Annotated in this window: 53 protein-coding genes and 3 pseudogenes (1 of these 56 running past the window's edge); 34 read left to right on the top strand and 22 right to left on the bottom strand. The window is 41.9% G+C overall.

Features of this window, described 5'->3' with window-relative positions; genetic code table 11:
• Positions 1-483: 483 nt before the first annotated feature.
• On the bottom strand, positions 484-1,257 hold the full coding sequence (locus V7K31_RS19725) for an armadillo-type fold-containing protein (RefSeq protein ID WP_335096299.1): 774 nt from the start codon (positions 1,255-1,257) through the stop codon (positions 484-486).
• A 172-nt stretch (positions 1,258-1,429) separates the two neighbouring features.
• A complete protein-coding gene (locus tag V7K31_RS19730) occupies positions 1,430-2,014 on the bottom strand; it encodes a hypothetical protein (protein WP_335096301.1) in 585 nt (194 codons plus the stop codon).
• A 586-nt stretch (positions 2,015-2,600) separates the two neighbouring features.
• Between V7K31_RS19730 and V7K31_RS19735 the strand changes: the two genes are divergently transcribed.
• On the top strand, positions 2,601-3,497 hold the full coding sequence (locus tag V7K31_RS19735) for an alpha/beta fold hydrolase (protein ID WP_335096303.1): 897 nt from the start codon (positions 2,601-2,603) through the stop codon (positions 3,495-3,497).
• A 160-nt stretch (positions 3,498-3,657) separates the two neighbouring features.
• Here the strand turns inward: V7K31_RS19735 and V7K31_RS19740 are convergent, their stop codons facing one another.
• Positions 3,658-4,245 (bottom strand): Uma2 family endonuclease, encoded by a 588-nt coding sequence (locus tag V7K31_RS19740; protein ID WP_335096305.1) that lies wholly within the window; start codon positions 4,243-4,245, stop codon positions 3,658-3,660.
• A gap of 547 nt (positions 4,246-4,792) precedes the next feature.
• On the opposite strand from V7K31_RS19740, the gene V7K31_RS19745 reads away from it, so the two are divergent.
• The gene (locus V7K31_RS19745; protein ID WP_335096307.1) at positions 4,793-6,076 is read left to right on the top strand and encodes a protein kinase domain-containing protein; all 1,284 of its coding nucleotides are present in this window, start codon (positions 4,793-4,795) and stop codon (positions 6,074-6,076) included.
• Positions 6,077-6,573: 497 nt separating this feature from the next.
• Here the strand turns inward: V7K31_RS19745 and V7K31_RS19750 are convergent, their stop codons facing one another.
• Positions 6,574-6,792 carry a DUF4327 family protein gene (locus tag V7K31_RS19750; protein ID WP_094347581.1) on the bottom strand — a complete coding sequence of 73 codons (219 nt, stop codon included), beginning with the start codon at positions 6,790-6,792 and terminating at the stop codon, positions 6,574-6,576.
• A gap of 1,010 nt (positions 6,793-7,802) precedes the next feature.
• On the opposite strand from V7K31_RS19750, the gene V7K31_RS19755 reads away from it, so the two are divergent.
• From V7K31_RS19755 to V7K31_RS19770, 3 genes are all read left to right on the top strand, one after another.
• Positions 7,803-8,228 carry a tetratricopeptide repeat protein gene (locus V7K31_RS19755; RefSeq protein WP_335096309.1) on the top strand — a complete coding sequence of 142 codons (426 nt, stop codon included), beginning with the start codon at positions 7,803-7,805 and terminating at the stop codon, positions 8,226-8,228.
• A 343-nt stretch (positions 8,229-8,571) separates the two neighbouring features.
• Positions 8,572-10,431: a methyltransferase domain-containing protein gene (locus tag V7K31_RS19765; RefSeq protein ID WP_335096310.1), complete on the top strand. Its 1,860-nt coding sequence runs from the start codon at positions 8,572-8,574 to the stop codon at positions 10,429-10,431.
• A 103-nt stretch (positions 10,432-10,534) separates the two neighbouring features.
• On the top strand, positions 10,535-14,308 hold the full coding sequence (locus tag V7K31_RS19770; protein WP_335096312.1) for a DUF5672 family protein: 3,774 nt from the start codon (positions 10,535-10,537) through the stop codon (positions 14,306-14,308).
• Positions 14,309-14,368: 60 nt separating this feature from the next.
• Here V7K31_RS19770 and trxB read toward each other — a convergent pair whose 3' ends face one another.
• Positions 14,369-15,739, bottom strand: a complete 1,371-nt coding sequence (gene trxB / locus V7K31_RS19775; protein WP_335096630.1) for a thioredoxin-disulfide reductase — start codon at positions 15,737-15,739, stop codon at positions 14,369-14,371.
• 579 nt (positions 15,740-16,318) lie between these two features.
• A complete protein-coding gene (locus V7K31_RS19780) occupies positions 16,319-17,092 on the bottom strand; it encodes an Rpn family recombination-promoting nuclease/putative transposase (RefSeq protein WP_335096314.1) in 774 nt (257 codons plus the stop codon).
• A 110-nt stretch (positions 17,093-17,202) separates the two neighbouring features.
• Between V7K31_RS19780 and V7K31_RS19785 the strand changes: the two genes are divergently transcribed.
• The 3 genes from V7K31_RS19785 to V7K31_RS19795 all read left to right on the top strand — a co-directional run bounded on the left by V7K31_RS19785 (position 17,203) and on the right by V7K31_RS19795 (position 20,961).
• Positions 17,203-17,769, top strand: coding sequence for a Uma2 family endonuclease (locus tag V7K31_RS19785; RefSeq protein ID WP_334826816.1), 567 nt, complete (start codon positions 17,203-17,205; stop codon positions 17,767-17,769).
• Positions 17,770-17,956: 187 nt separating this feature from the next.
• A complete protein-coding gene (locus V7K31_RS19790) occupies positions 17,957-18,514 on the top strand; it encodes a type IV pilin-like G/H family protein (RefSeq protein WP_335096316.1) in 558 nt (185 codons plus the stop codon).
• Between the two features lie 227 nt (positions 18,515-18,741).
• A complete protein-coding gene (locus V7K31_RS19795; protein ID WP_335096317.1) occupies positions 18,742-20,961 on the top strand; it encodes an O-linked N-acetylglucosamine transferase, SPINDLY family protein in 2,220 nt (739 codons plus the stop codon).
• Between the two features lie 83 nt (positions 20,962-21,044).
• Here the strand turns inward: V7K31_RS19795 and V7K31_RS19800 are convergent.
• The 3 genes and pseudogenes from V7K31_RS19800 to V7K31_RS19810 form a co-directional block, all read right to left on the bottom strand.
• Positions 21,045-21,202: pseudogene (locus V7K31_RS19800) on the bottom strand (zinc-binding dehydrogenase); the annotation flags it as partial.
• 21 nt (positions 21,203-21,223) lie between these two features.
• Positions 21,224-21,922, bottom strand: a complete 699-nt coding sequence (locus tag V7K31_RS19805; RefSeq protein WP_335096318.1) for an SRPBCC family protein — start codon at positions 21,920-21,922, stop codon at positions 21,224-21,226.
• A 144-nt stretch (positions 21,923-22,066) separates the two neighbouring features.
• Positions 22,067-23,164, bottom strand: a complete 1,098-nt coding sequence (locus tag V7K31_RS19810; protein ID WP_335096320.1) for a DJ-1/PfpI/YhbO family deglycase/protease — start codon at positions 23,162-23,164, stop codon at positions 22,067-22,069.
• A 358-nt stretch (positions 23,165-23,522) separates the two neighbouring features.
• On the opposite strand from V7K31_RS19810, the gene V7K31_RS19815 reads away from it, so the two are divergent.
• Positions 23,523-23,921: a DUF6335 family protein gene (locus V7K31_RS19815; protein WP_335096322.1), complete on the top strand. Its 399-nt coding sequence runs from the start codon at positions 23,523-23,525 to the stop codon at positions 23,919-23,921.
• A gap of 422 nt (positions 23,922-24,343) precedes the next feature.
• Entirely contained in the window at positions 24,344-24,835 is a 492-nt protein-coding gene (locus V7K31_RS19820; RefSeq protein ID WP_335096324.1) for an orange carotenoid protein N-terminal domain-containing protein, read from the top strand.
• Between the two features lie 464 nt (positions 24,836-25,299).
• Here V7K31_RS19820 and V7K31_RS19825 read toward each other — a convergent pair whose 3' ends face one another.
• The 3 genes from V7K31_RS19825 to shc form a co-directional block, all read right to left on the bottom strand.
• A complete protein-coding gene (locus V7K31_RS19825) occupies positions 25,300-27,780 on the bottom strand; it encodes a hypothetical protein (RefSeq protein WP_335096325.1) in 2,481 nt (826 codons plus the stop codon).
• A gap of 75 nt (positions 27,781-27,855) precedes the next feature.
• Positions 27,856-28,017 carry a hypothetical protein gene (locus V7K31_RS19830; RefSeq protein ID WP_335096326.1) on the bottom strand — a complete coding sequence of 54 codons (162 nt, stop codon included), beginning with the start codon at positions 28,015-28,017 and terminating at the stop codon, positions 27,856-27,858.
• Between the two features lie 138 nt (positions 28,018-28,155).
• Positions 28,156-30,072, bottom strand: coding sequence for a squalene--hopene cyclase (gene shc, locus V7K31_RS19835; RefSeq protein WP_335096328.1), 1,917 nt, complete (start codon positions 30,070-30,072; stop codon positions 28,156-28,158).
• 136 nt (positions 30,073-30,208) lie between these two features.
• On the opposite strand from shc, the gene V7K31_RS19840 reads away from it, so the two are divergent.
• From V7K31_RS19840 to V7K31_RS19855, 4 genes are all read left to right on the top strand, one after another.
• Positions 30,209-31,420 carry a glycosyltransferase gene (locus V7K31_RS19840; RefSeq protein WP_335096330.1) on the top strand — a complete coding sequence of 404 codons (1,212 nt, stop codon included), beginning with the start codon at positions 30,209-30,211 and terminating at the stop codon, positions 31,418-31,420.
• 45 nt (positions 31,421-31,465) lie between these two features.
• Complete coding sequence (locus V7K31_RS19845; protein WP_335096331.1) at positions 31,466-31,702, top strand: hypothetical protein; 237 nt, start codon at positions 31,466-31,468, stop codon at positions 31,700-31,702.
• A complete protein-coding gene (locus tag V7K31_RS19850; RefSeq protein ID WP_335096333.1) occupies positions 31,699-32,454 on the top strand; it encodes a nucleotidyl transferase AbiEii/AbiGii toxin family protein in 756 nt (251 codons plus the stop codon). The genes V7K31_RS19845 and V7K31_RS19850 overlap by 4 nt, the downstream gene beginning before the upstream one ends.
• Positions 32,455-32,521: 67 nt before the next feature.
• The gene (locus tag V7K31_RS19855; RefSeq protein WP_335096334.1) at positions 32,522-32,647 is read left to right on the top strand and encodes a hypothetical protein; all 126 of its coding nucleotides are present in this window, start codon (positions 32,522-32,524) and stop codon (positions 32,645-32,647) included.
• On the opposite strand, the gene V7K31_RS19860 is transcribed toward V7K31_RS19855, so the two are convergent.
• Positions 32,636-32,986: an ArsR/SmtB family transcription factor gene (locus V7K31_RS19860; protein ID WP_335096336.1), complete on the bottom strand. Its 351-nt coding sequence runs from the start codon at positions 32,984-32,986 to the stop codon at positions 32,636-32,638. The genes V7K31_RS19855 and V7K31_RS19860 overlap by 12 nt on opposite strands.
• Positions 32,987-33,067: 81 nt before the next feature.
• Between V7K31_RS19860 and trxA the strand changes: the two genes are divergently transcribed.
• The 11 genes from trxA (at position 33,068) to V7K31_RS19915 (ending at position 42,812) form a co-directional block, all read left to right on the top strand.
• On the top strand, positions 33,068-33,391 hold the full coding sequence (gene trxA, locus V7K31_RS19865; RefSeq protein ID WP_335096338.1) for a thioredoxin: 324 nt from the start codon (positions 33,068-33,070) through the stop codon (positions 33,389-33,391).
• Between the two features lie 169 nt (positions 33,392-33,560).
• Complete coding sequence (locus V7K31_RS19870; protein ID WP_335096340.1) at positions 33,561-34,355, top strand: SDR family NAD(P)-dependent oxidoreductase; 795 nt, start codon at positions 33,561-33,563, stop codon at positions 34,353-34,355.
• A 125-nt stretch (positions 34,356-34,480) separates the two neighbouring features.
• Complete coding sequence (locus V7K31_RS19875; protein WP_335096342.1) at positions 34,481-35,593, top strand: alkene reductase; 1,113 nt, start codon at positions 34,481-34,483, stop codon at positions 35,591-35,593.
• 300 nt (positions 35,594-35,893) lie between these two features.
• The gene (locus tag V7K31_RS19880; protein ID WP_335096344.1) at positions 35,894-36,559 is read left to right on the top strand and encodes a nitroreductase family protein; all 666 of its coding nucleotides are present in this window, start codon (positions 35,894-35,896) and stop codon (positions 36,557-36,559) included.
• A 443-nt stretch (positions 36,560-37,002) separates the two neighbouring features.
• On the top strand, positions 37,003-38,301 hold the full coding sequence (locus V7K31_RS19885) for an MFS transporter (RefSeq protein ID WP_335096345.1): 1,299 nt from the start codon (positions 37,003-37,005) through the stop codon (positions 38,299-38,301).
• Between the two features lie 47 nt (positions 38,302-38,348).
• Entirely contained in the window at positions 38,349-39,209 is an 861-nt protein-coding gene (locus V7K31_RS19890; protein WP_335096346.1) for a formylglycine-generating enzyme family protein, read from the top strand.
• 195 nt (positions 39,210-39,404) lie between these two features.
• Positions 39,405-39,629, top strand: coding sequence for a hypothetical protein (locus V7K31_RS19895; RefSeq protein WP_335096348.1), 225 nt, complete (start codon positions 39,405-39,407; stop codon positions 39,627-39,629).
• 503 nt (positions 39,630-40,132) lie between these two features.
• Entirely contained in the window at positions 40,133-40,822 is a 690-nt protein-coding gene (locus V7K31_RS19900) for an SDR family NAD(P)-dependent oxidoreductase (RefSeq protein ID WP_335096349.1), read from the top strand.
• Positions 40,823-40,856: 34 nt separating this feature from the next.
• Entirely contained in the window at positions 40,857-41,624 is a 768-nt protein-coding gene (locus V7K31_RS19905) for a class I SAM-dependent methyltransferase (protein WP_335096351.1), read from the top strand.
• Positions 41,625-41,703: 79 nt separating this feature from the next.
• The gene (locus V7K31_RS19910; protein ID WP_335096353.1) at positions 41,704-42,402 is read left to right on the top strand and encodes a glutathione binding-like protein; all 699 of its coding nucleotides are present in this window, start codon (positions 41,704-41,706) and stop codon (positions 42,400-42,402) included.
• A gap of 122 nt (positions 42,403-42,524) precedes the next feature.
• Positions 42,525-42,812, top strand: coding sequence for a DUF3368 domain-containing protein (locus V7K31_RS19915; RefSeq protein WP_335096355.1), 288 nt, complete (start codon positions 42,525-42,527; stop codon positions 42,810-42,812).
• A gap of 67 nt (positions 42,813-42,879) precedes the next feature.
• Here the strand turns inward: V7K31_RS19915 and V7K31_RS19920 are convergent, their stop codons facing one another.
• The 5 genes from V7K31_RS19920 to V7K31_RS19940 form a co-directional block, all read right to left on the bottom strand.
• On the bottom strand, positions 42,880-43,257 hold the full coding sequence (locus V7K31_RS19920) for a type II toxin-antitoxin system VapC family toxin (RefSeq protein WP_335096357.1): 378 nt from the start codon (positions 43,255-43,257) through the stop codon (positions 42,880-42,882).
• Between the two features lie 3 nt (positions 43,258-43,260).
• Positions 43,261-43,515 carry a hypothetical protein gene (locus tag V7K31_RS19925; RefSeq protein WP_335096358.1) on the bottom strand — a complete coding sequence of 85 codons (255 nt, stop codon included), beginning with the start codon at positions 43,513-43,515 and terminating at the stop codon, positions 43,261-43,263.
• Positions 43,516-43,630: 115 nt separating this feature from the next.
• On the bottom strand, positions 43,631-43,837 hold the full coding sequence (locus V7K31_RS19930) for a DUF4926 domain-containing protein (protein ID WP_442941330.1): 207 nt from the start codon (positions 43,835-43,837) through the stop codon (positions 43,631-43,633).
• Between the two features lie 39 nt (positions 43,838-43,876).
• On the bottom strand, positions 43,877-44,371 hold the full coding sequence (locus V7K31_RS19935; protein WP_335096359.1) for a hypothetical protein: 495 nt from the start codon (positions 44,369-44,371) through the stop codon (positions 43,877-43,879).
• Between the two features lie 109 nt (positions 44,372-44,480).
• On the bottom strand, positions 44,481-45,089 hold the full coding sequence (locus tag V7K31_RS19940; protein WP_335096360.1) for a hypothetical protein: 609 nt from the start codon (positions 45,087-45,089) through the stop codon (positions 44,481-44,483).
• Between the two features lie 277 nt (positions 45,090-45,366).
• On the opposite strand from V7K31_RS19940, the pseudogene V7K31_RS19945 reads away from it, so the two are divergent.
• The 4 genes and pseudogenes from V7K31_RS19945 to bioU form a co-directional block, all read left to right on the top strand.
• Positions 45,367-45,501: pseudogene (locus V7K31_RS19945) on the top strand (saccharopine dehydrogenase-like oxidoreductase); the annotation flags it as partial.
• A gap of 71 nt (positions 45,502-45,572) precedes the next feature.
• Positions 45,573-45,818, top strand: coding sequence for a UPF0175 family protein (locus V7K31_RS19950; protein ID WP_335096362.1), 246 nt, complete (start codon positions 45,573-45,575; stop codon positions 45,816-45,818).
• Entirely contained in the window at positions 45,815-46,312 is a 498-nt protein-coding gene (locus V7K31_RS19955; protein ID WP_335096364.1) for a DUF3368 domain-containing protein, read from the top strand. The genes V7K31_RS19950 and V7K31_RS19955 overlap by 4 nt, the downstream gene beginning before the upstream one ends.
• Before the next feature lie 296 nt (positions 46,313-46,608).
• Positions 46,609-47,613, top strand: coding sequence for a (S)-8-amino-7-oxononanoate synthase BioU (gene bioU / locus V7K31_RS19960; RefSeq protein ID WP_335096365.1), 1,005 nt, complete (start codon positions 46,609-46,611; stop codon positions 47,611-47,613).
• Positions 47,614-47,947: 334 nt separating this feature from the next.
• Here bioU and V7K31_RS19965 read toward each other — a convergent pair whose 3' ends face one another.
• The 4 genes and pseudogenes from V7K31_RS19965 to V7K31_RS19980 form a co-directional block, all read right to left on the bottom strand.
• Entirely contained in the window at positions 47,948-48,508 is a 561-nt protein-coding gene (locus V7K31_RS19965; protein ID WP_335096367.1) for a hypothetical protein, read from the bottom strand.
• Between the two features lie 139 nt (positions 48,509-48,647).
• Positions 48,648-49,874 (bottom strand): type II secretion system F family protein, encoded by a 1,227-nt coding sequence (locus tag V7K31_RS19970; protein ID WP_335096368.1) that lies wholly within the window; start codon positions 49,872-49,874, stop codon positions 48,648-48,650.
• Positions 49,875-49,974: 100 nt separating this feature from the next.
• Positions 49,975-51,105, bottom strand: a pseudogene (locus tag V7K31_RS19975) (type IV pilus twitching motility protein PilT); the annotation flags it as partial.
• Between the two features lie 112 nt (positions 51,106-51,217).
• Positions 51,218-53,230: a GspE/PulE family protein gene (locus V7K31_RS19980; RefSeq protein WP_335096370.1), complete on the bottom strand. Its 2,013-nt coding sequence runs from the start codon at positions 53,228-53,230 to the stop codon at positions 51,218-51,220.
• 371 nt (positions 53,231-53,601) lie between these two features.
• Here V7K31_RS19980 and grpE point away from each other — a divergent pair, with 371 nt between their 5' ends.
• The 5 genes from grpE to V7K31_RS20005 all read left to right on the top strand — a co-directional run.
• Positions 53,602-54,351 carry a nucleotide exchange factor GrpE gene (gene grpE / locus V7K31_RS19985; protein ID WP_335096632.1) on the top strand — a complete coding sequence of 250 codons (750 nt, stop codon included), beginning with the start codon at positions 53,602-53,604 and terminating at the stop codon, positions 54,349-54,351.
• A gap of 226 nt (positions 54,352-54,577) precedes the next feature.
• The gene (gene dnaK, locus V7K31_RS19990; RefSeq protein WP_335096371.1) at positions 54,578-56,536 is read left to right on the top strand and encodes a molecular chaperone DnaK; all 1,959 of its coding nucleotides are present in this window, start codon (positions 54,578-54,580) and stop codon (positions 56,534-56,536) included.
• An 18-nt stretch (positions 56,537-56,554) separates the two neighbouring features.
• Positions 56,555-56,746 (top strand): hypothetical protein, encoded by a 192-nt coding sequence (locus tag V7K31_RS19995; protein WP_335096372.1) that lies wholly within the window; start codon positions 56,555-56,557, stop codon positions 56,744-56,746.
• Positions 56,747-57,068: 322 nt separating this feature from the next.
• On the top strand, positions 57,069-57,368 hold the full coding sequence (locus tag V7K31_RS20000) for a type II toxin-antitoxin system HicA family toxin (RefSeq protein ID WP_335096373.1): 300 nt from the start codon (positions 57,069-57,071) through the stop codon (positions 57,366-57,368).
• Positions 57,355-57,671 carry the 5' portion of a type II toxin-antitoxin system HicB family antitoxin gene (locus tag V7K31_RS20005; RefSeq protein WP_335096374.1) on the top strand. The gene runs 7 nt beyond the window's last position, so the window shows 317 of its 324 coding nt (coding positions 1-317); it begins with the start codon at positions 57,355-57,357; its stop codon lies beyond the right edge, outside the window. Before V7K31_RS20000 ends, V7K31_RS20005 begins: the two co-directional genes overlap by 14 nt.

Consider the following 57,671-nt stretch of genomic DNA (forward strand, 5'->3'; position numbering starts at 1 on the left):
CATGTTGCTCTCTCGGTGCTGTCTACTATCTATTCACAGCGTATACCGAGAGAGCTTTTTTACAATCTGTCCGACTTTTCAAACACCCTCTAAGAACCCCAAAGAGCCAAAGCTATGCTTTGTCTCCCCTCCCGAAGAGCGGGGAGGGGATTAAGGGGAGCCAGCGCTCAGAGGGGTCTCCCCAAGTGGAGCATCTGGCGGGTGGGGTGCAATGACTGTGGGAATCACAACTAATTATGCGGACATGATATAAAATTTGGATTTTGATGTTTAACTAATATAGGAATCCTTTCTGTCCTGTTCCCTGTTCCCTACCACGCAAGTAAATTCAGGAATCAAATCGGATTGCTATAGTTTGGCATACTATATATTGAATAACCACATTTATTTACACATATCTTGCCTGGTTGACTGACAAAATTCAAGCAGCATAGCAGTATGACTTGACCTGAAACTCTCTTTCATACTGCTTTTGAGCCGTAATTAATAAACGTGGTGCTTGACTTTTGTCGATACGGGTACGAAAGTTGCTGCTGTTTTGGGTGGTAGCAGTTGTAGGCGATCGCAAGCTTGTAAACTCTTAAAAGCTGCCTCTCGGATTACAACTTCCTCCTCTCCACTGACTAGCAGTTGCAAGCATTCGACAACATCTTGCTGCACTGAAGAATCAACTCGCTTATGGCTGATAAATTTAGTTAGTTGACGTAGGGCAATCAACCGCTTCAATGGATCTTTTTCTGTTAAATTGACCAACAACTGATCGAGGTGGTCTTCTTCTCGATTTTCATAGAAGTTGACAATTTGCCATACCAATAAAATTAAAGTTAACAGGGTTCCCAGACCTTGCACAATAGCACCAGCTCCAATCCAGGGACTGTAAGAGTCAACCCAAATTGCAACTGCCATGTAAGTGCTGACAGTAGCTAAACCACCACTGACAACTGCTAAGGCTAACCGACGATTTGAACTGTTTAAGAACTTACGTATCTTAGACCAGTGCAATTGCCAGTCCCACTCCTGCATTGAGTAAACCAATACCATTATCCCAACGCCGATTAAGAGAGCCAATAGCAGTATCCAGTTCCACAACAACATGGCAACGACGATTGTCAAGAACCCAAGAAAGCCCCCAGGTCCAGAGAAGCGCTTAAATGTTTGCTGCTTTGTGGCTCCCTTTGCCTTGAATTTTGTCAGCCGCCAGTTCCATTTGGGGATCTGGTTGATCAATTGCTGCCAATAAGACGAAGCCTGTGCCACAGTGTTTACCTACTTGATTACAAAATTACCTATTGTAGGTGAAGACCCAAACCACAAGATACCCCTTACGGCATTGATGGTCAAGATGCACAATTCTACCAGAAAAAGAGTTCGTTTCCTCTATGTACTCTGATCAGAGTGCGGGAGCAAGTTGGTGAGGCATAAAGGCTTTTTAAAGACAAAAACGAAAGTGATCAAGGGTGAATTGACCATCAAAGGCACAGAAGGTAAGGCTGTAGATGTTATTCACAGTTATAGATAATAAGGTATTGGGGGAAATTGCCGAGTCTGAATTGGCAAGATTAGCGCTTGGTAGTGCAGTTTGACCGAGCAATTGCCGATCGCGATCGTAAGCGGAAAGCACTAGCCGTTGCGAACTAGTGACAAAGGCGCTAACCGAGTTGACCGGACGCAAGAAAGTAGCTTCTAAAAATCCGCTTTTAGGCGCCCCCATTAAGACTGTTAGCCCTAAATAGGTTGGAAATGCTGGATTTGATGGCTGTATTGCTAGAGAATTGTGAAAAATTACTCCCCAGCGTTCATACTGGCGCTCTACTGTTTCAAAACACTTTAAGTCTTCTAAGTCTAAACAAATACAAGTAGGTACAGTCACTCTGGCAGCGTCAATAGCTGGTTCGACCTGACCCCGCCAAGCTGAAGCTGTAATTTCATTTTGGATATCAAAGTTGTCAAGCGCAAATTTAGCGTCTTCAATCGTTGGTAGTTTATTTGATTGAAGAGTAGCCTGCTTTACCATGACATTCGTCCTTACCATTACTTAGAGACTAATCAGATTAGTTATACATTAAAAGCTATTAATTCTACATATAAAAGTAGAATTAATAGTTTATTAAAATGAGCGTTTTAATTATTATTGACGCTCAAAATTATTTATGAGTTTTTTGATAGACTACCATAAAAACTTATGTTCAATTCCGGCTTTGGTGATACTCCCTACCACGGAAAACCCTTATAAAACAGTAATTACAACGTTAAATTATTTTTTATTATCAAAAAATAATCACCAAATCTTTACAAGTAATCTAGTAATTTTATATCTACTTAATCTAGCGGTAGTAAGAAGTCCTAAAGTGATTGGTTCGCCGATAATAACAATGAGTGGGGAGTTTGAACTAAATAGGTAGGTATTCTGGGATAACTAAAGAAGACGCGGTGACACGGAGAAATTATCAAATACTCTCTCTGTGTCGCAAAGTCAGACGCTCGCGGACTCGGTAACGCTGCGCTAGAGCCGCAAGCCGACGCTAAGACTTCTCTTTGCATCCCCAGGTTTGCTTTTGTCACTTGCGCCAACTAATTACTACAGTCAACAAAAAATACTTATGTTTCAACCACTAGGATTTGAACAACGCTCCATAAATACCTCACTAGGTAGAATGGCATACTATACTGCTGCTGGGGCACCTTGGCTGGACAATGTAACTGCCAAGGATGATCGGGAAACTTTGGTATTCCTGCACGGCTTTGGTGGCGGATCTTCTGCTTATGAGTGGTCGAAAGTTTATCCGGCTTTTGCGGCTGAATATCGGGTCATTGCGCCAGATTTGCTCGGTTGGGGTAGGTCTGAGCATCCGGCGCGGAGTTATAATATTGAGGATTATTTGACCACGATTCGGGAGTTTTTCGAGCAGACTTGTACGGGTCCTGTAACAGCGATCGCTTCTTCTTTAACCGCAGCATTTACAATTCGAGTCGCAGCAAATCATCCTGATTTATTCAAGTCTTTAATTCTGACTACCCCCGCCGGACTTTCCGATTTTGGCGAAGACTATTCCCGTAGTTTTTTTGCCCAGGTAGTCAGCGTTCCCATTGTTGACCGTTTACTTTACAGCACTGGAATTGCTACGAGTGGGGGTATTCGCAGTTTCCTAGAGCAACGGCAATTTGCCCAGTCTAATCGAGTCTACCAAGAAATTGTTGATGCTTATTTACAATCCGCCCAACAGCCTAATGCTGAGTATGCAGCGCTGTCTTTTGTACGCGGTGATTTGTGCTTTGATTTATCTCTTTATATTCAACAACTAACAACTCCCACCGCCATTATTTGGGGACAAAGGTCGGAATTTACAGGACCTTCAATTGGTCGCCGCCTTGCCGAAATTAATCCCCAGGCGATCCGATTTTTTCAACAGTTGGAAGATGTGGGGTTAACACCGCAGTTGGAATTGCCAGCAGTGACAATTGGGTTAATTCGCCAATATTTGCCTTTACTTAATTAGGAATAAGAATTAAATAACATCCAATTTATGTCCCTGGCTTACCTCACCCTCAATCCCTCTCCGATATATTGGAGAGGGATCGTGAGACAGGATGAAGTATTGGACGAATAGAATTCGCTACTCTGCGATCGCTCGAATGAATAACTTCTATTCGATAAAGCTACATAATCTGCCGTAAATCTAGCACAAATCCAGGTAGGACATTTTCTCCTGATAAACTAGTAGGATTGTCTAATATCTCTACATTTTTACCTGGACGATAAATTTCTACTCGCTTGTTTTTGCGGTCAATTAACCAGCCTAATTGAGCGCCATTTTCGATATATTCCTGCATTTTCTCTTGCAATTCTTTCAAGGAATCAGTACGAGAACGCAACTCTACTACAAAATCAGGACAAATCGGGGCAAATTTTTCTTGTTGTTCTGGGGTTAAAGCATTCCACCGCTCAATTTTCACCCAAGAAACATCAGGAGAACGTTCTGCACCATTGGGTAGGGTGAAACCAGATGAAGAGTCAAAACCTTTGCCTAATTTAGTCTGCTTATTCCAGATTCCTAATTCAACAACGATATCAAAGTTACGGTTGCCAGTATCACTACCTGTAGGTGGTATAATTAATAATTCCCCTGATGCTGTACGCTCAAATCGATAATCGCGGTTTTTCTGACACATCTGAAAAAATTGCTCATCAGTCAAGTCAATTTTCAATTTGAGTGTAGAAGGTGAAGTGCTTGTTGCGGCGTTCATAGGCTATTCTGAGCATCTTAGTTTCTAGTTTAATATTTTGTGGTAAGCGATCGCTTGATCAGATGATGGAGATAGCACACCACACAAGTTGCAACAAAATGTAAGGTAATAACACACAGTCGTAATAAAAATTAAATAATTATTGTTAAGTTATAATCTTTGGTCTTTAATCAGATTCACAAGTGGGTCAAGAATTCTAGTTTTGGCTCCCTAGTGTAGTTTCCCGTCGTAGGCATCGCAGCATTTCTAGAGTACAGGCAAGTTAGTTTAGTTTATCCTCTGGAAGAACTGCCCCCTACCTCCTGTCTTCCTCGATAAATCGTTGATTAAGATGGAAAGTCTATGTAATAGTGGTAACATCGTCATTTTTCTCACATTCTTGGCATCAAATTATGGTCTTTGATATAGGCACAAGCCTGACTCTAATTACCATTAAAGAAAATGGTGGCAATCAATGCCGCAAAGCGATCGCTATTCACCTATAACCCGCAACTTGGGTTAATACCTAATTTCCACTCCCTGTTCCTCTTAGCTTTTAGGTTGTATTGTGGTTAGTCTGACTCTGTTAGAACCGCAACAGAAAACGCCGCTCCAGCAGTGGTGCTTTGAGAACTCCTCGATAATTCGGATTGGTCGAGCGGCAGATAATCAGGTTGTTTTAACTGATAGTTTAGTTTCCCGACATCATCTAGAACTGAGACAAGTCGGTTCCCCTAGCAATGGCGATGCTTGGCATTTGATTAGTCAGGGTACAAATGGGACTTTTCTCAACGGTATCCTTGTAATTCAGAGTCCGTTACCAGATAATTCCCTTTTGCAATTGGCACAGGGAGGCCCAATACTGCAATTCCAAATTCAGGAGGTAACAGTAGTGGAAACTGGTTTGCGATCGCCACAAATCCAAGGGACTGAATCAAACGCCGCTGAGATCCTTTACTCAGCAAAAAATCCGGCAAATTCATCCTCCACTTGCACGCACGAAGGTAATTCCCCGAATAATCTGTTTTGCATCCACTGCGGTCAACCCCTTTCTGTGCAACAGAAAATTCGCCATTATCAGGTATTGCGAATTCTCGGACAAGGAGGCATGGGTACTACTTATCTCGCGTGGGATGCGGCTGATCTGATTGCGGGTATGCCACAACTGCTGGTGTTGAAGCAAATGAATGCTGATATGGTGAAAATTGCCAAGGCTCAAGAGTTATTTGAGCGGGAGGCGTACACGCTCAAATCCCTTAACCATCCTGGAATTCCCAAGTATTATGACTTCTTTGTAGAAGACGGAAAAAAATACTTGGCAATGGAATTAATCCACGGACAAGATTTAGAGAAACGTGTCTATACCACTGGCCCAGTGACACCAAGCCAAGCGATCGCTTGGATGATCCAAACCTGCGATATCTTAGACTATCTTCATAGCCAAAGCCCTCCACTAATTCACCGCGATATTAAACCCGCCAATTTGATGGTGCGAAGTTCAGTAAATCGCATAGTGGTGCTAGATTTTGGCGCAGTTAAGGAAATTGGCACAGCGCCCGGTACTCGAATTGGTGCAGAAGGTTATTGCGCTCCTGAACAAGAACGAGGACAACCTTTGACTCAATCTGATTTGTATGCAATTGGGCCAACGCTGATTTTTCTGCTCACAGGGGAAAACCCCTTTAAGTATTACCACCAACGAGGGCGAAACTTCAAGTTTGATGTGGCAAAAGTTCCCACCATTAGTTCTCAATTAAGGGATGTGATTGATCGCGTTACAGAACCATTGCCACGCGATCGCTATCAAACTGCAAAGGAGCTAGCTGCGGCTTTAGCTGCTTGCAAAGTTTAGAGAGTGGGGAATATTGAAAATCACTATTCCACCCGATGTGCAACTTCTTCTTGGAACCCCGCTTCCATTCCTCTCTCCACAAGGAGAGAGGCTTTGATTCTTATTTCCCAACGCTAGTCTACAGTGTACACAAAAGTCATCGAATTACCCAAAAACCTTACCCTGTCCTATCGGACATCCCTCTCCTTAATAAGGAGAGGGACAGGTTTTGCATAGCAAAACCAGGGTGAGGTATCTCAGGGGCTGCGCGATAAATCTTAAATAGCCTCACCAAAGGCTCGTGTGTACACCGTAGCAACGCTAGTAGGTAAGGGGTTGGGAGTTAGGTTTCAGAGAAAGTCGCACACGGACTTATATCATGTCCGCTTGATTGCTTATTAAACCCAAAGAACCCCACCCCGCCAAAGCTATGCTTTGTATCCCCTCCCTGCTTGCGGGGAGGGGTTGGGGGTGGGGTTCTTTTATTATGGGTAATCTGACCGACATGATATTATTCCCTATTCCTCATCCCAAGTTTCTACAGCTAGTAATTCACTAACTGGATCTTGCATACTAAAGCCGAAGTCTTGCAGTTCCTGTTTCCAGTGCTGCCATTCATTACCATAGAGCAAAGCGATTTTCCAGATGCTATCGCTTGGCTTGATAATATTCGATTCTATGAGTGATTGCACGTTGCGCTGCAATTTCACCATTGGGTGAATCACTTGCTGAGTCATAACTCTCGATTGAATTCAGGTTTTGTTGGTAAATACTTGATCAAAACTGCTTCCCATTCTGCAATTGTTGCCGGGTCGTAGAGTGGTGTAATTCGGTAAAGCTAGTCTTAACTTTCTAACTATACCATAACAAACTCTACTAAGTTACTGGTAAATTCGGTTTTGTACGGTAATTACCACCACAAAACTCTAATTCCACTAAGCAGTCCTGAAACTTTTTGCAGAAATCAGACATAGGTTGAAGGCGAAGGGTTAAGGGATGCTTACGTTTCCCCTTTTCCCTTTAACTTTTCCCCGTCTTGTTTTTCTCTTATAGGGGTTCCCAGGTGTATGAAGTAGATATTAAAACCTCACCCCTAACACCTCTCCTTACTAAGGAGAGGGGAGATACAGCTGTACTTTATGGGGATGAGGTTAAGCTGTACATAACCTTTACCCTTTCTCCAGTAGAGTGCGACAGTACCTTTTGTAAGATATCTATTGTGGACGCCGAGCAGAATAACTAGTCCTTTGGGAAGTTGCACTAATGAGGACGACTGGGAAAATTCTATTTGTTTGAATCACGAAAAATATATGTGGTTATTGAAGAACCCATAGGACACGGGTTAGTTTGAAAGTTTTTGACTGACTAGGAAATTTGTAATTGAGTAGAAATATCTACTGTTTCTGTTTCTTTAAACGTTATTCAGAATATCGCAAACATCTGCCATTCGGCAAATTAATTGCAAATCTTTATATAATTTTAATATTTTGCCTAGAGAATAAGACTTGGAGGGTTGCCCTGTTTAGGTGCAGGAGAGGATTTTGCTTTGAACGATAGGAGCGATCGCATGGCAAAATTGTCGGTACAGCATGGGCTTATCATAAAGTTCTCTCGTCTTCAGAGTCAGCATTTGAATTTTGTGTAAAAAATTTTTAGCCAAGATGTTAGTTTCTGTTGAGCAGATGGGCATCCTTACAATAGGAGCTTTGCTGATATCTAAGTATTTACCACAGCAAGTATGTGAGGCATGGCTAGTTTGGAGGCAGAATACCTAATTGCTCATAAAAAGCAGATTGGGCGGCGACAAAAGATTATCACCATAGTGTCGATGTTTTTCTTTTTTGGTTCTATGGTGTTTAGAGTCATTCCAGCAATCCAACAGGCTAGCCAACCTAAGCCAGCAAGTGCGTCTGCTTATCCTGAATTAGGATTACAGCAACAGGCGCGGGGCTACGAGATGGTTTTACAACGGGAACCAGAAAACCAAATAGCTTTAGAGAAACTGTCTGTGCTGCGGTTGCAATTGAAGGATGCTAAGGGTGCGATGGAACCTTTGGAGAAGCTGGTGAAGTTACACCCTGAAAGGCAAGATTACAAAGTTGTATTAGAGCAGATTAAGAAACAAGAAGGAAAGAGTAATTCTCAGACAAATAACCAGCCTAAGCCTAATTAATAAACTGACTTTTCCTGTTATCTTTTTGGCGGAGCGATCGCTTACGATACCCCTATTCCAAAGTCCTATTGTCTCATCAGCTATTGTCATTAGACTTAGCTTGTTGATAATAATTAGGTGTGAAACCCTTGTTATTTCGATGGTTTACTACCTAACGGGAAAAATCAAAATTAATAAAGGGTGCGATGGCACTCATGGAGAAGTTGGTGAAGTTGCATCCTGATAGACAGGATTATAAGACTGTGTTGGAGGATGTGAAGAAGAGGGTAGGGCAAGGAGCAAAGTAAAAGAAAATCTACAGCAGTTTGATAATTTTTTTAAATTAATATATTTGGAGGGACAAATGCTAACACAAGAACAAATACAAGAATGCCAATCTAATTTCAACCTTAGTTATCATGTAAATTTCGCCCATATCTGTCAGGAATTAGTGGGATTGGAAAATAAAGATGTGCTTGAAGTTGGGGGAAGTTTACCTCCTAATTTTGTTTTTGACTATCTCGGTGTGAAATCATGGACAGGAATTGAAACCCCGGATTATGAAAAATCACTACAAGAAACCGGAGGAATAACTCACACAGGCACAATTATTAAAGATATTAAAAATATTTCTGATTACAAGTTTAATAAAAAACCACAAAACAGATACAACTTTTATCTAGAAAATATTGAAGATTTACCCGAAGAATATTATAACAAATACGATTTAATTTTTTCTATTGCGACTTTTGAGCATATTCATAAATTACCATTAGCTTTGGATAAAATGTTTCTGGCTCTTAAACCAGGAGGCAAATTATTTTCAATGTTTTCGCCCATCTGGTCTGCTTATGATGGACATCATTTACCTAATCTTGTTGATCAACAAGGAAGAAAATTCCATTTTGGTGACTCTCCCATAACTCCTTGGGGTCATCTCTTAATGAGTCCACCAGAAATGTATAGCCATCTATGTCAATTTACTGACATAGAAACGGCGAATGTAATGGTTTATTATATTTACCATTCACCTCATATTAATCGCTTATTTACAGAAGATTACTTAGCATATATTAATCAAAGTTTTTTTACAACTGATAAAATTAATCTAGTTTTTATACACCCTATAGAATTAGAAATAAAAAGCAAATTAGAACAATTATATCCTGGGAGAAAATGTTTTCAGAATAATGGTATGTTATTAATTGCTAGTAAGCAAGAAGACAAACAATTAATTAAGTTAGATCAACAAAAGCTTGATAATAAAAACAAAGAAATTGACACTATGAATAATTCTAATTCATCTACATCATCAAAAGTGATTCGTGTGGATTTAGGATGTGGAACTCATAAAGAAGAAGGTTTTATAGGAGTTGATGTTATTGCTGGTGATCAAGTTGATGTTATTGCTGATTTAAATGGTCATTTTCCATTTCCTGATAATAGTGTTGGCTTCATCAAAGCACATGATATTATTGAGCATTTGCCAGATAGAATTCATACTATGAACGAAATATGGAGAATCTGTAAACCAGATGCAATAGTTTACATTAGTGTACCGTCAACAGATGGAAGAGGAGCATTTCAAGATCCTACCCATGTCAGTTTTTGGAATCTTAATTCTTTTATGTATTATTGCCAAGAATTTCCTCCTTATTTAGCAGGTTGTCAAAGTCATTATGGTTTTAAGGGGGAATTTAGTATTGTTAGCATTGAGGAAAAGCATTCGGCACTTCAAATTATTCATGTTCATGCTGTATTAAAAGTTATAAAACCAGAAGATAAGAGTTATCAACTAAATTTAAGAAATATTAATCTAATTATATTTCCAAATTGGAATCAATCTATAGATATAATATTTGAAGAATTGGTAAATCTATGCCAAGCTATTATTGATAATCCAAATAGTACTGAAATAAGCTTAATTATTGACACCCAAAATATTAATCTAGAAGACGCACAATTTTTCTTGGCAGATGTCTTAATGAATCTTTGCTCCAATGAAAATATAGATGATGATAACTTCCCAGAATTAAATTTAGTAAGAATAAATTCACCAGAAGAATATAAAGGTTTACTTCCTGTTTTATGCTCTAGGATAATCTTAGAGAATGAGAATGAAGAATTTATTATACAAATGGAGTTGGAGAAATTCTCTTCTTGTAGGTTAGAAGAATTAAATGAAATAATTATCAATTCGATACCTAACAAAAATTTCACGTAACTGTTATCAAAAGGAAGATTAGCTAGTGAAAAACGCTTTTGTTTAGGAAGATCCTGTTTTCAGATTACCAGTCCTGTAATTGCAATTTAATAAATAAAAGTTTATGAGTGAATGGCAATTAAAAACTCCCGTTTGTTTCATCATTTTTAACCGTCCTGATGTAACAGAGCAAGTTTTTCAAAAAATTCGTCAAGCCAAACCCCCTCAATTATTAGTGGTAGCTGATGGATCAAGGACAGATAAGGCTGGTGAAGCAGAAAAGTGTGCTGCTGCTAGAGCAATTATTAGTCAAGTTGATTGGGAATGTGAAGTATTAACTAATTACTCTGATGTTAATTTAGGTTGTCGAAAAAGAGTTAGTAGTGGTTTAGATTGGGTATTTTCTCAAGTTGAAGAAGCGATTATTTTAGAAGATGATTGTCTTCCTCACCCTAGCTTCTTTCGCTTTTGTGAAGAATTATTAGAAAAGTATCGTCATAATTCCAGAATCATGTTAATTTCTGGACAAAATCTTCAGTTTGGACAAAAAAGACGAAATTATAGTTATTATTTTTCTCGCTATAACCATTGTTGGGGATGGGCTACATGGAAAAGAGCATGGCAATATTATGATGATCCTATGGAGGTTTGGCCTCAAGTTCGAGATGAAAATTGGCTATTTGATATTCTTCAAGATGAGCAAGTATTTAGATATTGGTCAGCAACTTTCCAAAGTCTGTATCAAGGATTTGATACTTGGGATTATCCTTGGTTATTTGCTTGTTGGCTCAATCAAGGTTTAACTATTTTACCAAATATAAATTTAGTTTCTAATATTGGCTTTGGACAAGAAGGAACTCATACAAAAGATGCAGATAGTATCTTAGCTAATATGGCTATTGAGGAAATGCAGTTTCCAGTAGAACATCCTCCTTTTATTATTAGAGATACCCAAGCAGATAATTTTACTGAAAAAACTTTTTATAGTGGAACTTTACCTAAAAAAGAACAGGCTATTAATATCACAGAATTATTGAATAATTCTCTTAATTTACTAGTTAATAATAGAAATAAAATAAATCTCCCAAATACAAGTTTAGTAACCATATCTTCTGTAGATATAGAACTCACTTTACTGAGTTTAGTAATTTCTAATTTAAACGCAACCTTCAATAGAGTATTATTTTTTACATCTGAGGAAATTGATCAAAGATATTTGCAACTTTTCCCCAAATTAGAAATTATTAAAATTCAGCCGATAAGGAGTTTAGTTGAATATAGCAGATTTGTTATCAAAGAGCTTAATTCATTTATAGATACTGAATTTTGCTTAGTTACACAAGGAGATGGTTTTATTATCAATCCTCAACTGTGGTCAGAGGAATTTTTCAATTATGATTATATTGCTGCACCTTGGCGTAAACAAACTCCAGTAGTTAATTCTCAAGGTAAAACTGTAGATATACTTGACACAACTAAAAATAGAGTAGGCAATGGTGGTTTTTCCCTAAGAAGTAAAAAATTACTAGAAGTATCTTCACAGTTAGAATTTGATAACCTAAAAACATCTTCGTTATCAGAAGATTTGATTATCTGCCATTATTTTTATGACTGGTTTAAAGATCAAGATATTAAATTTGCACCTTTAGAAATAGCTGTTAAATTTAGTTTCGAGCAACCCATAGAAGAAATTGAAAACTTTTCTTGGGAAAACACTTTTGGATTTCATGGAAAAACTTCTCTTATTCCTGTCTTAAATAAATTATCTCAATATTTGAATTTAGATTTTGCTTCAGAAAAACACCAAAACAGCAATTTTATAAATGACTTGAAATTGAAGGAAATAAATATAGTCATTTTCCCAGATTGGTCAGTAAATGAAGACGATTTAGGTGTTGAAATACAACACGTTATTCAAAGTATAGCTACTCACCCAGATAAGAGCAAAATTACACTTTTAATTGATACCAGCGATACTTCCGATGAAGAAGCCGATATTTTTCTAGCGGCTATAGCTATGAATCTAATGATGGAAGAAGAAATAGATATAACTGAGGAGTTAACAATTTCTTTACTTGGTTATCTGACTGAAATTCAGTGGCAAACTTTACTTCCTCTTATCAATGCGAGAGTTTGTTTAGAAAATGAAAATCAAACGGTAATTCTCAGTAAACAAGTAGAGCAAATTCCTTTATATTTTCTAAAAAATTTAAAAGAAGTAAGTATAGCGCAGTTTTTTTTTAAGTTAGGAAATAGCTTATTTCTTCAAGGTAAATATCAGGAAGCGATCGCACAATATCAAAAACTCATAGAAATTAAATCAGATGATCTAGATATTTATTGGAATTTGAGCTATTGCTATAGACAGTTAAACCTGCTAGATGAATATTTTAGTACTCTCCAACAAGGAATTAAACTTTACTCTACAGATGAAAGACTACATTTTTCATTAATCATCGATTTGCGGCAGAATGGACGTATTCAAGAAGCAATTGTAAGTGCAGATAATGCGGCTAAATGCTTCCCTGATAATTATACTTTTCAACTCCTAAAATATTTAACAGTTCCATCAATATATGAAAATCAAGGGGAAATTCACTTTTATCGCCAACGCTATACTCAAGGATTGCAAGATTTAATTCAGCAAACATCTCTTCAAACTATAGAACAGCAACATAGTGCTTTAGCAGGTATAGGTCGCCTCACAAACTTTTTCCTATCATATCAAGCACAAAATGATATAGATTTGCAACGCCAATATGGAAAGCTAGTACATGAAATTATGGCAGCTAACTATCCACAATGGGTCGTTCCTTTATCTATGCCTAAGCTTCAGCCTAATAACAAAATTCGGATTGGTTACGTTTCCCATTACCTGCATTCTTATAGTGGAACACTTTGGTTAACTGGGTGGTTACGTTATTGCGATCGCTCCAGCTTTGAAATCTATTGTTACTACATAGGAAATGAGCCAGATCCAATTACCCAACAGTTTCAACAGTACAGTGATGTTTTCCACCATATTCCTCATAATTTCTCAGCAGCCTGTGAACAGATAATTGCTGATAAGCTGCACATTTTAGTTTTCCCCGAAATTGGGATGAATCCCCAAACTATGCAAATGGCAGGTCTGCGGCTTGCGCCTGTGCAATGTGTCGCTTGGGGACATCCGGTAACAACTGGCTTACCCACAATCGATTACTTTTTATCTAGCGAGTTAATGGAACCAGAAAATGCCCAAGAGCATTATTCAGAAAAATTAATTCGCTTACCCAACATTGGCGTTTCTTACCCTAAACCATATATTCCGCCAGTCATCAAAACCCGCTCAGATTTTCAGCTACCAGATGATGCAGTCGTTTATTTATCCTGCCAAGCTCCTTTCAAGTATCTACCGCAATATGATTTTATTTTTGCAGAAATTGCTCATCGCATTCCGCAAGCTAAATTTGTGTTTTTGCGTGGTACTTTACTTCAGCCACGCCTGAAGCGTGCTTTTGCTGCTATCGGTTTGAACAGCGAGGATTACTGTGTATTTCTCAGCATTGCAGAGCGACTGGACTATCTAATGATTAACTTACTTTCAGACGTTTATCTAGATACCTTCACCTGGTCTGGTGGTAATACTACCTTAGAAGCGATCGCTTGTAATCTCCCCATTGTTACCTGTCCTGGAGAATTTATGCGGGGTCGTCATTCTGACAGCTTTCTAAAAATGCTAGGGGTGACAGATACCATCGCTGAAAACGAAGCAGAATATATCGAAATTGCTGTCAAATTAGGACTAGACCCCTCTTGGCGAGGCACTATTGCGGAAAGAATGAGCCAAAATCATGATCGTCTTTTTGATGATAAAGCCTGTGTACTAGGTTTAGAAGCCTTCTATAAACAAGTTTAAACAAGTTTGTAGAACAGATAATCAACAGGCGATCGCACAAGCGAAAGCAGAAACTCTTTCTCACAAACTGCTTTCAATCAACTGACGGTATTCGCTCTTTTGCTTCACACCTTTAACTTCCTTCACCAGTTCCTTATTTTTGAACAATTGAACTGTTGGTGTTCCTGTCACACCAGCATTTTCAGCAATATCTCGGTCTTTGTCGATGTCAATTTCTACAAAGTGAATTTTGCTGTCAAATTCATCCACCACTTTATTTAAAATTGGCTTTAGGGTATGACAAGGACCGCAACCAGGAGAAACGTATTTAACAAGGAGTAAGCGATCGCTTTCATGGAACAACTTCCGTAAAGCATAACCTCCCTGATGGCGCGTCCCATTCAAATTAAATCCAGCTTCTTCCTCGGCTTCAGTCTTTTTGGCTGGCTGATGTTCTAATTCATTATCTGCTGTTTCTGCCTGTTGATGGAATTCTTGAATTAAGCCAGTAAACGACAACCAACGTTCTGCTAACATCGCCGCCATACAGCCAGTACCCGCAGCCGTAATTGCTTGCCGAAATTCATGATCTTGCACGTCGCCAGCAGCAAAAACGCCCTCTACACTGGTTTCTACAGTACCGTGCTTGGTGACAACGTAACCCACCTCATCCAGTTCTAATTGTCCCTTAAATAGAGACGTATTGGGACTGTGACCAACGGCGTAGAATAAACCCTTAGCGTGCAGTTTACTCTCTTCACCAGTTTTAGTATTGCGGACTTTCACCCCTTCCATGTGACCATTACCAAAGATATCTACAGCCTCTGTGTTCCAATGTACCTGGATTTTCGGGTTGCTCAAAACCCGGTCTTGCATGGCTTTAGAAGCCCGCATCTTATCAGTGCGTACCAACATATTCACCTTAGAGCCGTATTTGGTGAGATAAATTGACTCTTCCGCCGCCGAGTCGCCAGCACCAATCACAGCCAATTCTGCACCGTGGAAAATTGGTGTAGCACCATCGCAAATCGCACAAGCCGAGATTCCCCGACTCCAAAATTCATGTTCGCTGGGTAAACCCAAACGCTTTGCTGTTGCACCAGTCGCAATGACAATGCTGTTGGTTTTAATTTCCCTTTCTTGCGATCGCACTATAAAGGGACGCTGACTCAAATCAACTGAGATCACATCTTCAGTATATAGTTCAGCCCCCCAGCGCTCCGCCTGCGCCTTCATCTGATCCATCAGTTCCGGCCCGGTAATTCCTTGGGGAAACCCAGGAAAGTTCTCGACTTCCGTTGTTGTCATTAGTTGACCACCAGGCAATCCCCCGGCTTGGAAACCTTCAAATACAACGGGTTTCAGGTTCGCGCGTCCGGCATAAATGGCGGCTGTGTACCCTGCTGGCCCAGAACCGATAATTACTAAGTTTTCTACTGTGGGGTTAGTCATGGCAATATATGAACTCATAACGACTACGCTTAATATAGCATAATAAACTGTGATTGGCTACGTCATGGTGGAAGCGATCGCAAAAAGCCTACAGTATTATGCGCTCAACATTTGTCAAATATCCTCTTAACCGTTAAGCAGGGCTATTTCGTTCTAAACATAAACCGCCCAGAACTAAAGTTCACAGGCTTTTAGCTAAAGTCCGTTAAAACGGACTATAACCCAATACGCTTGGGTTAAGGCTAAAAACTAAAACTGGCGTAGGCGTAGGTTGGGTTGAGGAACGAAACCCAACATTATCAAGGCTTTGTTGGGTAACGCTTACGCTCAACCCAACCTACTATTCTTCTTAACCCAAGCGTATTGGACTATAACCTTGTCTCAGTCGTCTGAAGACGACTTTCGCTATTAGACTCAGAATTCATTCTGAGGCGGGCTAAGAAACCCCTCTCCAAACCTCTCCCCGAAGCGGAGAGAGGCTTTGAAACCCCCATTCCCTCATAGGGAAGGGGGGCTAGGGGGGTTAGGTTTCTGAGCTTTTGGTGTTAGCAATAATACTTTTAAAACATCTTCTGACCGTTAAGACTGTTCTTGCAGATATTTCCTGATAACTTCAACATCTATTTCTAGCAATTCTGCTATTTCTTGAATACTCATACCTTTATCACTAAGTTTTGGGGCTAATTTCAATCTACTTTTTTCCAAGATGCTCTTGTACAATCGAGTATTTACGAATTCATCTAAATCGAGCATGGCTTCAATTTCCTCTAAAGCAAGATTGGGAAACTTATAAAATATAATGGCTTGGATAAATGCTATCACTTTCTTTTGAATATTTTCATCGGGAAAGTCTTCTCGTGCCTGATTGATTAGCTGTTGGGCTAAGGAAGTAGCTTTTGTAGGTGGTTCTACAAATAGTTTGGCAATTCCTATCCCCAAGGAATCTTCAGCCCTAGTAGAAAGTTCATTCAGATAAATGCAGCGTAGATGTTGTTCTACTAAAACCTGATAGCGTGGGTGAGGTGGGGTTTCATGAATGCGGCGATCGTAGATAACAATTGCATACCAGTCTGAGTTTGCGGGTTTATATTGACGAAAGTAAACAAAAATTTCCCCAAAAAGTCGTTCGTAAAATTCCTCATCTTTATAGGTTTGCAATTCTACAAAGTATAAAGGTTCATTTTCAAATCCCTTGACAGTAGAAAATAACCCGTCTAAACGAAATGATTGTTGTTTTATTTCAGGTGCAATAAATGTATAGATATTGGGATTAGTATCAGGTTTTTCAATAAGTTCAAAAAATATCTGTGGTAGTTCCTTGATAAGTTCATAAAAAATTACATCTGTTTTCATTGATGCTACTCATGGCAAACTATACAGGGGTTTTTATTTTAATACAATATATTGTAGCTTTCGGAGGTTTGGGTACGTATGATAGATATAAAAGCGTTATTTAGTGTATTATGTCCTTTGCGATTACAGACTTAGAGCAGCTACAAACCGAGCATCCAGAATGGCAGATGGAGCTGGTAGAGGGAAAAATCATAGTTATGGGACCATCAGATTACGAGTCAGAGGAAATTGGCGCTCGTCTCATTACCTTCTTGAATAACTGGGTCATGTCGCGCAGACTAGGACGTATAACTGGTTCTAGCGCTGGCTTTATCATACCGAGTATAGAAGATGGCGACTCGGAAAAAAGAAATCTACGTGCCCCTGATGTGTCTTTTGTTCGCGCTGATCGATTGAAGAAAACCAAGCGCGACTTTGTAGAGTTAGTTCCAGACCTAATGGTTGAGATTAAATCTAAAAGCGACAGAATTAAACCGCTTGAAGAGAAGATTCAGCTATTCTTGCAACTTGGGTCTGTAGTCGGCTTACTTATTGACCCTGACAAATTGACAGTGATGGTTTATCGATTAAACCAAGCTCCAGTAGTGCTGCAAAATGGAGACACACTTATATTACCGGAGTTGCTACCAGGTTGGGAACTGGCGGTATCAGAACTGTGGCCACCTGAATTTGAATAAGGCACTCTCACAAACTAAACTGAAAATCTAGCCCCTGTCCTACACCAGGGGCTTTTAGATGCAAGGATTTTGGATTGTGTAACCGCATTTACCCAAACTTTATTTTTCAGGGTGATAGGAAAGCGATCGCTGTTGGGTAAGTTATATCTAGAACACACAATCGCTTCCTACCCCCTGGAAAACACTTATGAAAACCGAATTAAAAGCCAAATTCCTCCAACACATCCTTGCCAAGAAGAAGGGAGATGAGGGTTTTACACTCATTGAATTACTAGTAGTAATTATCATCATCGGTATTTTGTCTGCGATCGCACTGCCTTCTTTCTTGAACCAAGCTAACAAAGCCAAGCAGTCAGAAGCTAAAACTTATACAGGTTCAATGAACCGCGCTCAACAAGCTTATTACTTAGAAAATACTGCATTTACAAGTTCAATTGGTGCTTTAGGACTTGGTATTCTAACACAAACCGTAAATTACCAATACACAAGTAACCTCGGTGCTACAGGCGCTAATGCTATAGTAACCAACCAAGCAGCAGTAAATGTAAGCACTGCGCCTCTCAAAACCTATGTTGGTGGTGTAGAGGTGACAAACGTAGGTGCTACCAGTGATGCTACTACCATAGCTATTTTGTGTGAAGCTGCATTGCCCATGTCTACCACTGGTGCAGCAAGTGGCGCTACATTTACCAACGTCGCTGGAGCAATTACTTGTCCCGCCAGCTTCATCTCTTTGGCTAAGTAAGCAACCAAGGACAAACAGTATATAAATTGTCTCTCAACTAGATAGTTTCCAAAGTGGGTAGATGCTTCTATCCACTTTATTTCTATTAGACATCTCCAGAAATTAATTATGCGTTGGCCGAAATTCTTGGTAGGCACAATTCATGAATTGTGTCTATGTCATTTTCGGAGATGTCTATGAAGTCGTTCACAACTATATTTTTCATAAAATCTTCTCAGAGAATTACAATGATTACTGATATATATAATTGGCAAAATCAAGCTGAACAATACTTCAGTCAAGAAAAATATTCGCAAGCAGCACAGTTATATGAACAAGCAATAGCAATAGAACCAAATACTCTTTATTATTATTGGCATTTAGGGTTACTGTTGCTATTACAAGGGCAAGAAGCAGAAGCTCAAATGACTTGGATGCTGCCAATGACAGAGGCAGATGAAGAACAGTTACCAATTTGGACAAATGAACTATTTCAAGTTTTGCAAATAGAAGCTGAAAGGCGTGAAACACTAGGGGAATATTCTCTAGCTTGGTTAATTCGCCAGCATATGCGGGAAATTAATCCTAGTTATATAAATAATTTGCTTCAAATTCTTATACTTTCTCTCAAATTGGAAAAGTTTGAAAAAATTGAGAATTTGAATGAGTGGGGATTAATTGAAAGCTTAAAGGCAAAAGAAAATATAGAAATTAATAGCGAATTATTAATCCAACTTTTAAAAGAACTTTTAAATACTGTTCCCTTACATCCAATTAATCTAAATTTAATAGAAGCTTGTCTTCCTTATTTCTCTGATCCTCATCAATGCTTCTCTATACTGCTTCCTGCTGCTATGGAAATTGGTCATACTTGCCGGCAGCCTTTACTAGCATCATCTCTGCTAGAATTGCATTTACAATTGGAACCAAATAATGTAGAAGTTTTGCGGCACTTAGCGGCTTTTTATCAAGACACTCGTAATTATTCTCAGGGCATAGAGACAGCTAGGTTGTGTTATTCCTTGTCAGAAAGCTTGGCTGATAAAATTTTTGCCCTCCATTTACTCTTAAGGGGTCTAATGTCAGCAGGAGGATATTGGCAAGAGGTATGTACAACTTGTCAAGAATTGGAAATTATGTTTCAACAGTTTATTAAAGCTGAACGAATTCCTATAGAAGAAGCAAGAGTATTACGGTTGCTTATGCCATCTTTTGCGATACCTCACATTAAAGATGCTCCTGCTGATTTCCGAGCTATTCATAATCAAGTAGCTGAGATTTTTAATAATTATATTCAAGCTCTTGGCCAATCACAAGGAAAAAACTATGATCATCAAATCATTCATCATCAATCTTTAACACACCATCCGAATAAATTAAAAATTGGTTATATATCTTACGCTTTAAGGAGTCATTCTGTTGGTTGGCTAGCTCGCTGGTTATTTCAACATCATGATCGAGATAAATTTGATATTCATACTTATTTTATTAACTACAAATTAGTAAACGATAATCTCCAAGATTGGTATCTAAATCAGCCAGGAAAAGCTTGTAAATTAGGTATGAATGGCCTACAAAATGCTGACCAGATATATCAAGATAAAATTGATATTTTAGTTGACCTTGATAGCATCACTCTAGATGTTACTTGTGAAGTGATGGCACTCAAGCCAGCCCCAATTCAAGTTACTTGGCTGGGATGGGATGCATCAGGCTTACCTGCAATTGATTACTTTATCGCAGACCCTTATGTACTGCCAGATGATGCCCAAAATTACTATACAGAGAAAATCTGGCGATTACCTCAAACTTACATAGCAGTTGATGGTTTTGAAGTTGGTGTACCAACTCTCCGCCGCGATGACTTAGATATCCCTATGGATGCCGTTGTATATCTCAGCGCCCAAAGAGGATATAAACGCCATCCAGAAACGACAAAGTGGCAAATGCAAATTATCAAACAAGTACCTAACAGCTACTTTTTGATTAAAGGACTTGCTGAGGAGGAAACAATTAAAGGCTTCTTTTATCAAATTGCCGAAGAAGAAGGTGTAGATTGTTCTCGGTTACGATTTTTACCACTAGTTAATTCAGAGGCAGTTCATCGTGCTAATTTAGGGATTGCTGATATTGTATTAGATACTTTTCCCTACAACGGAGCGACAACAACTCTAGAAACATTGTGGATGGGTATACCCTTGGTGACACGAGTTGGTGAACAATTTGCAGCGCGTAACAGCTACACCATGATGATAAATGCGGGTATCACAGAAGGCATTGCCTGGACTGATGAAGAGTATATAGAATGGGGTGTGCGCTTAGGGAAAGATGAGGCTTTACGCCAGCAAGTTGCTCTGAAGCTGAAAGCATCGCGGCAAACAGCACCACTGTGGAATGGCAAACAGTTTACCCGCGAAATGGAAAAGGCTTATGAGCAGATGTGGCAAAGATACATTGACGAAAAATAAGCTCGTAGCGATCGCTTGAGCGCTTAAAATAACCACTTATATCATGTCCGCTTGATTACTTATAAAACCCCAAGAACCTCCCAACCACGACCACCAGTCATCTCTTTCAACGCGTCGCCAGCATTAACTTCTTCGTAGTTAATCACTTTGCTTTGGCAAACTTTTTCGCCATTTCCAGGCGTTCGGGAAAGCGATCAATCGCGATCACTTTTTCCGCTCCCATCATGTAGGCACTAATCATGTGGCATCATTGGCCAAATAACTACTTCCGTCCACTTGGTTGACCTTCGGTGGTGGCAATTTCGCCTGCTTCCATTAGCATCTTGAAGCGGCGCAACTCATCACCAATCTGCTGTTCTGGTTCTTCACCAAAAAGTTTAGCTACGGTAGCTCCCAATGCTCCACCTGGTGGGTTATACTCCAAAACAACTTTAACTTCTGTGCCGCGATCAGCTGGTGCTTTTTTGAAGCGAACAAAACCAGAATTATCGACGTCTGCACCTTCTACAGAAGCCCAAGAAATAAATTCATTTTCGCGATCTTCGAGAATTTCTGCATCCCATTCCACGCTGTTACCCAAGGGTGCATTGGCTATCCAGTGAGAGCGTTTTTCGTTGTACACCTTAACAGATTTGAGATGCTTCATAAATGTGGGCAGATTCTCAAAATTGTGCCAAAAGCGATACAATTCTTCTGCCGATTTATTAATTGTTACCGTCTTTTCAACTTTGATGGGTTGGTTTATCCCTATTGCTTCTTGTGCTTGCTGAATTGTGCTTTGTTTAGTTGCACCTTGATACATCAAACCGCCACCCGCTAAAGCCGTCAACGCTCCCCGCAAAGAACCTTGTCTTAAACCCACCAGCACCATAGCACCGCCACCGATGAGAGATGCCCAACGCTCTACTTCACTAGCTTCAACCTGACTTGTACTTAGTTTATCGCCTGATGTTGAAGTCACTTTTTTATATCTCCATCAAAGTAAATTAAGCACAGAGGTGCAAATACTTTCTTCTTTCTATCTCTGTGTTGTTTGCCCCTACCGAAGTTCAGAGCGGCAAAAGCCGCTACTCCGATTTCTCTGTGCAGTTATATTCAAAAAACCTTACATTGATACAGCAGCCCCTGTAGTCGGCTTAGGAGGCTGAATCTTAACACCTATCCGCGCCCGATATACTTCTACCAATCGCTGTTCAGATTTCAATAAATCATGGTAAATTTCTTTGAAAACAGCAGTTGCTACTGGGTCAGTGAACATTGCAGACAAATTACCAATATCGCCAATACCTGTTTGCACATCCCCCAAAGCGGAACGTAACTGATATATATCATCACTTCCGGTTAAGGCAGTTTTTACTTTGGCATACTGATTGGCAATATTTGCCCCTAAAGAGGGTTTTTCGTCCAGTAGCTGAAGATAAGTTTCCAGTTTTCCAATGTGGCGCTGTTTATTAGTAATGATTTCTTGAAAGACTGATTTTACTTCGCTATCTGATTCCTTTTCTAAGTACTTCTCAAATGCTTCTAGGGAATAACGTTCACCAGCAAGGGCACTATTTAAACCTTTGGCAATATCACCTTTAGTTGAGCCACCCCAAGCATCAGCCAGCTTCCACCATTCAGCAGTTATGTCTTTCTCATTTGGTAATGCAGCATCTTTGCCACCATAACCCAAACGACTTAAAATAGCTGTTGTGAAAATTGGCAAGTCTCCGGGTTCACGAGATGTAATTAAATTCCCGTCAACTACCACAGGCTCATCTAAATAATTTGCGCCAGCGTTAATTATGTCTTTGGCAATAGCGCTAAAGCCAGTAACTTGTTTACCTTTGAGCAAGTCACCTTCAATCAAAACTTGTGGGCCGTGGCAAACCGCAGCTACCAATTTTCCTTGTTGCATAGCCTCTTGGACAAAGCGTACTGTGTTAGGGTTCCGCCGCATTTTGTCGGGAGCCATCCCACCAGGAATTATTACCGCGTCGAATTCGGCTGCCATCGCTTCTGTCGTAGTAGCATCAGCTTGTACGCTAAGTTTGCCCTGTTTACCCTTATATTTTTCATTCATTCGGGAACCGAGGACTACTACCTCCATTCCTGCTTGTTTTAGTCCATTATAAGGAACTGTGAATTCTGCATCCTCTACTGCCTGTTCAATGAGGATGGCAACTTTTTTATTACTGGAATGATTGTTATGGTCAGTCATAGATGTTATTACCTGTTTATTTTTACTAGTTTTTAACTAGCTACAATATTCATCGATTGGTACAGTTAAACAGCGAGTAATTTTATTTTTACTCAATGATAAAATATAGTTAGTTTAGTTATTAAGTTAGAAGTTGGCTACTGAATAATTTCGGTTTGATCACCCCTAACTCATCACTAAAAACTTCAACTACAAATTGCTTGACCATGATTTCATATTTCTAATGGTATGGCGTGATCGCTAATTTAGCTTCGTTCCAAGGGGATAGATTATTTTATTTCTAAAGCTATACCTCTCTAGTTAGAGAACTTGGTTACACGAAAACGTTATTGTGAGAATGCAGAAAAGGACGAGTATCATGGCAGAAAAAAATAATCATGACGAAATTAAAACCAATGATTTGCCACAGGAAATTACCGAATCCTACGGTACTGGTGTGAAGGACTTGTCGGGATACAATGTTGGCGGGCGCTCAACGGCAGCAGAAAGACAGGAGTACACAGAAACTAGTCCTGAATTCACTGCTGGGGATGTTGATACTTATTGGGAAGATGCAGATGCAGTTGGGGATAAAGCTGTTGGTGGTAGTACTTCTAATCCCGATCAAAATGTAACTGAGGAGCTAGAAGCAGCAGTGGGGCTAGAAATGGATGACTCCGAGTTTCTGCATACCAACGATATTTTAGAGGATCGTGATGGCGATCGCTGGGAGTTAGATCCAAAGTCTTCTGAAGATTATCAAGACCGACGAGAATAAGCTAAATAAAAGTAGAAGACGTATTCCTACTGTATATCTGTATATTCACAAATTGGATGTCGCCGTTAATAAATTAATTAATGTCGCTGAATTGGGCAGTGCTTGAAAAAGTACTGTCCCTATAAAGCTAACATCTATCTACCGAAATAGTTACCTATCTATAATGTCTCAAATTTACCACATTTCAACTGCGAAATTATTCACTTTGCCCTTGTCAAGCATTATTTATTTTGGCTTTTGATGGAGAATTTTTATCTAAATATAATCTTTCTAATGTAGGACTACACTACGCCAGATTTATGTTTTGTTTATAATTGTTCTTCTTTCTGATTCCAATACATCTGTCTTCAGTAGGGTAAAATTGCAATTGTAAATTTGATAACGTTGTTAAGAATACTGATGAATTGCAATGGGAATTAATAATGACATACACGCAAACTAACGATCCAACTATTCATGAACATGTTCAAGCTTGGCAAAAGTTGGATGTTGATCAACAGCTTGCTTTGTTTTGGTTCATTTACAAAGAAATGGGGGGTTCAATTACTCCAGCCGCCCCTGGTGCCAGCACTGTTTCCCCAGAAATAGCTGAAGGTTTATTTAATCAAGTTAAGGAATTATCTCACGAACAACAATTACAAGTTCAACGTGATTTGATTAATAAAGTAGATACCCTAATTTCTCGTGAATATGGGTCTTTGGGTGATACCACCAAGTTACTATTTTGGTATCGATTATCTCAAGGTATGGAAAATGGCACTATCATTCCTATACCAGATGATTATCAACTTCCTTCAGAAGCTAAAGCATTGTTTGGCCGAATTCAAGGATTAGCCTTTGAGCAACAGATTACTCTTTTCCGTGATTATGTTTCGCCAATGGGTGCCGAAGCAAAAGCAGGTGCTGGAATTTAGCACTTTTGAACTTTTTAGGCTACTTGAGGTTATCTATTTAGCCTCCAAATGAGGATAGGATGGCTGTTATACCAAGTTCATTTACTTGCAAAGTGCTGTATACGCATCTATACCTCTCTACTTAAAGCTTGCTATATCCGCCAGTCGCTTAATATAAATCTGAATTTTGATGACTGGCGTCTTCATTTTTTTTGATAAACAACCACAGAGTCAAAACTAAAATTCTTACTCTGTGATCATCTATGTCTTTTTGACGTGAATTATTATTAACAGAAGAGAATTCGCAAAATGAAGTGATGTTCCCTCGTTCTATTTATTAGCAAAGCCAGAGTCGAACTGGTTTCAGGCAAGATTATAATTTTCACTTAAAAATTTTCAGTTAATTAAGTAGTTAATTACTTTGAGGTGTTTATGACTTCTACGGTTCTTTTGTGGGTATTTTTTGTCTAAGTCCCATTAATCAACTACGCTTGAACGATGAAGTCTGAAGCTATCAAAGTCGGCGCACCATTCAGAGTCGCAAATAGACCACCGCTACCAAAACCAGCCGCGCTGCCATTTTGGTTGTAGAATAATTGCCCACTCACAGCGTCATACACAATTTTCGCCGTGCTGGTCGCTGCTGAAGAAGTAATCTTAAAATCACTGGCGTTACTAAAACCTGTTCCCACAGCAGAAGTAATAGCACTAAAGGTAGTCTTATCCAGAATAATTTTATCACCTTGGGAGTGTTGGAAATCAGCGATCGCATCTTGACCAACAGCGATACTGGCAAAAGAAGCATTAGTATTGTACAGAAATATGTCAGCACCCGCACCACCAACAAGGGTATCATTGCCTGCAGCACCAATCAGGGTATCATTCCCAGTACCACCACGGAGATAATCGTTGCCACTTTTGGCATCGATGATGTCATCACCTCCCTGACCATTAATCACATCGTTAGAATTGTAAAAACCCGTGATGTTATTGTTAAGGTCATTGAGGAATGTAACCGTATTTTTGTTAAATAAGTTAGTTTGAGTGGAGTTGGCATCGAAGACATCAAAACTGTCGGTGATGGTGGTTTGCCCATCAAACAGGATATTGTCAATAGCAGGTCTTGCTTGATAAATTGGCAAGTTATCCAGATTTTCTAACTGAAAGTTTTGCAGGGTGATTTTATTATCAGCTACATTTTCAAAAGTGACTTCTGAATTATTGCCGTTTTGAGTTAATTGCAGATTTTGGGCTGTTAAGCCACTCCCTGTAAATTCCAACGTGTCCACGTTCCTAATCACAGCCCTTGATGGATTTTTGCCTTTACCTACACCACCAAAATCAGTGATGATGTCATTGCCATCGCCAGGGCGAATCACAAACTTATCTTGACCACCATTGCCTGTCAGGGTATCGTTACCAGCTAAACCATCAATGATGTTGTTGCTAGCTGTGTCTACAAGAGTATCTGCACCAAGAGTTCCTGTAAGATTAGGAGTGTTGACCCCGATATTTGGCCCCCCAAATAATACATAGCTTTGCCCAGCACTGGGGCTGTCGTTGGATGAAGTAAAAGGTGCGCCTATAATCAAGTCGTCAATACTATCAGCGTTGACGTCCCCTGCATTACTGACTGAAAGACCTATGGCACCATCCCCAGGAATGGTGAAGCCATTAGTGCCATTCAAGTCGGAGAGGTTTAAGCTGCCACCACTGCCTACATTCCTCCCCCCAAACACCACATAGGTTTGCCCAGCATCAGGTGCGCCTATAATCAGGTCGTCAATACCATCAGCGTTGACGTCCCCCGCATTACTGACTGAGGTGCCTGAGAAGCTATTCTCAGTAATACCGTTAATGGCAAAGCCATTAACGGTATTCAAGTCAGAGAGGTTGAAGGAGCCGCCACTACCGACATTTTTACCCCCAAATAGCACATAGGTTTGCCCAGCTTGAAAGATGCCGTTGACGGGGGCACGAGGTGCGCCAATAATCAGATCATCAATGCCATCACCGTTGATGTCCCCCCCATTGCTGACTGAGCTACCTGATTCGTTACCCGCAGCAATGCCATTAATGGCAAAGCCATTAGTACCGTTTAAAGAAAAGACATTGAAGATGCCCCCACTGCCGACATTTTTCCCTCCAAATACCACATAGCTTTGCCCAGCATTCTCGTTGCCGTTGGGGGAGGCACGATATGACGCAATAATCAGGTCGTCAATGCCATCGTTGTTAATGTCCCCCGCATTACTGACCGACCAGCTGTCAAAGTCACCAATGCTGGTGATGGTGAAGCCATTATTGCCATCCAGAGATGAGGGGTTGAAAGTACCGCCACTGCCGACATTTGTCCTCCCAAACACCACATAGCTTATCCCATATCCCCCAATAATTAAGTCGTCAACACTATCGTTATTGATGTCTCCTGCATTGCTGACCGACCAGCCTATTGTGTTATTTTGACCAATTCCGGTGATGGTGAAGCCATTAATGCCATTCAAGTCAGAGAGGTTGATAGCGCCGCTACTGCCAACATTCGTCCCCCCAAACACCACATAGCTTTCCCCACTTTGACCGATGTCGTCACGAGAAGCAAAAGGTGCCCCAATAATCAAGTCGTCAACGCCATCGTTGTTGATGTCTCCCCCATTGCTGACCCACCTCCCTGAGAAGTCACTTCCAGCAATGCCGTTAATGGCAAAGCCATTAGTGCCATTCAAGTCAGAGAGGTTGAAGATGCCGCTACTGCCGACATTCGTCCCCCCAAATACCACATAGCTTTGTCCAACAAAATTTTTGCCGTTGCGGTTGGTATAAGGTGCCCCTATAATCAGGTCGTCAATGCCATCATTGTTGATATCCCCTGCATTGCTAACCCTGTAGCCTGACTCGCCACTAAAGCCGTTTATAGTAAAACCGTTGCTGCCATTCAAGTCAGAGAGATCAAATGATGAATTAGCCATGATTTTCTCCTATAGTCAGGGAGTAAGATTCAAAGGTCTAAACTTGAAATTCCGTGTTCTAAACTGAAAGTATTGTTATAAACCTGCAATAGCATTGTATCGACTAACAATGGCATTGCATTGATTGACAATGGCATTGCATTGACTAACAATGGCATTGCATCGACTAACAATGGTCATTGCATCGACTGACAATGGCATTGCATTGACTGACAATGGCATTGCATCGACTGACAATGCTATTTCTGTCGATGCAATGCTTTGTATGAGAATGAGGAAAGCCTTATCAACCTAGATTTTTAGCACTTGTGCGTACACCGTAGCTCTTACCAAGGGGAGAATTGGGGAGGTAGGGCAAACACATATAAATTACTTTTAACCTTTTTTAATCACTGTTTGGTAGCGACCCAGAGCGATTAAAGGAAAGTATTGTTGATACAGATGATACTTGAGATAAAAATGGCAAGGGAAGCCAGTACCTGTAAAATCTGCCTCAAACCAAGTACCATCGGGCTGTTGAGTTGCAACTAGATAGCCAATTCCCTGCTCAATAGCCTCAAAAGCTAATTTATCAGTTGCTTCACCTGCTGCTATTAACCCAATTAAAGCCCAAGCAGTTTGAGATGCAGTACTGTTTCCTTTCCCTTTTAGACTGGGATCATCATAGCTGCGGCAAGTTTCACCCCAACCACCATCTGGGTTTTGACATCCCACTAACCAAGCTGCTCCCCGTTCTATACTGAGTTTATGCCTTTGAGGATCAATTAACGCCAAGGCTGACAAAACGCCACTAGTGCCGTAAATATAATTTACACCCCAACGACCAAACCAACAGCCTTCGGTTTCTTGTTCGCGCAGAAGATAAGTAAGCGATCGCTCTAAATTATAACTATCAATTGACAAATCACAAGCACCCAGCATTTCTATTACTCTAGCCGTAACATCTGCGGTGTTTGGATCAATCATGGCTTTCAAGTCCCCATAGGGGATAGAGTTAAGCCAATCTTGATCGTTATCCAAATCGAAAGCAGCCCACCCGCCTGGTTTACATTGCATAGATGCAATCCAGTTTAACGCACGAGCGATCGCAGCCTGCTTAATTTTTTCATTGGGGAGTTTCGCCAAATGTAAAGCCATCACCACCACCGCCGAGTCGTCTACATCGGGATAAAAGCGATTCTCAAACTCAAAAGCCCAAGCCCCTGGTTTTCCCTGGCGATTTTTGACAGCCCAATCTCCGTAATCTAAAATTTGTTTTTGCAGCAACCATTCTCCAGCCTTTACCACAGCCGGATCATCTGGTGCAAAACCAGATTCTACTAAGGCACGCATCACCCAAGCTGTATCCCAAACGGGTGAAACACAAGGTTGTACCCGATAGCTATCCTCTGTTTCAATGGCAAAGTTATCAATTGCTTGCAAACCTCGTTCCACAATCGGATCGCTTCGGTCATAATCCAGACAGCGTAAAGCTAGCATTGAATTCAACATCGCCGGAATAATGCCGCCCCAGTCGCCTGTAGCTTCTTGGCGCTCTAAAATCCATTTTTCGGCGGCTTTGATGCCTTCTTCACGGAAGGGTACTAAATTCAGGCGTTCTGCCAACTTGAATCCCCGATCAAGGGTGAGGAATAAATCTGTCCAATCACCAGTTTGGGGTAATTCCCACCGGACTTGATCAACACCTTCAACGTATAGCTCATCTAGGTTGATAGTTGGATCGGTGATAAAAACAGGTTTGCGATCGCATACAATCAGCAAAGGCACAGTACTAGAACGTGCCCAGCTAGACATTTCATAAATATTGACGGGGAAAGCTTTTGGCAACAGCATCACCCAAGCTGGTAGCGAGGGGATACCGCGCCAGTTGTAGCAGCCAATCAAGGCTAGGTGCAACTTGGTAAAAATCCGAGTTTTGCTGATACCGCCCCGTTGGAGAATAAAGGCTTGCGCCCGAATCATCGCCGGATCGGTTGCTGGTACACCTAGCAGCCTCAGCGCCATGTAGGCTTCAACTGAGGTGCTAAGTTCTCCGCCATCACCGTAAAAAAGTTCCCAACCGCCATGCTGCTGTTGCTCTTGACGCAGATATGCTGCAACTTTGTGTAAAGGTCTGCCTTGGTCTGTTCCCCAAATTTTATGCAGAAGGACGACTTCAGCAGTGATGGTGACATTAGATTCTAACTCTGCCCACCAGTAACCTGCCAGATTTTGAATCGAAAGCAAATATTGTTGACTGGCTGCGATCGCCGTTGCGACTTGATTGACTTTTACCCTGTCTTGTGTTTGCATTAAATACTATTCAACCTCAAATAATACGTAATTCATAATTAAAACTAGTTATAAACACGGCACTACAGTAAAAATTTTTTTCCTATATCGCTAGACATAGTATTCTGTCTGAGTTACTCAGAATTTGCAATAGGTCATGGGTGTAATTGTATTAGGATTGATGCTCTTATCCTTAACAATTTGGTTGGGGTTACTGTGTTTTTGGGGGCAGTTTTGGCGAGTAGACCAGCAATTAGAGATTGGAGAAACTCAGCTAAAATCGTTGCCTGTAGTTTGTGCGGTGGTTCCAGCCCGTAACGAAGCTGATTTGATCTCAACCAGCTTGCGATCGCTCCTCCTTCAAGACTATCCTGGTTCTTTCAACGTGTTTTTAGTAGACGATCGCAGCACAGACCGGACAGCAAATTTTGCCGAAGGGGTTGCACACGCTGTAGGTAAACCTCAGCAATTGCATATTATCTCTGGCGTTTCACTGCCTCCTGGTTGGTCGGGCAAACTTTGGGCAGTTGAGCAAGGTATAAACAGCGCGAGTTTATTTGCACCTGACTATTTTTTGCTGACCGACGCAGATATTGAACATGATCCTGGTAATCTTCGCCGACTCGTTGCGAAAGCTGTAGAGGAAGATTTAGACTTGGTTTCTGTAATGGTGCGACTCAGGTGTGAAAGCTTTTGGGAAAAACTTTTGATTCCAGCTTTCGTGTTTTTCTTCCAAAAACTCTATCCCTTCCGTTGGGTGAATAATCCCAACAATCCCACAGCCGCCGCAGCTGGGGGATCTATTCTGATCGCCCGTGAAGCTTTAGAGCGAATCGGCGGTATTCAAGTCATTCGCCAAGCTTTAATTGATGATTGCGTCCTTGCTCAGGCTGTTAAGAAGAGTAGGGGAGTGGGAGATAACACGACTTGCCCAATCCGCAGTCAAGGGCGTATCTGGCTAGGATTGAGTACTTTAACTTGCAGTCTGCGTCCCTATGATTCCTTAGCGACGATTTGGGATATGGTTGCTCGTACTGCCTATACCCAACTGAATTATTCTCCATTACTACTAGTGGGAACTTTGGTGGGAATGCCTCTGATTTATCTAGCTCCCCCTCTGTGTGTAATTCTGGGTGCAGTTTGGAGCAATTGGGCGATCGCATTTACAGGTTTATTAGGATGGCTGTTAATGTCCTTGGCTTACTACCCGACGATCCGCTTTTATAAATGTTCTCCTTGGTTAGCATTTAGTTTACCAGCGATCGCTTTTCTCTATACCCTGATGACTATAGACTCAGCACTCCGTCACTGGCAAGGGCGCGGCGGCGCTTGGAAAGGAAGAGTTTACCCTAGTTCGGATAATTTATAATTGGGATAAAATTAAAGTAAGCCGAAAGTGGTTGATAAAAAAATTATGACAACCGCAACATCAACAAATAATCCTATTATTGTCCCCAAAAAGCTGCCTTTTCTGGAATCAATTTGTTGGCAGACCGCCGATGTATATCGGTTTACTGTAGAGGAAATGCTGAGTCGCTATGAGCGTGGCTGGCAATATCGCAACCTATTTAATAATCTTGAGGGTGAAGAACTCAATTTTCTTAAGGAACTCGCCAGACGCTATAAATCCTGGTTGCAAGTTTGTTTATGACCTTCAGATTTGAACACCATAATAAAATTCTCACAGTTCTTGAATGCTTAGATTCTGACATACTTAGGAAGGGTTCGGCTTACTTCGGTGGCGGAACCCTTCTTGCGTTGGAGTTTGAAGAATATCGCTGGAGTAAGGACATTGATTTTATTGCTTCTGTTGGTACAGAAGGCTATAAATATCTGCGTACAGTGGTATTTGAGGGTGGACATGAAGCATTATTTCGGAATTTAAGTAAAATTCAACTTGGACGTAGCACAACTGACCAGTATGGAATTCGGATGATAGTTTTTGTGGATGATATGCCGATTAAAACGGAAATTATTGCCGAAACTCGTTTTCAACTAGACCCACCAAGATATCCAAACTGGTCACTCATTCCCTGCTTAAGCTTCAATGACTGTTTTACCTCTAAGCTGCTGTCAAATTCTGACCGTTACATGGATAACAGCGTTGAGGCAAGAGATTTAATTGATCTAGCAATTCTCAGGCTGCAATCTCCAATCCCTCAAGCATCAATTGAGAAGGCTGAAAAAGCCTATGAGGTTATGCGCCCCTTGAAAAAAGCGGTCGAACTATTCCAGGGAAGACCAGATTACAGGGAGAAATGCTTTCTCGGTCTGCAAGTTGATCAAGCTCAGATACCCAAAATTATCGACGGTATTGATTTACTCTCTACAGATTTAGGTTTATCTCATACTCCAAGGGTTTTTCGAGAACAACATGATATCTTTGCTGATTTAGAAACATAATTTGAAAAACGAGAAGATTCTTAAACAGGTAGAGCCAATGCCCAATACCCCTCATCAGTGCTGAGTTTTGAGTGCTGAGTGGGGAATCTCACTTCTTTACTCGAAACTCGCAAAAGAGGAACTCGGAACTATTTTGCCCAATGCCCAATGCCCAATGCCCAATGCCCAATGCCCCATGCCCCTAAATTCTTGAAGCTGTTTGTTGAGTACTGGCGGGGCTAACAGGCAATGGTTGGGCGGCTTTCAATACCGCATCCAGCAACCCTGGAAACAGCACCTCCAAATCTTCACGCCGCAGGATGTTAATGTGATGTGTCCCCGATTTCCGTGTCAAGACTATTCCCGACTGCCGCAAAATCTTGAAGTGATTGGACATGGTAGACTTAGCGATCGCAAAATCAAACCTCGCACAGCATTGTTCGCCCTCAGTCGCCAGCAGCCGCACAATCTCTAGCCGCACTGGATCGCCCAATGCATACAGCACTCCCGGTAAAGAAATATTTTTTCGATCTGGATGATAAAGAAATCTCATACTTGCATTATCTCATCAGGTGGCATATATTTTTATTATTCGATATTATCGAATTATAGAATTAATGAGGAAGGCAATTTTATGTCATCCATTACAAATGTCACGGAAGCCACATTCAAGCAAGAAGTCTTAGAAAGTGAAATTCCGGTCTTAGTGGACTTTTGGGCACCCTGGTGCGGCCCTTGCCGGATGGTGGGACCAGTAGTCGATGAAGTTGCTACTGAATACGAAGGACAGGTTAAATTTGTGAAGCTGAACACAGATCAAAATCCTACTGTCGCTAGCCACTATGGAATTCGTAGCATTCCGACGCTGATGGTTTTTAAGGGAGGTCGGCAGGTAGATACTGTCGTTGGGGCAGTCCCAAAAACCACCTTGAATAAGACCTTAGCACAGTATCTTTAATCTAAGTTAAGGGCATTGGGCATGGGGCAATTCAATTTTGGATTTTGGATTTTAAATTTTGGATTAAATTTCAATTCTTTAATCCAAAATCTAAAATTCTTGCTCCCCCTCCTCCCCAGTTGCCACTCCCAGAGTATTCTGTTTCTTGAACTAACGGGGAAAGAGCGAAATGGACTTGAAATTACATGGTAAATCCGCGCTGGTGAGTGGCTCAACCGCAGGTATTGGTTTGGCGATAGCTCAAGGGTTAGCCCAAGAAGGTGCATCAGTGATTGTCAACGGTCGGTCTGAAGAACGAGTAGCAGATGCGATCGCTAAAATTAAGCAAAGTACACCCGACGGGAAAGTTTCTGGTGTTGTTGCTGACGCAGGCACTGCATCAGGGGTAGAGCAACTCGTTCAAAAAGTTCCTCACGTTGATATCCTCATTAACAATGTCGGTATTTATGAGCCGAAAACCTTCTTCGATATTACTGATGAAGACTGGTTAAAGATATTTGAAGTTAACGTCTTAAGTGGAGTCCGTTTGAGTCGGCAATATCTGCAAAAGCAGCTAGAGCAAAACTGGGGGAGGATAATTTTTATCTCCAGCGAATCTGGCGTTCAAATCCCCGTGGAAATGATTCACTATGGCACCACTAAGACAGCGCAACTAGCCATTGCACGAGGTTTAGCAGAAATGACTGTTGGGACTGGAGTCACGGTAAACTCTGTCCTACCAGGACCAACCCGTTCAGAAGGAGTTGAAGATTTTATTACCAAGTTGGCGCAAGAACGCGGTATTAGTGTCGGTGAAGTTGAAGCTGAGTTTTTTCAAAATGTGCGTCCAACTTCCCTAATTAAACGCTTTGCAACTAATGAAGAAGTAGCAGCGATCGTAGTTTACCTTTCTAGTCCCGTAGCATCAGCAACTAATGGTGCAGCTTTGCGGGTAGATGGTGGTGTTATTCGGTCGATTGTTTAGTATTTGAACCACATCTGTCGTAGGGGTACAGTCAACTTAACGTTAAAAGGGCGGTTAGAAACCGCGTCTACACAAACAAAACCCACCGACCTGGGTTAAAAAACTTTGAATTGGAGCAAAGCAAAATGACTAGTGATATCAACTTATTCTCTTCTTACCAATTAGGGAATCTGGAACTCCCTAACCGGATTGTGATGGCACCCTTAACCCGAAACAGGGCAAGTGAAGGAAACGTACCATATCAACTTAATGCTACCTACTACGTCCAACGTGCTTCTGCCGGACTGATTATTTCCGAAGCAACACAGGTAACTCCTGAAGGACAAGGCTATCCCGCTACACCAGGAATTCATTCACCAGAACAGGTGGAGGGATGGAAGTTAGTAACCGATGCCGTACATCAGGAGGGAGGAAGAATTTTTCTACAACTATGGCACGTAGGCAGGATTTCTCACCCAGACTTACAACCGAATGGAGCTTTACCTGTGGCACCTTCTGCGATCGCTCCGAAAGGTGATGCTGCAACTTATGAGGGGCCTAAACCCTTTGTTACTCCCCGTGCTTTAGAAACTTCAGAAATACCGCAGGTAGTCGAACAGTACCGTCAAGGAGCAGCAAATGCTTTAGCGGCTGGGTTTGATGGGGTAGAAATTCACTCAGCTAATGGTTATTTAATAGATCAGTTTCTCCGCGATCGCACCAATCAACGTACAGATAAATATGGGGGTTCGATTGAGAATCGCGCCCGATTTCTGTTGGAAGTGACAGAGGCGGTAACTAGTGTGTGGGATTCTAACCGAGTCGGAGTACGTTTTTCTCCCAGTGGGACTTTTAACGATATAGGTGACTCCAATCCCCTGGAGACATTCGGTTATGCGGCTCAAGCCTTGAACCAGTTTAATTTGGCATATCTGCATATTTTTGAGGCAACAGAGGCAGACATCAGACATGGCGGGATAATTGTACCCACCAGTCATATACGCGATCGCTTTACAGGTACACTCATCGTCAATGGTGGTTATACCCGTGAAAAAGGCGATGCGGTACTGGCAAACAAAGCAGCAGATTTAGTTGCCTTTGGCACATTATTTATATCAAATCCAGATTTACCCCGACGCTTGGCTTTGAATGCACCACTAAATCAAGCAAATCAAGCAAGCTTTTATGGTGGCGATGAAAAGGGATATACAGATTATCCATTTTGGTCAACTGCTAACGAGCCGGTAGCTAAGGCGTAATTCATAATTCGTAATTCGTAATGACGCTCGCGGACTCGCTACCGCTACGCTAACGTAATTCGTAATTATGACTTTACGACTGTTCGTTGCGCGTTTGGTAGGCAAGTCGTTTGTTCTGAAACAAGGTAATAATTTTTATTTTTGTTTGATGAATAAATACATTTGCTTGTACCCTAATTACGTTAGCCCATCGGTAGCGAGTCCGTGTATCCCTACAATACAAGCAAGCTACGCGCAGCATCTCGTAGAGAGCGTCATTACGAATTATTTGGTCAATAACTCAACTATCAGGAGAATCTCATGAGTTCCATCATCCAAACTCAACCTTTAGATGTACCCAGTGCGATCGCTAAACGCCGTGCAATCAAAACTTTTAAAACAGACCCCATCACCCCAGAACTACTCAAGCAACTGGTAGAGTTAACCGTGGCTGCACCCAGCAGCTTTAATATCCAGTCCTGGCAAATTATTCTTGTGCAAGATGAAGCGCAAAAGGCAGCATTATCAGCAGCCTCATGGAATCAACAGCAAATTATCCAAGCACCTGTAACCTTTGTGTTTGCCGCCGATCCTAACGCAGGTCAACACAACTTGACCCAAATTATAGAGCAGGCAGCCGAAACTGGAGCATGGAATGAAGGCACGGTAAACTACTTTAAAACCGCCATCCCACAATTTCAAGCTGGGTTAGGCGACAAGCGACGCGAATATGCTATCAAAGATGCCATCATTGCTGCTACCCATTTGGTGTTAGCAGCAGAAAGTTTAGGATTATCTACTTGTTTTATGAATGGTTGGATTGAGGATCAAGTAAAGGAAGTAATTGGGGCTGGCGATAATCCAGATTTAGCGATCGCAGTTTTAGTTCCTGTTGGCTATGCAGCAGAACCACGCTTAAATCCAGGTCGTTTGCCATTCTCCTCCAACGTCTCTGTAGATAGAATCGGCAACCCTTATGCAGGGTAGCTTTCCTTAAATTAGGAATGGGGTATTGGGCATTGAAGATGAGTCTTTTATACTCGCTGACGAGTCTTTGAACTCCGTGAATGAGTCTTTGAACTCTGTGATAGCGGTTCTCAGTTGGGTGAGGTACTCAAGTTCCCCACCCCCAACCCCCTAAGAGCAAGCGATGAGGGCTATGATGTACCTCATTTGATTAGGAAAAGCTATAACGAGTCTTTAATACTCGCTGATATTATGTCCGCAAATTAGTTATAATTCCCACAGTCATTGCACCCCTCCCCGCAAGCCTACGGTGTACACACAAGTCATCGAATTACCTAAAACAAAACAAAAACCTCACCCTGTCCTATCTTTAATCCCTCTCCTTACTAAGGAGAGGGACAGGTTTTGCACAGCAAAACCAGGGTGAGGTTTCTTAAGACCTGCTCCCCCCACTCCCCCCACTCATGTCCCTAGCCTCCTTATTAGCGCGTCGTTCGTTCCACTATGGCTGGCTCGTCGCAGGCTTAACATTCCTAGCCTTGCTGGTGGCAGCCGGAATTCGCTCTGCTCCTGGAGTTTTTATAGTGCCTCTCGAACAGGAGTTTGGCTGGAGTAGAGCAACTATATCTTTGGCAATCTCCATTAACTTAGTACTCTACGGATTGATAGGCCCTTTTGCCGCCACAGTTATGGAGCGGATCGGCATTCGCCGGATGATGGTGTTCTCACTTGCTGTCATTGCTCTCGGTGTCGGTTTAACCACATTGATGTCAGCTTCTTGGCAGCTAGTCTTGCTGTGGGGCGTAGTTGTCGGTAGTGGTAGTGGAGTTATCGCCCTGGTTTTGGGTGCTATTGTTGTCAATCGCTGGTTTTTGGAAAAGCGGGGTCTAGTTCTGGGCATCTTAACTGCCAGTACAGCCACGGGGCAACTAGTGTTTCTGCCCATGCTGGCCTCAGTAACCGAGCGCTTTGGGTGGCGAATTGCCGCTCTAGGTCTGACTGGTGCAGCACTTCTAATTATTCCAGCGATCGCAGCCTTTATGCGCGATCGGCCGGCGGATGTCGGTTTGCGACCCTTTGGCGACAACAGCGAAATTGTAGAAATATCTCAGCCTAGAGCAAATTCCATCGCCTCTACCCTCAACGCTCTTTGGTTGGGAATGCATAAGCGCGACTTCTGGCTGTTATTTGGTAGCTTTTTTATCTGTGGCGCTAGCACAAATGGGTTAATTGGAACTCATCTAATTCCCGCTTGTATTGACCACGGTATCCCGGAAGTCAAAGCTGCGGGACTTTTGGCAATCATGGGACTATTCGATTTTTTTGGAACTACTATGTCCGGTTGGCTATCTGACCGATGGAACAATCGCTACTTATTATGTTGGTACTACGGGCTACGGGGTTTGTCTTTGATTTTCTTGCCCTTCAGTTTCGACTTTTCCTTCTATGGACTTTCCATTTTCGCCGTCTTCTATGGACTTGATTGGATTGCCACCGTACCACCGACAGTACGCCTTGTTGCCAACGTCTTCGGTAAAGAAAATATCGGCGTTATGTTCGGTTGGATTGTCGCAGGACACCAACTCGGTGCAGCCACAGCAGCATTCGGAGCCGGAGTGTTGAGAACTTGGACGGGTAGTTATTTACAAGCGTTTATTTTATCAGGCGTTCTCTGTCTGATTGCCGCAGTTTGTGTACTGCAAATTGGTCAAACTCCCACTAAAGGCAATTCACGCTTATCTTCAGTTACGCTCAATCCTTAATCTATGAAATATCTTAATCGAATGGCACTTTAAAGAGAGGTGTTGTAATGAACTCAATGCTTGATATGGTAATAATTCCAGAAGGATCTTTTCTTATGGGCGCTGATCCTGAAGTTGAGATTAATGCTGAGTATGAAGAACAGCCTCAAAGGGAAGTATGGCTATCAACTTATGCAATTCAACGAACCCCCGTCACAGTGGGTCAGTGGCAGGAATTTTTGAGGGATACTGGTTATGACTGGTCGTATGATAATGAAACTTTGAACGCATCTTTCCGTGATTTCTACTCGTCATTGCCTAACCTAGCAGCTGAGTTTTCCCCAGGAGATATGTACCCAATAGTTTTTGTTTCTTGGTTTGATGCCTACCACTTCACTCAATGGCTGAAAGAAACTTTAGGTGGTGCGTATGCCTTACCTACAGAGGCGCAATGGGAAAAAGCCTGTCGAGGACAAAATGGACAGTTGTATCCTTGGGAAAATCAAGAGGTGGATTGGCTTGAAGAAATAGCTTTATTATACCCAGATCCTAATATTAATACTAAAGGCTCATATCCTAAGACTAATCAACCTGTTGGATGTTGCCTTGAAAAACAAAGCCCCTGTGGGTGTTTGGATATGTGGCAAAATGTATCAGAATGGTGCAGTGACTGGTACGATACCACAGGCAAATACTACCATGACCCGAATACAAATTGGGTTAATCCACATGGGGTTACAGTTGAAGAATTCAAAAAACATTGCCAGACATTAGGTTTAAGCCTAAGCGATGTTAATATGTATTCTAAAGTATATAGGGGCGGGCATCTGTTAAGTTCTGGCTGGACAAGATGTACATATCGAGGTCATCAATCTCCACGCTCCTGCGGCTCGATTATAGGTTTGAGAGTTGTGCTTAATTACCAATAGGCTAACTAATTTTTTTGGAGTCATATAACCGTATGTATTATATTGATAATCATCAATGTATTAAATATTTCTCTAGCTATTCTGCTTCCTCTGTCCGTCTTGAGGCGGCAACCCCCATTAGGCATTCCCAGTCTCAGACTGGGAACGAGATATTTAATAAAGTGCCAAAAAAATTAATTGCAGAGGATGAGTAAAATGAAAAGCGAACACGAACGTGAACAATTAATTAAAGATATCAATATACTGCTTAATCAAGCTTATGACAGTACTTTAGAGGAAATTTACGCTCTATTAAAGCGTATAGATGATGAAGAGGATGAAGACGATATAAAAGCTGTTAGAGAAGCTAGGGAAGATAGAAGCATCAACGGTACTGTGTCTTGGAAGAAATATAAAGGGCATGAGAAAGAAACTGCCTAATGTATCAAATTTAATTTACTAAGAGTGCAACAAAAGAACTAAATAAACTCCCAATCAACATTAAAAACCGCATCGATTCAAAAATTTTAAATTTAGCTACAGAACCCCGTCCAAATGGGGTTACAAAATTAAAGAATCAAGAAAACACTTATCGTATTCGAGTAGGCGAGTAGCGAGTGATTTATGAAATATATGACGATATTTTGTTAATAAGTGTAGTTAAAGTAGGGCATCGTAGTAAGGTTTATGAAGATGAAAGTTGACATACAATCAAAACTAAGAGCTTTCAACATTATCAGCGATCGCCAAAGCAAAACTTATTAATCAGCAACCGTAGAACGTATCTGCTATCCATCTCGACCAATACCAATATAATATTGTGAGCGCTGCCCTCCGCCAAAGTCTAAAGATCAGCAAGTTTCGCCCAAGGAATTTGATCAAGAAAAGAGGCGCTTGAATAAAACAAGCCTTAACTGTTTATCCTAACTAGGAGAATTAAATTTATGGCAACAACAGCTTTAATTGTCGGTGCAGGTAGTGGACTGAGCGCTTCTTTAGCTCGCCTATTTGCCAAAGAAGGATTTACCGTAGCTTTAGCGGCCCGTCAAATTGAAAAACTCACTCAATTGAACAGTGAAATTGGGGCAGTTAGTTTCGCTGCTGATGTCTCAAAGCCAGATGAAGTAGAACAGTTATTTGTAGATATTGATAATAAAGTCGGTTCCCCGAATATTGTCATTTACAATCCCAGTTTCCGGGTGAGGGGTCCTCTTGTTGATCTAGACCCTGGTGAGGTGGCAAAAACCCTAGATGTAACTGCCTATGGTGGCTTTCTTGTGGCTCAAGCTGCTACCAAAAGGTTTTTGCAACTTGGCGGTGGTGCTATATTCTTTACTGGAGCCTCAGCGAGTGTTAAGGGTTATCCTCTGTCTGCTCCCTTTGCAATGGGTAAATTTGCACTGCGCGGTTTGGCTCAGAGTATTGCGAGAGAATTAGCACCAAAGAATATCCATGTGGCACATTTCGTGATTGATGGTGCAATCCGCTCCACAGACCGCCAAGATCCAGCAGATAATCCTGATAGTACTCTTGACCCGGATGCGATCGCTCAAACTTATCTCAGCATTCTCAGCCAACCCCGCAGTGCTTGGACATGGGAAGTAGAACTACGTCCCTGGGTAGAGAACTTCTAGCCAAGACAATTGTTACAAGAATAATTTTGCAGGTATGAAAATTGATTTTGGTGCAACTGCTACTGATTATGCAAAACACCGCGCTGGCTTTCCCAGTTCATTATTTAACAAACTGTCTGAATATGGTATAGGTTTACCAGGGCAAAACATTGTTGACCTTGGCACAGGAACAGGAACACTAGCGCGGGGCTTTGCGGATAGAGGTGCTTATGTAATTGGCATAGACCCATCACTTTCACTTTTAGAACAAGCAAGCCAGTTAAGCGAATCTGCCCAACTCAAAGTAGATTATCGAGTCGCAACTGCCGAGAATACCGAGTTACCAGATGCAAGTGCGGATGTGGTAACAGCTGGACAGTGTTGGCATTGGTTTGACCGTCCGCGTGCCGTCCAGGAAATTACTCGAATATTGAGAGGAAATGGCTTGCTTGCGATCGCTCATTTTGATTGGATACCTTTAAAAGGTAATGTGGTGGAAGCAACAGAACAACTGATCAAGGCTCATAATCCAGCGTGGAATCTAGACGGCGGTAATGGATTGTATCCTCTGTGGTTAAAAGACATTGGAGAAGGAGGATTCCGAGAAATCCGCACATTTTCTTACGATGTATTTGTGTCTTATACACACGAAGATTGGCGGGGGCGAATTCGTGCTAGTGCTGGGGTGGGAGCCAGCTTGACACCAGAAAAAGTAGAAATATTTGACCAAGAATTGGCAACATTACTCGAAGCAAAATATCCCACACCAATTCTTCAGGTTCACCACAGAGTTTGGGCAGCGATCGCCAAATCACCCCATTAAATTTATAACGAAACCTCTGCGCTTCCCTCTGCGCCCCTTTGCGTTAAAATTTAAACCCTCAATAAAAGGAAAACTAACCATGATTGAACTTTACTATTGGGCAACCCCAAACGGTCATAAAATCACTATATTCTTGGAAGAAGTCAGCTTACCATATACCATAATTCCGGTAAATATTGGGGCTGGGGAGCAATTTAAGCCGGAATTTCTGAAGATTTCTCCTAACAATCGTATGCCCGCGATCGTTGACCACGAACCAGCAGATGGAGGTGCGCCGATTTCCGTCTTTGAGTCTGGTGCAATCTTACTATATTTGGCAGAAAAAACCGGTAAATTAATCCCCCAAGATTTACGCCAACGCACTCAAGTTTTAGAATGGTTGTTCTGGCAAATGGCAGGACTAGGGCCAATGGCGGGACAAAATCATCACTTTAGTACATACGCTCCCGAAAAGATCGAATATGCCATTAACCGCTACGTGAATGAGACGGGACGCTTATATGCAGTGCTAAATAAGCAACTAGCAGATAGAGAATTTGTGGCTGGCGATTATTCCATCGCCGATATTGCAGCTTATCCCTGGATTGTGGGCTATGAGCGCCAAAGTCAAAACCTAGAAGATTTTCCTCACCTCAAGCGCTGGTTTGAGACAATTAAAGTCCGTCCGGCAACAATTCGCGCCTATGAGAAAGCTGAAGCACTGAAAACTCAAGCGCTTGATCCAGATAAGTCACGAGATTTGTTATTTAACCAGTCGGCGAAGACTATTCAGACTTGAGCCTTTTGAATTTAGGACTTACGCAAAATTGTCTCAAAAACCTGATTTGTCGTAGCGGTAATTCATGAATTACCGCTACTTCAGAACTTTTTTGCGTAAGTCCTGGAATTGTCTTGTGACTGATGGCGATCGCTATTATTGAACCCGCATTCCGCACTTCAATCAGTAGTACTACTAAACTACATTTAAATAAAATCCCAAATTCTAATCTTCTATTACTCTCATCAGAGAATATTTTAAAGGGTAGTTACACAGGGATTTTAGGGATCTTGGTTGAAGCTAAAAGTCAAAGGCTAATTTCTGCTGTGAAACCTCTGTTAGATGCTCTAATTAACCAAGCAGGATTCTGGGTTGCTGAACCTTTATACAAGAGGGTTTTACAGCTTGTTGATGAAGATGATACTGTTTAGTATGCTCCAGCCTAGACCAAAAGTGGCATCGCTTTCATCACTACCATCATGCGATCGCACTTTTGTCTTAACTGGGTTTATCAGACTCAAACGGATTCCACAATTTCAGTTGTGTAATCCAACGGAAATCATCTGTATTTCTTGTTATTAAAGTCAGCCCATACACCAAAGCAGTGCTGGCAATAATTGCATCACCTAAAGTCATTCGTTTCTGTTGTCGCAGGATTACCGCTTGATTTAAGACATCTTGAGAGATTGGTAAAACTTGAGCAACTTGAAAAAACTCTTCAAAATACGGGCGTTGTTCTTCTTTAAGCAGATGATAGCCTAACACTTCCAAATAACTTAGTGCTGATACCGCAGGTGCATATTCAGCAATTAACTCTCTCAATTGGGCGTTTTCTGGTTGAGCAGAATATATAATAATGTTGCTATCGATCAGCACGTTTTATCGTCCCGGAAGTGAACGGTCTTGACGGGTTTCTTGCTGCCACATAACTGGATCAACATCAGTCATAGATTGACTCACAGCAATTTTTTCTAATATCTCAGCCATTCTCCGTCCCCGTGCTTTTTTATCGAGGACTAATTCATTTTCCAGCAATGTAACATGAACTGGGATTTGTTGCTCTCCCAATGTAGGTACATCATCAATCCACTCTAAACGACTTCCTTTCAACCAAGCTCTGAATGTTTTTAGCATTATTTCGCTCTTTATTTTTTATCTATCTTGGTATCGCACTGGGGACTATCGCTTAGGCTGTTACCATCTCCGGGACTGAATCAGGGGATGCTGGCTCAAAATGTAACACCATAATTTACTCTGGGCGTAAACCAACAGATTCGTATGTGTGGCCGTTGCGTAGGCGTAGCCCGCCGCAGGCATCGCTAAATTCAACTTCAAATGCAGCGCCACCAGCTAATAATTCTACTAATGTGCCAACTTGACCACGGTACAAGTTGTATTCAGGTAGATCAACTGTCAGTGCTACTACATCCAGTAACTCAATTCTACTTTTATTCATCTTGTATCACTTCCAGATATTACAGAGGATAGCAGGTTGTTAATCTTGGGACATCAGAACCTTCTTCGACCTGAAATCTCCGCCGTCCCAATCAGAGCCATCAAGCCAGTCATAATCTTCAGCATCCAACAACATATATGCAAGTAACAAGGTATTGGTAAATCGCTCTACAGGAATTTTCCAATGTCTAGCCATCTTGTCTAATTGGACTTTTACTACTGAATTCGATGATGCAAAACATTCCAACACATCATCGTGGCTACAATACCATCCAGCAATGAATTTATCAAAATAAGGTTTATATTTTTCTGTTGAATGAGGTTTCTTAAAGTTAGTGAAGCGAACGTCTCTAAAGAAGTCTAGTTTTAGACCAGCAACAAGCCCATCAGAATCTTTACCATAAATATAGTAATAAAGTGAAATACCTTGACCATTAAAACTGCGAGTAGCGCGAATAATTCTGGGAGTGACGAAATCATCTCCCTCGAAATCTGCGAGAAGATCCTTTATTGCTATACAAACCGTGTTCAGCATTGAAGTATTATTCTTAGGGTTCCCAAACCAAAACAAAGCGTTACATTATTACATGAACAAGATTTACAAAAGGATACAGTTCGGTTTATTTACCTGAAAATAATTGTAATTATGAATTTAGAGCGTTCATTGGAGGGTTACAGTAGCTTTTTGCCAGACTTGCCAAATGCTCAACAGCAAATTTTCGTAACTCATACGTACCAAAGGCAGCAACACTAGTACCACCAACGAGTAGTGCGGCCATAACTAATGGGCCTCCTACTGTTGATGTGACCACAGCCGTTGCTGCTGCTCCCGTAACACTACTTCCCATCATCCCTGCAATAGCCTGTGTTAAACCGCCTAATCCTAAGTGAGAAACAGCTGATGCGATTCCCGCATATCCAGCTAAGGAACCTGCTCCTGCTGTCGAAGCAGATGTAATTGCTGTAGCAACTGTAATAACTGATTCTGCCCCTTCTGTAATAGCTTCCAAAGTTCCACCATCAACACCATTCAATTGATCTGAATAAGCTCTACAAAATGTTTCTGGTGTTGTATTCATAAATATTTTTGCATCTTTAATTAGCTGTTGGTTAGAGAATACTTCCTGAATATGTCCTGGAAAACTTGAAACATTAAAAGCAAAAGCAGGTGGAACTGAAGTAAATTCTAAACAGACTGTTAAAACTAGAGTAATCATGAAGAAATAAATGGTTTTTTCAAAAAAAATAAACATAGATGTAATAAAAAAATGTACATTTCATTGTTTATATTAATATATATCTTAATTGTTTGGGAACTGTATTATTACTCATACGTGATGAGAAAAACCAAAATCCCCAAACCAAAGTTACTACTCAGAAAACTATTTTATAGCGTAAAAACTTCTAACAATAAAGCATAATAAACCTTTATAGCTATCAGGTAAGACGGTAAATACTGAAGGCTTTGAATTCAACTCAAAAAATTGCCTATGAATACAGAATAAGCGAACAAAATAATCTGCATCGGAGATCGGAGTACTGGGTTTCGACGAACTAGGACAAGCAGCCGTTAAGGTAGTTGTTGGCAAACGGGAAATGATTTTAGTCGCAGCAGCAGATCAAAAAGGCTACACTTATGCTGCGGATAGTTTAAATACTGACTGTAATATTTACCTAATTATCATTTGGCGATGCCCAAGCTACTTAGAATAGTAATGATAGAGAGGATTGTAATTATGAGCGTCATCATTCCTAATGAAATATTAACCGCAACTCGGATGACTGAAGGCGAAATGAAGCAGGAAATTGCGGTGATGCTCTTTCAAAAAGAAAAGTTAACCCTTGCTCAAGCCAGCCGGTTTGCAGGGATGAATCGTATAGCATTTCAGCATCTACTCGCAAGTCGTCAAATTTCAGTACATTACGGGGTCGAGGATTTTGAACAAGATATCAAGAACTTGCGGGCAATGGGTAGACTGTGATCATTGTCAGTGATACTTCGCCCATCAATAACCTCGCCGCCATTAACCACGTTCATTTACTACAACAGCTTTACGGAACAGTCCTAATTCCTGAAGCTGTCTACCGAGAACTGACTGATCCCAACTTTCCAGTTGCAGGTGCAACTGAAGTACAAACTTTTATCTGGATTCAAACTCGTCCAGTTCAAGATCGTATACTGGTTGAGGCACTCAGTAATGAACTGGATATTGGTGAAGCCGAAGCGATCGCTCTAGCACTGGAAATGAAAGCAGATCAAGTTTTGATTGATGAACGTCGTGGTCGCATGGTTGCAGCTAGGCTAAATCTTAGTTACACAGGGATTTTAGGGATCTTGGTTGAAGCTAAAAGTCAAAGGCTAATTTCTGCTGTGAAACCTCTTTTAGATGCTCTAATTAACCAAGCAGGATTCTGGGTCGCTGAACCTTTATACAAGAGGGTTTTACAGCTTGTTGATGAAGATGATACTGTTTAGTATGCTCCAGCCTAGACCAAAAGTGGCATCGCTTTCATCACTACCCTAAAGCGTAGGCGTAGCCAGCCGTAGGCATCGCTTTAAGGTATATTTGGATTTTTGATGCTATTTCGCGTGAAAATTTGCTCAAGCCTAAATCACTCAGCAAGAATTTCTGGTGAAAAAACTGATTTGATTGGGGAAGAAACCAGGATAATGAAGCATAATTAACCTTTATAGCTAAAAGCTGTCAGCCATCAGCCACAAGCTGAGATGGTAAAGTTTGAAGGCTTGTAATTCAACTTAAGTAATTGACTATGAGTACAGCAAATATTTCGCCAGCGATACGCATAGGAGTACTAGGTTTCGGCGGACTCGGACAAGCCGCCGCCAAGGTACTTGTTGCTAAACAGGAAATGATTTTAGTCGCAGCAGCAGATCAAAAAGGTTACGCTTACCATGCTGAAGGTTTAAATACTCAAGAATGCATTGCAATCTACCAGTCCCAAGGTTCCATAGGTTATTTAGAGCCAGTTGGTACGTTAACAAATCAAAGTATTCAGGATGTAATTGAAATAGCTCAACCTGTGGATGGGTATTTTCTGGCTTTACCCAACCTACCAAATGACTTTATTCCCTCTGTAGCCAAGCAGTTTATCAAATCTGGTTGGCGTGGGGTGCTAGTGGATGCAATTAAGCGCACCACTGCTGTAGAACAACTACTGGCGATGAGAGGGGAACTGCAAGCAGCCGGGATTACGTACATGACGGGCTGTGGTGCAACACCGGGATTGTTAACAGCCGCCGCCGCATTAGCCGCCCAAAGCTACGCCGAAATTCATCAAGTCGAAATTACCTTCGGGGTGGGAATTGCCAACTGGGAAGCTTACCGTGCCACCGTTCGGGAAGACATTGGCCACATGCCTGGTTACACAGTGGAAACCGCTAGGGCGATGACTGACGCAGAAGTAGAAACACTACTAGATAAAACTAATGGTGTGCTTACCTTGACGAATATGGAACACGCTGATGATGTGATGTTAGAAGTAGCGGGAATTTGCGATCGCGATCGCGTTACTGTTGGTGGTATAGTTGACACTCGCAATCCGAAAAAGCCCCTCAGCACCAACGTTAAAGTAACAGGGCGCACCTTTGAAGGGAAGATTTCCACCCATACCTTTACTCTGGGAGATGAAACTAGTATGGCAGCCAATGTCTGCGGCCCTGCTTTTGGCTATCTCAAAGCTGGTAAGCAATTGCACCAACGCGGCATGTATGGAATATTCACTGCTGCCGAAATTATGCCCAAATTTGTGAGGTAATAGTTAGGAGTTAGGAGTTATATCATGTCCCGTAAATTACTTGTGATTCGTGTGTGACCTCTCCCCTACTAGTGGCTACCGTATACACACAAGTCATCGAATTACCTAAAACAAAAGAAAAACCTCACCCTGTTCTATCTTTAATCCCTCTCCTTACTAAGGAGAGGGACAGGTTTTGCATAGCAAAATCAGGGTGAGGTTCTTTTATTATGGGCAATTCATCGGACATGATATTAGGAGTTAAAAACCTAAACTTGAGACTTAAAAATCTCTGACTTTGTTCAGAAATTGCAATTGAAAACTCTTAACTCCTCACTTTTAACTCCTCACTTTTCTAAGATGATGGAATTACTGGAGAGAAAATATCTGTGAAATTCTCCTCAAGCAGCAAATCTGGCGTTTGCATAATAAATGGAAGTTCGGCTCCCACGAGTCCTCTTTGGATGCGTTCTAAAGTATCGCTAAAAACGACAAATAGAGGATATATGGTATTAGCTCCCTCACTCAAAATATGACTGTGGCGCAGAGGCATCAACCACTCATAATCATTGTCTAGCCAAACTTGGGTTTGTCGCCAACGTCCTAACAAATCAGAAAAGTCTTCATGAGCGCGATGAATAAAGACTAAAATTTCTGGTTCAGTTTTGATTTTCCACTCAGGATCGCACATCAAAATTGCTACATCACAGGGTAAGGAAATCGTTTGTGGGGCTGTTGTAGCAGTGTTGCGAAGACGGACAATGGGCAAGGGAATAGTGATCACACTTTCATCTGGACGGCGCAAACTGGGAATCATCTCCAAGTATGGCCGATATTGCTTTAGTAAGGTGATCGCAGCTAGATGATTGCTGTACTCTGCCAAACTCGCTTCGTACTGAGATTTTTGCACAGTCATAGTTTATTAAATAGTGAGTACTTAGAAGTGATAAGTTAAGAATAAAATTTAGAAGTTAGAAGTTAGAAATGCAAGTTTTAACTCCTAACTCCTGTACAGACGCGATTAATCGCGTCTCTAACTCCTAACTTTTAATCCTCTATCCCAACGTTTCAAATACTTTAAACATAGGTAGATACATCGCTAGCAAAATGGTTCCAACCATTCCCCCTAAAACTACAATCATCACTGGTTCCAAAATACTGGTCATTGCTTTTACTGCCTGCTCAACTTCATCTTCATAGAAATCGGCAACTTTCATCAACATTGCATCTAATTCTCCAGTTTCTTCTCCGATACTAATCATCTGAATTGCCATGGCCGGAAAAACGCCCTCATATTGTTGTAAAGCAATGCTAATCATACCTCCTTGTTGAATCTCAAGGCGGGCTGCATCTATGGCATTGGCAATCACTTGGTTTCCTGATGTATCTCGGACAATTTCTAAGCAAGTTAAAATTGGCACACCTGAACGAGTCAAAGAACCAAAAGTTCTGCTAAAGCGGGCGACTGAAGATTTTTGAATTAAGTCGCCAAACAACGGTACTTTCAGGGAAAGACGATCAAGTGTTAGGCGACCACCAGGAGTTTTACCGAATTGTCCATAGGCAATTTTCAATCCAACAATAATAAAGAGAAGGATGACAGCCTTCGGACTTCTCAAAAATTTACTAGCATCCATCAAGAATTGCGTTAGAGGTGGTAATGTAATTCCAATTTGTTCAAAAATCGTGGCAAAAATGGGGATAAGAAAAATGGTCATGCCGAGAAAGATAGCAACTGCGATAAAACCCACGACCGTTGGATAAGACAATGCTGATTTAATTTGGTTTTGTAAGCGGGCCACATCTTCTAACAACTTCGCTAAACGATTCAACACTTCGTCTAGAACACCACCAACTTCGCCAGCTTGAATCATACTCACATATAATCCATCAAAGCAGTCAGGATGCTTCCGCATTGACTCTGAAAGATTCATTCCGCTTTGAACATCAATGCTAATCTCCACAAGAGCTTGTTTCAATTTGGGGTTACTACACTGTTCAGCAAGTACCCCCAGACTTCTAACGATCGCAACTCCCGCATTCATCAAAACGGCAAATTGACGCGAAAAAACGGCTTTGTCTTTCACAGAAACCTTAACTAAGGAATTCTGGAAATTTTTGAAGGCAACATCTGGTTGAAATCCTTGAGATTGTTTCAGTTCTTGGATTACAAAACCTTGATCTCTGAGATTAGTCCGAGCTTGTACCAAGGATTCGGCAACAATTTTTTCTGAGCGAGATTTTCCTTGAGAATCGCGCACACGGGCAACGTAGTTTGGCATAAATTAATTCAAAATGGGCATTGGGCATTGGGCATTGGGCATTGGGCATTGGGCATTGGGCATTGGTTAATCTTCCTCACTCCCCCACTCCCCAGCTCCTTTAATGCGCTTTGGCAGCTGCACCGGGTTTTGCACCTACTGCCTGCGGCGGTGCCGCAGTACCGATCAGACGTTGGATTTCATCTGGCTTAGAAGTCTTAGACATCGCTGCTTCAAAGGAGATTGTTCCGGCTTTGTACATATCGGCTAAAACCTTCTCCAGAGTTTGCATTCCCAATTTGCCGCCAGTTTGAATAGCTGAGTAAATTTGAGCTGTTTTGCCTTCTCGAATCAAGTTGGAAATAGCGGGAGTGACAATCAGAATTTCTTGAGCCATTACCCGACCATATTCACCGGGTTTAGGGTTTTTCTTGGACACGAGGGTTTGGCTAAATACCGCCACTAACGAGTTAGACAACTGCACCCGCACTTGGGTTTGTCTTTCATGGGGGAAAACGTCAATAATCCGATCAACTGTCTGGGCGGCGGAACTGGTATGTAGCGTACCAAATACCAAATGTCCTGTTTCTGCGGCAGAAATTGCCAAAGAAATCGTTTCCAAATCGCGCATTTCCCCTACCAGAACAATATCTGGATCTTCCCGCAAAGCTGCTTTCAAGGCATTAGCAAAGCTCTTGGTATCTTCACCCAGTTGCCGTTGGTGAACTAAGCTTTTAATTGGTTCGTAGACAAATTCAATTGGGTCTTCCACCGTTAAAATATGCTCTGCTTTGGTGCGGTTAATCAAGTCAATCATTGCCGCTAGGGTAGTTGTCTTGCCGGAACCTGTAGGGCCTGTTACCAGAATTAGTCCTCTGGGTTTATCTGTCATTTCCCGGACGATATCTGGCAAACCTAATTTTTCAAAGTTAGGAATCTTAGAACTTAATGCCCGTAAGCAAGCAGCATAAGAACCACGTTCTTTATAGACATTGACCCGGAAACGAGCCAAACCCTTAACACCGTAGGAACAATCTAACTCCCAGTTCTGCTCCAAGGTTTTACGTTGGGTATTGTTGAGCATACTAAAAATCAGCCTTTGACATTGATCGGCTGTCATTACATGCTCACCTATGGGGGTGAGTTTGCCACTGATGCGGAAGTAGGGAGGCAAACCTGCGGATAAATGCAAATCCGAGCCACCCATTTCAATCAACTGCTCCATCAGGTCTTCAATCATCATTTCCATAGTTCTGCTTCCTTTTAATGTTTGTTATTTGTTTAAAGTTACTAACCATCGACCAATGACCAATGACCAATGACCAATGACTAATGACTAATGACTAATGACCAATGATCAATGACTAATTTTGAAACCGAGATGTCATACAGTAGGGACAATCCAGCCATTCTGGTTTCAATGTGGCATCGCAGGTCAGGCAGGTAAGACCAATCTTGCGTTTGGCTTTTAACTCGGCTTCCAAACCAGTATCAGTAAACGTCACTCGTTCTACTTCTTCTAGGGTGGTAGAACCTTGGCGCACTAAGTCTAAACTGTAAGACAGCAAGGTTTTCATACCCTCTTCTATTGCCACTTCCTTGATACGTTCCGTGGGTGCATCTTCGTTGATGAGAGTTTGCAGGTTTTCGGTAACTCGCATGACTTCATAGACTCCACAACGCCCTTTGTAGCCGACACCATTACACTTTGGACAAAGCTGATTTTTGGTTTTGGCTTCGGCGATCGCATCTAATGTCAAGGTGTTAGCTTTATAGAAGGTAACTTCGATATCTGAGGAAGCTGATAGACCATAACGACCCAATTCCTGGACGGTAGGAGTGTAGGGAATACGACATTCAGGACATACACGCCGCACCAAACGTTGAGCTAAAACGCCAATTAGGGAACTAGAAACCATGAACGGCTCAATACCCATTTCTCCCAAACGAGCGATCGCACCTGGGGCATCATTGGTATGTAAGGTAGTTAATACCAAGTGACCAGTCAAAGCAGCCTCAATTGCTGTTTTTGCCGTTTCTTTATCCCGCGTTTCACCCACCAGCAGCACATCTGGATCTTGCCGCAAGAAAGCCCGCAATGCGGTAGCAAAATCCAGCCCTTTTTCCCGAATCACCTGTACTTGAGTAATCCCTGGAAGGCTGTACTCAATTGGATCTTCCACAGTACTGATATTAATACCGGGATCATTTTTTTCTGATAATGCAGAATACAGCGAGGTTGTTTTCCCAGAACCAGTTGGCCCAGTCACCAAAATTAGACCAAAGGGACGGCTCACCATATCTTGGACAATTTGTAAAGTCTCCGGATCGGTAATTAACTTATCCAATCCGAGTTGGGTAGAAGAGTTATCCAAAATCCGTAGCACCACCTTTTCCCCGTAACGACTGGGTAAGGTGCTGACCCGGAAATCTACTTTACGTCCCTCAAACAGCCGCCGGATACGTCCATCTTGGGGTATACGCCGTTCCGCAATGTCTAGATTGGAGATGATTTTAAATCGGGCTGTCACCGCCGGAATGATTTTTTTCGGTAGGGGATCGAAAGCTTCGACCAGTATGCCATCCTTCCGAAAGCGAATGCGTAAGTTTTCTTCTTGGGGTTCGATATGAATGTCAGAAACGCCCTCATGCAAGGCTTTAGCCAGGATTCTGTTCACTAGGTTGATGACTGGGGCATCCTCTGCACCCTTCATCGCCGCCCCGAGATCAGCCTCCATTTCTTCAGGAGCATCCGAAAGATCGAGATTTCCGAGGTTTTCTAAATCCTGATTAATATCTGTAAACTTTGCTTGATCCAGGTGCTTTTGCTTAACAGCCATTTCATCCAGGTATTGGTTGATTAGCTGTTGGTAGTCTTCCTGTGTAATCACCATGCGCTGCAAGACTAAGCCTTGGGGGCGCAAAATGCGGTTCAGGTCATCGGAAGCTTCTAGATTATCTGGAGCGACCATCGCCACTAAAACTGAGGGCGGGGTTTGGTCTTCGTGTTTCGATAGTGGTACTAAACGATGGCGACGACAGATATCCACTGGGATGAGGGTTTCAATTAGGTTCGCCATCATCGTGCTGCCAAAGGAGTTGACTTCCGGATCAAGGAATTCAACACCATATAGTATTTTAAGTTCAAATAGCTGCTGTTTTTTATATTGCCTGAGCAACTCAGGTGATAGTTGTTGCCCAGTGATTGACTCTAGTACTTCCGTTAGGGGTCTGCCAGATTTACGGCTTTCAATTAGTGCCTGCCTCATCTGGTCGGTATTCACATAGCCAGATAGCACTAGCTTGTTGCCGAAGGGCGAAAACTCTGTTCTGGTAGTTAGAGCGGTACTGCGCCGTTGTGCTGACGAGTAAGTCATAAATGAGCAATTGATTTGGGGAAACCTCTGTTTAGAGTATTCCCCGACTGTGAGACAGAATTCTCATTTCCCAAAAAAGTCCTAAGTCACGTCGCTTTGCTGCAAATTCAAAATTCACGCATTAAAGACATTTTCAAATTAAGATCAGGGGCGAGTCACATTCAGCGCCATTCTCGAAAATTATTCGTTCGGGTTCCCACCTTAGTGGGGTCTGGGCTAACGTGTTCACCATTTGTCACAATAAGAGAACGGTTACATCACTTCCAGGAACTTGTTGGCAACAAAATCAGCCTCAGTGGCAAGTCGTGGATGACGACGGTTGCAAGCTGTGGAGATACACTGCCATAAATAGCATCTGGAATGAGTGGACAATAATGGATGAAAATAAACAGATAAACAATACAAGCCAGCAATTGGGTGAACCAACAGAGGTAAAGCAAGCAATGAAGAGTGACTCCCCAGCCCAAATTAATTTCAATGAATCTGGCAGTGAGGTGACAGAGCAAGTGGCAGCCCAAACCAATGTATCCGGCGATACGGCTACTCTCAATCCAGAAAATGGTGTCGCGGCAACCGAGAAAACTGAAGTGGAAAGAGCAGCTTTGGCAGAACTGACTCAACAAATCGAGTCCCTGAAAACGCAACTAGAAGAGCGTAGTACTCAATATATGCGGATTGCCGCTGATTTTGAGAATTACCGGAAACGCACTAGTAAAGAAAAAGAAGAGTTAGAGGCGCTGATGAAGCGGAACACGATTTTGGAATTGCTGCCAGTGGTCGATAATTTTGAGCGGGCGCGATCGCACCTCAAACCGCTATCTGATGGCGAAATGACAATGCACAAAAGTTACCAAGGCGTTTACAAACAATTAGTAGATAGCCTGAAGCGCTTGGGTGTATCACCAATGCGTCCCGAAGGTGAAGAATTTGATCCTAACCTACACGAAGCAGTAATGCGGGAACCTACGGATGAACATCCTGAAGGAACAGTGTTAGAAGAGTTAGTGCGCGGATATTACTTGGGCGATCGCGTGCTACGCCATGCAATGGTCAAAGTCGCTGCTCCCAAGGAAGATACCCCTGCTGCACCAGAAGATCAGTCGAGTCAAGCCTTCAGTTAAGCTGTAATCGCTCGCCTCGCTGACCAAAAGTGCCTGGGTTCTAGCAAGGACGAGGATCGCGTACCTAAAACTTAGACAAGGCTTTGGATAACTCTCTGTGTTTCAACTTCTCTCTTGCTACCAGCAACAGGGGTTTCACAGACGTTATCCGCTAGCCTTGATTCATGCCAAAAAGTTAGTCCGCGACAGATTACAGTAGAAAAACTCAGTAAAAATACTGGTAAATATGGGAAAAGTTATTGGGATCGACTTAGGCACTACTAACAGTTGCGTCGCAGTTTTGGAAGGCGGTCAACCACTTGTGATCGCCAGTTCTGAAGGTGGACGAACTACTCCTAGTATTTTGGGATTTGGGAAGAGTGGCGATCGCTTGGTTGGTCAATTGGCAAAGCGCCAAGCCGTAACCAATGCCGAAAACACAATTTACAGTATTAAACGATTCATCGGGCGGCGTTGGGAAGACACTCAAACAGAACGCGATCGCGTTCCCTACAACTGTGTCAAAGGTCGAGATGATACCGTTGATGTCCAAATTCGCTCAAAGAATTACACGCCACAAGAACTATCTGCCATGATCCTGCAAAAGCTCAAGCAGGATGCAGAAAACTTCTTGGGTGAGGAGGTCACTCAGGCAGTGATCACCGTACCCGCATATTTCACAGATGCCCAAAGACAAGCAACTAAAGATGCTGGCACGATTGCTGGACTAGAAGTTCTGCGAATCATCAACGAACCAACAGCTGCGGCTTTAGCCTTTGGATTGGAAAAGCAAGACCAAGAGCAGCTAATTTTAGTATTCGACTTGGGAGGCGGTACGTTCGACGTCTCGATCCTGCAACTTGGGGATGGCGTTTTTGAAGTTAAGGCAACTTGTGGTAACAACCACTTAGGTGGAGACGACTTTGATAATGCGATCGTGCTTTGGATGATGGAACACTTTCAGCAAGAGGAAAAAATCGACCTTTCCCAAGATAAGATGGCACTGCAACGCCTGCGGGAAGCGGCAGAAAAGGCAAAAATTGAACTCTCCAGCATAGTGAATACCTCCATCAACTTGCCCTTTATCACGGCTGATGACACAGGACCAAAGCATCTGGAGATGGAACTTAGCCGCTCTAAATTTGAAGAACTCGCAGGAAAATTAATTGAAGCGACCATCGAACCAATGATCCAAGCGCTCAAAGATGCGGATCTCAAACCACCAGCCATAGAGCGGATTATTTTAGTAGGTGGTTCTACCCGCATTCCCGCAGTCCAAAACGCGCTAATTAAGTTTTTCAATGGCAAAGCTCCCGATCGCTCGATCAACCCTGATGAAGCGGTAGCATTGGGAGCGGCTATTCAAGCAGGTGTGTTGGGTGGCGAAGTCGATAATCTCTTACTATTGGATATCACCCCTCTGTCCTTGGGACTTGAAACTTTGGGTGAAGTGTTCACCAAAATCATTGAACGCAACACCACAATTCCTACGAGTCGGTCACAAGTTTTTTCCACAGCAGTTGATGGGCAAACCTCGGTGGAAATTCACATCCTCCAAGGTGAACGGGCAATGTCACGAGATAACAAGAGTCTCGGCAAGTTTTTGCTAGCAGGAATTCCCCCATCGCCCCGTGGTGTGCCTCAAATTGAAGTATCCTTTGAAATCGATGTCAACGGCATCCTGAAGGTTTCTGCCCAAGACAAAGGTACAGGTAGAGAACAGAGTATTCGGATTACCAATACAGGTGGCTTGAGTAATAACGAAGTCGAACGGATGCGCCAAGAGGCGGAACTGTTTGCCGAAGAAGATAGAAAACGTAAAGAACTGGTTGAACTGAAAAACCAAGCTGATAATCTGTTGTTCAGTTACGAATCCACCATCAAGGATAATGGCAACTTTATCGGCGAGCAGATGAAAACCTTGGCCAGTGAAAAAGTTTCACAACTCCAAGCTGCCATGATTGACTCCAGTGTTTCCACAGTGGAATTTAAGCAACGTTTAGAGGACTTCCAACAAACCCTGCTGGCAATTGGAGCTGATGTTTACAATCGAGCTAACAGCCAAAGTGATGAGATTGAGGAGGCTTCAGCTAGTCTCTTGACCCCAGAAATGGACTCACCAATGAATGGCACACTAATACCACAATTCAACTTTGATTTTGACGAAGAAAATACCGCACAGGCTGATTACGAGGCGATAGATTAGGGGCATGGGGCATGGGGCATGGGGCATGGGGCATGGGGCATGGGGCATGGGGCATGGGGCATGGGGCATGGGGCATGGGGTGACTACGGGCGATGGCTACCGCAGCAAGCTACGCTCCCTGTAACCGTGTCACAATCCCCTAAAATACCCCTCACTCTTCCCTTCCAATGGCTGCATTGCCTAGAACCAGCTTTTAGATTGTCTCGTTAAGAGTCTCCGACTAGGAACGCCATTCTAGAGGCTCGGCCTCCCTTGCTGGCGGCAGAGCCGCCAAGAGCAGCATTTCCAGCCTCTGGCTGGAAACGAGGTTTTAAAAGGGTTTGCGCTTAAGTTGACATCAATGCTACGGGCGAGATGCCTACGGCGGCAAGCTACGCTCCCTATACCCGTGTCACAATCCCCTAAAATACCTCTCACTCTTCCCTTCCAATGGCTGCATTGGGTATTGGACATTGGCAAGGACAATGGCAGTTACCTTAATCTTTAACATTTTGCAAAGTGTAACAAATTTAGTAAAATATAGTATCATCTGGTGATACTATATAAATGGAACTTACGTAGTAAACAGCAAAAAACTTTTGATGCCCTTTTTCAAAACCCCACCAGATCCAATATTTTCTGGAGTGATATAGAGTCTTTATTAATTGCTCTTGGTGCAGAGGTTTCAGTTGGAAGAGGGTCAAGAGTCCGATTTGCTCTTGATGATATAAGAGCCACATTTCACAGACCACACCCTGAAAAAGAAACTGACAAAGGCGTTGTTAAGTCGATGCGACGATTTTTGACAGAAGCGGGGATTAAAAAAACGGGGACTGAAAATGATGAAATATAAAGGATATGAGGCAATTGTAGAATTTGACGCTGAAGCAGAAATTTTTCACGGTGAAGTAATTAATATTCGGGACGTGATTACTTTTCAAGGTAGTAGCGTAGACGAACTTAAGCTTGCTTTTTCTGATTCAGTGGATGATTATTTAGATTTTTGTAGAGAACGTGGAGAGGAGCCTGATAAGCCATTCTCTGGTAAATTCATGGTCAGAATTGACCCTGATTTACACAAAAAAATTGTACTTAAAGCAAGGAAAGAAGGACAAAGCCTTAACTCCTTGGTCGAAAAAAGCTTATGTCTCTATGC

It is taken from the genome of Nostoc sp. (assembly GCF_036917675.1).
Lineage (GTDB): Bacteria > Cyanobacteriota > Cyanobacteriia > Cyanobacteriales > Nostocaceae > Nostoc.

What these genes read in the sequence shown, in the direction of transcription:
- V7K31_RS19915 (WP_335096355.1), top strand. Translation starts at nt 42,525, where the DNA reads ATGGCGATCGCTATTATTGAACCCGCATTCCGCACTTCAATCAGTAGT.
- V7K31_RS19940 (WP_335096360.1), bottom strand. Translation starts at nt 45,089, where the DNA reads ATGTTTATTTTTTTTGAAAAAACCATTTATTTCTTCATGATTACTCTA.
- V7K31_RS19890 (WP_335096346.1), top strand. Translation starts at nt 38,349, where the DNA reads ATGAACTCAATGCTTGATATGGTAATAATTCCAGAAGGATCTTTTCTT.
- V7K31_RS19935 (WP_335096359.1), bottom strand. Translation starts at nt 44,371, where the DNA reads ATGCTGAACACGGTTTGTATAGCAATAAAGGATCTTCTCGCAGATTTC.
- V7K31_RS19735 (WP_335096303.1), top strand. Translation starts at nt 2,601, where the DNA reads ATGTTTCAACCACTAGGATTTGAACAACGCTCCATAAATACCTCACTA.
- V7K31_RS19825 (WP_335096325.1), bottom strand. Translation starts at nt 27,780, where the DNA reads ATGGCTAATTCATCATTTGATCTCTCTGACTTGAATGGCAGCAACGGT.
- V7K31_RS19995 (WP_335096372.1), top strand. Translation starts at nt 56,555, where the DNA reads ATGGGGCATGGGGCATGGGGCATGGGGCATGGGGCATGGGGCATGGGG.
- V7K31_RS19730 (WP_335096301.1), bottom strand. Translation starts at nt 2,014, where the DNA reads ATGGTAAAGCAGGCTACTCTTCAATCAAATAAACTACCAACGATTGAA.
- V7K31_RS19885 (WP_335096345.1), top strand. Translation starts at nt 37,003, where the DNA reads ATGTCCCTAGCCTCCTTATTAGCGCGTCGTTCGTTCCACTATGGCTGG.
- V7K31_RS19750 (WP_094347581.1), bottom strand. Translation starts at nt 6,792, where the DNA reads ATGACTCAGCAAGTGATTCACCCAATGGTGAAATTGCAGCGCAACGTG.
- V7K31_RS19900 (WP_335096349.1), top strand. Translation starts at nt 40,133, where the DNA reads ATGGCAACAACAGCTTTAATTGTCGGTGCAGGTAGTGGACTGAGCGCT.
- V7K31_RS19970 (WP_335096368.1), bottom strand. Translation starts at nt 49,874, where the DNA reads ATGCCAAACTACGTTGCCCGTGTGCGCGATTCTCAAGGAAAATCTCGC.
- V7K31_RS19795 (WP_335096317.1), top strand. Translation starts at nt 18,742, where the DNA reads ATGATTACTGATATATATAATTGGCAAAATCAAGCTGAACAATACTTC.
- V7K31_RS19765 (WP_335096310.1), top strand. Translation starts at nt 8,572, where the DNA reads ATGCTAACACAAGAACAAATACAAGAATGCCAATCTAATTTCAACCTT.
- V7K31_RS19810 (WP_335096320.1), bottom strand. Translation starts at nt 23,164, where the DNA reads ATGACTGACCATAACAATCATTCCAGTAATAAAAAAGTTGCCATCCTC.
- dnaK (WP_335096371.1), top strand. Translation starts at nt 54,578, where the DNA reads ATGGGAAAAGTTATTGGGATCGACTTAGGCACTACTAACAGTTGCGTC.
- V7K31_RS19790 (WP_335096316.1), top strand. Translation starts at nt 17,957, where the DNA reads ATGAAAACCGAATTAAAAGCCAAATTCCTCCAACACATCCTTGCCAAG.
- V7K31_RS19925 (WP_335096358.1), bottom strand. Translation starts at nt 43,515, where the DNA reads ATGCTAAAAACATTCAGAGCTTGGTTGAAAGGAAGTCGTTTAGAGTGG.
- V7K31_RS19910 (WP_335096353.1), top strand. Translation starts at nt 41,704, where the DNA reads ATGATTGAACTTTACTATTGGGCAACCCCAAACGGTCATAAAATCACT.
- V7K31_RS19880 (WP_335096344.1), top strand. Translation starts at nt 35,894, where the DNA reads ATGAGTTCCATCATCCAAACTCAACCTTTAGATGTACCCAGTGCGATC.
- V7K31_RS19895 (WP_335096348.1), top strand. Translation starts at nt 39,405, where the DNA reads ATGAAAAGCGAACACGAACGTGAACAATTAATTAAAGATATCAATATA.
- V7K31_RS19755 (WP_335096309.1), top strand. Translation starts at nt 7,803, where the DNA reads ATGGCTAGTTTGGAGGCAGAATACCTAATTGCTCATAAAAAGCAGATT.
- V7K31_RS19785 (WP_334826816.1), top strand. Translation starts at nt 17,203, where the DNA reads ATGTCCTTTGCGATTACAGACTTAGAGCAGCTACAAACCGAGCATCCA.
- V7K31_RS19770 (WP_335096312.1), top strand. Translation starts at nt 10,535, where the DNA reads ATGAGTGAATGGCAATTAAAAACTCCCGTTTGTTTCATCATTTTTAAC.
- trxB (WP_335096630.1), bottom strand. Translation starts at nt 15,739, where the DNA reads ATGACTAACCCCACAGTAGAAAACTTAGTAATTATCGGTTCTGGGCCA.
- V7K31_RS19850 (WP_335096333.1), top strand. Translation starts at nt 31,699, where the DNA reads ATGACCTTCAGATTTGAACACCATAATAAAATTCTCACAGTTCTTGAA.
- trxA (WP_335096338.1), top strand. Translation starts at nt 33,068, where the DNA reads ATGTCATCCATTACAAATGTCACGGAAGCCACATTCAAGCAAGAAGTC.
- V7K31_RS19840 (WP_335096330.1), top strand. Translation starts at nt 30,209, where the DNA reads ATGGGTGTAATTGTATTAGGATTGATGCTCTTATCCTTAACAATTTGG.
- V7K31_RS19815 (WP_335096322.1), top strand. Translation starts at nt 23,523, where the DNA reads ATGGCAGAAAAAAATAATCATGACGAAATTAAAACCAATGATTTGCCA.
- V7K31_RS19905 (WP_335096351.1), top strand. Translation starts at nt 40,857, where the DNA reads ATGAAAATTGATTTTGGTGCAACTGCTACTGATTATGCAAAACACCGC.
- V7K31_RS19860 (WP_335096336.1), bottom strand. Translation starts at nt 32,986, where the DNA reads ATGAGATTTCTTTATCATCCAGATCGAAAAAATATTTCTTTACCGGGA.
- V7K31_RS19930 (WP_442941330.1), bottom strand. Translation starts at nt 43,837, where the DNA reads ATGAATAAAAGTAGAATTGAGTTACTGGATGTAGTAGCACTGACAGTT.
- V7K31_RS19820 (WP_335096324.1), top strand. Translation starts at nt 24,344, where the DNA reads ATGACATACACGCAAACTAACGATCCAACTATTCATGAACATGTTCAA.
- V7K31_RS19780 (WP_335096314.1), bottom strand. Translation starts at nt 17,092, where the DNA reads ATGAAAACAGATGTAATTTTTTATGAACTTATCAAGGAACTACCACAG.
- V7K31_RS19950 (WP_335096362.1), top strand. Translation starts at nt 45,573, where the DNA reads ATGAGCGTCATCATTCCTAATGAAATATTAACCGCAACTCGGATGACT.
- V7K31_RS19870 (WP_335096340.1), top strand. Translation starts at nt 33,561, where the DNA reads ATGGACTTGAAATTACATGGTAAATCCGCGCTGGTGAGTGGCTCAACC.
- V7K31_RS19740 (WP_335096305.1), bottom strand. Translation starts at nt 4,245, where the DNA reads ATGAACGCCGCAACAAGCACTTCACCTTCTACACTCAAATTGAAAATT.
- bioU (WP_335096365.1), top strand. Translation starts at nt 46,609, where the DNA reads ATGAGTACAGCAAATATTTCGCCAGCGATACGCATAGGAGTACTAGGT.
- V7K31_RS19875 (WP_335096342.1), top strand. Translation starts at nt 34,481, where the DNA reads ATGACTAGTGATATCAACTTATTCTCTTCTTACCAATTAGGGAATCTG.
- V7K31_RS19965 (WP_335096367.1), bottom strand. Translation starts at nt 48,508, where the DNA reads ATGACTGTGCAAAAATCTCAGTACGAAGCGAGTTTGGCAGAGTACAGC.
- V7K31_RS19845 (WP_335096331.1), top strand. Translation starts at nt 31,466, where the DNA reads ATGACAACCGCAACATCAACAAATAATCCTATTATTGTCCCCAAAAAG.
- V7K31_RS19980 (WP_335096370.1), bottom strand. Translation starts at nt 53,230, where the DNA reads ATGACTTACTCGTCAGCACAACGGCGCAGTACCGCTCTAACTACCAGA.
- shc (WP_335096328.1), bottom strand. Translation starts at nt 30,072, where the DNA reads ATGCAAACACAAGACAGGGTAAAAGTCAATCAAGTCGCAACGGCGATC.